At 65.1% G+C, this 56973-nt stretch carries 52 protein-coding genes (1 of these 52 running past the window's edge); 25 read left to right on the top strand and 27 right to left on the bottom strand.

From position 1 onward, the window contains the following. Positions 1-1471: the 3' portion of a glucans biosynthesis glucosyltransferase MdoH gene (gene mdoH, locus PVW27_RS09015; protein ID WP_274557008.1), read on the top strand. The gene continues 290 nt to the left of window position 1, outside the view; 1471 of the gene's 1761 nt are visible here — the last part of the coding sequence; its start codon lies off the left edge, out of view; it ends in the stop codon at positions 1469-1471. A gap of 80 nt (positions 1472-1551) precedes the next feature. Continuing rightward, positions 1552-1944: a carboxymuconolactone decarboxylase family protein gene (locus PVW27_RS09010; RefSeq protein WP_274557007.1), complete on the top strand. Its 393-nt coding sequence runs from the start codon at positions 1552-1554 to the stop codon at positions 1942-1944. 6 nt (positions 1945-1950) lie between these two features. Here PVW27_RS09010 and PVW27_RS09005 read toward each other — a convergent pair whose 3' ends face one another. The 3 genes from PVW27_RS09005 to PVW27_RS08995 form a co-directional block, all read right to left on the bottom strand. Further along, complete coding sequence (locus PVW27_RS09005; RefSeq protein WP_274557005.1) at positions 1951-2619, bottom strand: SOS response-associated peptidase; 669 nt, start codon at positions 2617-2619, stop codon at positions 1951-1953. Positions 2620-2698: 79 nt separating this feature from the next. Continuing rightward, entirely contained in the window at positions 2699-3907 is a 1209-nt protein-coding gene (locus tag PVW27_RS09000) for an MFS transporter (RefSeq protein WP_274557003.1), read from the bottom strand. A 61-nt stretch (positions 3908-3968) separates the two neighbouring features. Next, positions 3969-5552 carry a bifunctional metallophosphatase/5'-nucleotidase gene (locus PVW27_RS08995; RefSeq protein ID WP_274557002.1) on the bottom strand — a complete coding sequence of 528 codons (1584 nt, stop codon included), beginning with the start codon at positions 5550-5552 and terminating at the stop codon, positions 3969-3971. 130 nt (positions 5553-5682) lie between these two features. On the opposite strand from PVW27_RS08995, the gene PVW27_RS08990 reads away from it, so the two are divergent. Both PVW27_RS08990 and PVW27_RS08985 read left to right on the top strand, forming a co-directional pair. Then, complete coding sequence (locus tag PVW27_RS08990; protein ID WP_274557034.1) at positions 5683-6021, top strand: DUF952 domain-containing protein; 339 nt, start codon at positions 5683-5685, stop codon at positions 6019-6021. Next, positions 6018-7076, top strand: coding sequence for a quinone-dependent dihydroorotate dehydrogenase (locus PVW27_RS08985; RefSeq protein ID WP_274557000.1), 1059 nt, complete (start codon positions 6018-6020; stop codon positions 7074-7076). The genes PVW27_RS08990 and PVW27_RS08985 overlap by 4 nt, the downstream gene beginning before the upstream one ends. A gap of 64 nt (positions 7077-7140) precedes the next feature. Here PVW27_RS08985 and PVW27_RS08980 read toward each other — a convergent pair whose 3' ends face one another. Continuing rightward, positions 7141-10212 carry an efflux RND transporter permease subunit gene (locus PVW27_RS08980; RefSeq protein WP_274556998.1) on the bottom strand — a complete coding sequence of 1024 codons (3072 nt, stop codon included), beginning with the start codon at positions 10210-10212 and terminating at the stop codon, positions 7141-7143. Beyond that, on the bottom strand, positions 10209-11336 hold the full coding sequence (locus PVW27_RS08975; protein WP_274556997.1) for an efflux RND transporter periplasmic adaptor subunit: 1128 nt from the start codon (positions 11334-11336) through the stop codon (positions 10209-10211). The genes PVW27_RS08980 and PVW27_RS08975 overlap by 4 nt, the downstream gene beginning before the upstream one ends. Between PVW27_RS08975 and PVW27_RS08970 the strand changes: the two genes are divergently transcribed. Beyond that, positions 11335-12090, top strand: coding sequence for a TetR/AcrR family transcriptional regulator (locus PVW27_RS08970; RefSeq protein ID WP_274556995.1), 756 nt, complete (start codon positions 11335-11337; stop codon positions 12088-12090). The genes PVW27_RS08975 and PVW27_RS08970 overlap by 2 nt on opposite strands. A 31-nt stretch (positions 12091-12121) precedes the next feature. Here the strand turns inward: PVW27_RS08970 and PVW27_RS08965 are convergent, their stop codons facing one another. Genes PVW27_RS08965 through PVW27_RS08955 form a run of 3 tightly spaced genes read right to left on the bottom strand, consistent with a single transcriptional unit; the run spans position 12122 to position 14404 of the window. Continuing rightward, positions 12122-13462, bottom strand: coding sequence for an MATE family efflux transporter (locus tag PVW27_RS08965; RefSeq protein WP_274556994.1), 1341 nt, complete (start codon positions 13460-13462; stop codon positions 12122-12124). Next, positions 13455-13988 (bottom strand): PaaI family thioesterase, encoded by a 534-nt coding sequence (locus PVW27_RS08960; protein WP_274556992.1) that lies wholly within the window; start codon positions 13986-13988, stop codon positions 13455-13457. Before PVW27_RS08960 ends, PVW27_RS08965 begins: the two co-directional genes overlap by 8 nt. After that, entirely contained in the window at positions 13988-14404 is a 417-nt protein-coding gene (locus PVW27_RS08955; protein ID WP_274556990.1) for a PaaI family thioesterase, read from the bottom strand. Before PVW27_RS08955 ends, PVW27_RS08960 begins: the two co-directional genes overlap by 1 nt. Positions 14405-14519: 115 nt before the next feature. Here PVW27_RS08955 and PVW27_RS08950 point away from each other — a divergent pair, with 115 nt between their 5' ends. The 9 genes from PVW27_RS08950 to PVW27_RS08910 all read left to right on the top strand — a co-directional run bounded on the left by PVW27_RS08950 (position 14520) and on the right by PVW27_RS08910 (position 23609). Continuing rightward, positions 14520-14894, top strand: a complete 375-nt coding sequence (locus PVW27_RS08950) for a MerR family transcriptional regulator (protein WP_274556989.1) — start codon at positions 14520-14522, stop codon at positions 14892-14894. Positions 14895-15225: 331 nt separating this feature from the next. Next, positions 15226-15627 carry a MerR family transcriptional regulator gene (locus PVW27_RS08945; RefSeq protein ID WP_274556987.1) on the top strand — a complete coding sequence of 134 codons (402 nt, stop codon included), beginning with the start codon at positions 15226-15228 and terminating at the stop codon, positions 15625-15627. Between the two features lie 47 nt (positions 15628-15674). Continuing rightward, the gene (locus tag PVW27_RS08940; RefSeq protein WP_274556985.1) at positions 15675-17453 is read left to right on the top strand and encodes an acyl-CoA dehydrogenase C-terminal domain-containing protein; all 1779 of its coding nucleotides are present in this window, start codon (positions 15675-15677) and stop codon (positions 17451-17453) included. 55 nt (positions 17454-17508) lie between these two features. Next, positions 17509-17721, top strand: coding sequence for a hypothetical protein (locus PVW27_RS08935; RefSeq protein ID WP_274556984.1), 213 nt, complete (start codon positions 17509-17511; stop codon positions 17719-17721). A gap of 43 nt (positions 17722-17764) precedes the next feature. After that, positions 17765-18922: an acyl-CoA dehydrogenase family protein gene (locus PVW27_RS08930; protein WP_274556982.1), complete on the top strand. Its 1158-nt coding sequence runs from the start codon at positions 17765-17767 to the stop codon at positions 18920-18922. 280 nt (positions 18923-19202) lie between these two features. Continuing rightward, positions 19203-19838 carry a glutathione S-transferase family protein gene (locus PVW27_RS08925; protein ID WP_274556980.1) on the top strand — a complete coding sequence of 212 codons (636 nt, stop codon included), beginning with the start codon at positions 19203-19205 and terminating at the stop codon, positions 19836-19838. A gap of 41 nt (positions 19839-19879) precedes the next feature. Beyond that, on the top strand, positions 19880-21091 hold the full coding sequence (locus PVW27_RS08920) for an acetyl-CoA C-acetyltransferase (RefSeq protein WP_274556978.1): 1212 nt from the start codon (positions 19880-19882) through the stop codon (positions 21089-21091). A 5-nt stretch (positions 21092-21096) separates the two neighbouring features. Next, complete coding sequence (locus tag PVW27_RS08915) at positions 21097-21414, top strand: acetyl-CoA acetyltransferase (protein WP_274556976.1); 318 nt, start codon at positions 21097-21099, stop codon at positions 21412-21414. After that, positions 21411-23609 carry a 3-hydroxyacyl-CoA dehydrogenase NAD-binding domain-containing protein gene (locus PVW27_RS08910; protein WP_274556974.1) on the top strand — a complete coding sequence of 733 codons (2199 nt, stop codon included), beginning with the start codon at positions 21411-21413 and terminating at the stop codon, positions 23607-23609. Before PVW27_RS08915 ends, PVW27_RS08910 begins: the two co-directional genes overlap by 4 nt. 171 nt (positions 23610-23780) lie before the next feature. On the opposite strand, the gene PVW27_RS08905 is transcribed toward PVW27_RS08910, so the two are convergent. Both PVW27_RS08905 and PVW27_RS08900 read right to left on the bottom strand, forming a co-directional pair. Then, positions 23781-24425 (bottom strand): sulfotransferase family 2 domain-containing protein, encoded by a 645-nt coding sequence (locus tag PVW27_RS08905; protein WP_274556972.1) that lies wholly within the window; start codon positions 24423-24425, stop codon positions 23781-23783. Between the two features lie 40 nt (positions 24426-24465). After that, the gene (locus PVW27_RS08900) at positions 24466-25392 is read right to left on the bottom strand and encodes a DMT family transporter (RefSeq protein WP_274556971.1); all 927 of its coding nucleotides are present in this window, start codon (positions 25390-25392) and stop codon (positions 24466-24468) included. An 82-nt stretch (positions 25393-25474) separates the two neighbouring features. On the opposite strand from PVW27_RS08900, the gene PVW27_RS08895 reads away from it, so the two are divergent. After that, entirely contained in the window at positions 25475-27100 is a 1626-nt protein-coding gene (locus PVW27_RS08895) for an AMP-binding protein (protein WP_274556969.1), read from the top strand. Positions 27101-27343: 243 nt separating this feature from the next. Here PVW27_RS08895 and PVW27_RS08890 read toward each other — a convergent pair whose 3' ends face one another. Continuing rightward, positions 27344-27922, bottom strand: a complete 579-nt coding sequence (locus PVW27_RS08890) for a thermonuclease family protein (RefSeq protein ID WP_274556967.1) — start codon at positions 27920-27922, stop codon at positions 27344-27346. A 335-nt stretch (positions 27923-28257) separates the two neighbouring features. On the opposite strand from PVW27_RS08890, the gene PVW27_RS08885 reads away from it, so the two are divergent. Continuing rightward, positions 28258-29286 (top strand): hypothetical protein, encoded by a 1029-nt coding sequence (locus PVW27_RS08885; RefSeq protein ID WP_274556966.1) that lies wholly within the window; start codon positions 28258-28260, stop codon positions 29284-29286. A 7-nt stretch (positions 29287-29293) separates the two neighbouring features. On the opposite strand, the gene PVW27_RS08880 is transcribed toward PVW27_RS08885, so the two are convergent. The 7 genes from PVW27_RS08880 to PVW27_RS08850 all read right to left on the bottom strand — a co-directional run bounded on the left by PVW27_RS08880 (position 29294) and on the right by PVW27_RS08850 (position 36335). After that, a complete protein-coding gene (locus PVW27_RS08880; protein WP_274556965.1) occupies positions 29294-30631 on the bottom strand; it encodes an SPOR domain-containing protein in 1338 nt (445 codons plus the stop codon). Positions 30632-30699: 68 nt separating this feature from the next. Next, positions 30700-31332 carry a uracil phosphoribosyltransferase gene (upp, locus tag PVW27_RS08875; protein WP_274556964.1) on the bottom strand — a complete coding sequence of 211 codons (633 nt, stop codon included), beginning with the start codon at positions 31330-31332 and terminating at the stop codon, positions 30700-30702. Beyond that, positions 31329-32327 carry an adenosine deaminase gene (locus tag PVW27_RS08870; protein ID WP_274556963.1) on the bottom strand — a complete coding sequence of 333 codons (999 nt, stop codon included), beginning with the start codon at positions 32325-32327 and terminating at the stop codon, positions 31329-31331. Before PVW27_RS08870 ends, upp begins: the two co-directional genes overlap by 4 nt. Beyond that, entirely contained in the window at positions 32324-33535 is a 1212-nt protein-coding gene (locus tag PVW27_RS08865) for a phosphopentomutase (protein WP_274556962.1), read from the bottom strand. The genes PVW27_RS08870 and PVW27_RS08865 overlap by 4 nt, the downstream gene beginning before the upstream one ends. Continuing rightward, the gene (locus PVW27_RS08860; protein ID WP_274556960.1) at positions 33532-34839 is read right to left on the bottom strand and encodes a thymidine phosphorylase; all 1308 of its coding nucleotides are present in this window, start codon (positions 34837-34839) and stop codon (positions 33532-33534) included. Before PVW27_RS08860 ends, PVW27_RS08865 begins: the two co-directional genes overlap by 4 nt. Positions 34840-34842: 3 nt before the next feature. Then, positions 34843-35247, bottom strand: coding sequence for a cytidine deaminase (locus PVW27_RS08855; RefSeq protein WP_274556958.1), 405 nt, complete (start codon positions 35245-35247; stop codon positions 34843-34845). After that, positions 35244-36335, bottom strand: a complete 1092-nt coding sequence (locus PVW27_RS08850) for a cupin domain-containing protein (RefSeq protein ID WP_274556956.1) — start codon at positions 36333-36335, stop codon at positions 35244-35246. The genes PVW27_RS08855 and PVW27_RS08850 overlap by 4 nt, the downstream gene beginning before the upstream one ends. Positions 36336-36479: 144 nt before the next feature. Between PVW27_RS08850 and PVW27_RS08845 the strand changes: the two genes are divergently transcribed. From PVW27_RS08845 to PVW27_RS08825, 5 genes are all read left to right on the top strand, one after another. Next, entirely contained in the window at positions 36480-38759 is a 2280-nt protein-coding gene (locus tag PVW27_RS08845) for an NADP-dependent malic enzyme (RefSeq protein WP_274556954.1), read from the top strand. A gap of 219 nt (positions 38760-38978) precedes the next feature. Next, positions 38979-39818 (top strand): FAS1-like dehydratase domain-containing protein, encoded by an 840-nt coding sequence (locus PVW27_RS08840; protein ID WP_274556953.1) that lies wholly within the window; start codon positions 38979-38981, stop codon positions 39816-39818. Continuing rightward, on the top strand, positions 39818-41038 hold the full coding sequence (locus PVW27_RS08835; RefSeq protein ID WP_274556951.1) for a CoA transferase: 1221 nt from the start codon (positions 39818-39820) through the stop codon (positions 41036-41038). Before PVW27_RS08840 ends, PVW27_RS08835 begins: the two co-directional genes overlap by 1 nt. 123 nt (positions 41039-41161) lie before the next feature. Next, positions 41162-43051, top strand: a complete 1890-nt coding sequence (gene prpE, locus PVW27_RS08830; RefSeq protein ID WP_274556949.1) for a propionate-CoA ligase PrpE — start codon at positions 41162-41164, stop codon at positions 43049-43051. Positions 43052-43245: 194 nt separating this feature from the next. Beyond that, positions 43246-43725: a CIA30 family protein gene (locus PVW27_RS08825; RefSeq protein WP_274556947.1), complete on the top strand. Its 480-nt coding sequence runs from the start codon at positions 43246-43248 to the stop codon at positions 43723-43725. An 18-nt stretch (positions 43726-43743) separates the two neighbouring features. Here PVW27_RS08825 and PVW27_RS08820 read toward each other — a convergent pair whose 3' ends face one another. Next, entirely contained in the window at positions 43744-44505 is a 762-nt protein-coding gene (locus PVW27_RS08820; protein ID WP_274556945.1) for an NAD kinase, read from the bottom strand. Between the two features lie 187 nt (positions 44506-44692). Between PVW27_RS08820 and glyA the strand changes: the two genes are divergently transcribed. After that, complete coding sequence (gene glyA, locus PVW27_RS08815; RefSeq protein WP_274556943.1) at positions 44693-45976, top strand: serine hydroxymethyltransferase; 1284 nt, start codon at positions 44693-44695, stop codon at positions 45974-45976. 62 nt (positions 45977-46038) lie between these two features. Here the strand turns inward: glyA and PVW27_RS08810 are convergent, their stop codons facing one another. The 6 genes from PVW27_RS08810 to PVW27_RS08785 form a co-directional block, all read right to left on the bottom strand. Continuing rightward, positions 46039-46410: a hypothetical protein gene (locus tag PVW27_RS08810; RefSeq protein ID WP_274556942.1), complete on the bottom strand. Its 372-nt coding sequence runs from the start codon at positions 46408-46410 to the stop codon at positions 46039-46041. A 58-nt stretch (positions 46411-46468) separates the two neighbouring features. After that, positions 46469-47476, bottom strand: coding sequence for an LLM class flavin-dependent oxidoreductase (locus PVW27_RS08805; RefSeq protein ID WP_274556940.1), 1008 nt, complete (start codon positions 47474-47476; stop codon positions 46469-46471). A 60-nt stretch (positions 47477-47536) separates the two neighbouring features. After that, a complete protein-coding gene (locus tag PVW27_RS08800) occupies positions 47537-49465 on the bottom strand; it encodes an SLC13 family permease (protein ID WP_274556938.1) in 1929 nt (642 codons plus the stop codon). A gap of 165 nt (positions 49466-49630) precedes the next feature. Then, the gene (locus PVW27_RS08795; RefSeq protein WP_274556936.1) at positions 49631-51292 is read right to left on the bottom strand and encodes a BCCT family transporter; all 1662 of its coding nucleotides are present in this window, start codon (positions 51290-51292) and stop codon (positions 49631-49633) included. A gap of 154 nt (positions 51293-51446) precedes the next feature. Beyond that, positions 51447-52745: an MFS transporter gene (locus PVW27_RS08790; protein ID WP_274556934.1), complete on the bottom strand. Its 1299-nt coding sequence runs from the start codon at positions 52743-52745 to the stop codon at positions 51447-51449. Continuing rightward, positions 52732-53166: a gamma-glutamylcyclotransferase family protein gene (locus PVW27_RS08785; RefSeq protein ID WP_274556932.1), complete on the bottom strand. Its 435-nt coding sequence runs from the start codon at positions 53164-53166 to the stop codon at positions 52732-52734. Before PVW27_RS08785 ends, PVW27_RS08790 begins: the two co-directional genes overlap by 14 nt. A gap of 90 nt (positions 53167-53256) precedes the next feature. Here PVW27_RS08785 and PVW27_RS08780 point away from each other — a divergent pair, with 90 nt between their 5' ends. The 3 genes from PVW27_RS08780 to PVW27_RS08770 are packed head-to-tail and all read left to right on the top strand — an operon-like array spanning position 53257 to position 55705. Further along, on the top strand, positions 53257-54246 hold the full coding sequence (locus tag PVW27_RS08780; protein ID WP_274556930.1) for an amidoligase family protein: 990 nt from the start codon (positions 53257-53259) through the stop codon (positions 54244-54246). Further along, complete coding sequence (locus PVW27_RS08775) at positions 54243-54905, top strand: gamma-glutamyl-gamma-aminobutyrate hydrolase family protein (RefSeq protein ID WP_274556929.1); 663 nt, start codon at positions 54243-54245, stop codon at positions 54903-54905. The genes PVW27_RS08780 and PVW27_RS08775 overlap by 4 nt, the downstream gene beginning before the upstream one ends. Positions 54906-54946: 41 nt before the next feature. Then, complete coding sequence (locus tag PVW27_RS08770; protein WP_274556927.1) at positions 54947-55705, top strand: alpha/beta fold hydrolase; 759 nt, start codon at positions 54947-54949, stop codon at positions 55703-55705. A gap of 126 nt (positions 55706-55831) precedes the next feature. Here PVW27_RS08770 and PVW27_RS08765 read toward each other — a convergent pair whose 3' ends face one another. Beyond that, on the bottom strand, positions 55832-56017 hold the full coding sequence (locus tag PVW27_RS08765; protein ID WP_274556925.1) for a CTP synthetase: 186 nt from the start codon (positions 56015-56017) through the stop codon (positions 55832-55834). A gap of 72 nt (positions 56018-56089) precedes the next feature. Then, the gene (locus PVW27_RS08760) at positions 56090-56590 is read right to left on the bottom strand and encodes a cytochrome b (RefSeq protein WP_274556924.1); all 501 of its coding nucleotides are present in this window, start codon (positions 56588-56590) and stop codon (positions 56090-56092) included. Positions 56591-56973: the final 383 nt, after the last annotated feature.

Here is a 56973-nt window from a genome sequence, read left to right as displayed (position 1 = left end):
CCCGGCCGCCACCTTTCCCCGCATCGCGGCGATGGACGCATCCCTGCGCCGCACCGGCTGTGCCGAGCGGTTTCACATCGCCATCCTCTCCGATACCCGCGACGACACGGTGGCCGAGGCCGAGCAGCGTGGCTTCCTGCGCCTTTTGAACCTGACCGGGGTCGAAGGCCGCATCTTCTATCGCCGCCGCGACAACAACCGTGGCCGCAAGGCCGGCAATATCGAGGATTTCATCACCCGTTCGGGCGCCGCCTATGATCTGGCCGTGATCCTTGACGCCGACAGCCTGATGGAAGGCGCGACCATGGTCGAGATGGTCCGCCGGATGGAAGCCGACCCCAAGCTGGGCCTGCTGCAAACCCTGCCGCAGATCGTGAATGCGCAATCCCGCTTTGGCCGCATCCAGCAATTCGCCGCCGCTTTCTACTCACCCATCTTCTGCCGTGGCCTTGCCATCATGCAGGGTCGCACCGGCCCCTTCTGGGGCCATAACGCCATCGTCCGCGTCCGCGCCTTCGCCGAAAGCTGCGGACTGCCCGAACTCTCGGGCCGCCCGCCATTCGGCGGCCATATCCTCAGCCATGATTATGTCGAAGCCGCCCTTCTGGCCCGCGCAGGCTGGACCGTGCGCGTCGATGACGATCTCACCGGCAGCTTCGAGGAAGGCCCCGAAAACATGGTGCTCCACGCCAAGCGCGACCGCCGCTGGTGTCAGGGCAACCTGCAACATTCCCGTCTGCTCACCGCGCCCGGCCTCAAACCCTGGAGCCGCTTTGTCTTCGTCCAGGGCATCCTCGCCTATCTCTCGCCGGTGATCTGGCTGGCCTTCCTGCTCTGCTCCATCGCGGCCCCCGTCTTTGCCCCGCCCATCGACTATTTCCCCATCGAAGGCTGGCGCTGGCCGGTCATCCCGGTGTCGCATGCTTCCAAGGCGCTGGCGCTGGCGATCTGCATCGTGGGCCTGCTGTTCCTGCCCAAGATCCTGATCCTGATCGACGCGGCCCTGCGCGGCCGCGCCCGCGGTTTCGGCGGGGCCGGGGCCGCCGCCCGCGCCGTCGGGGCGGAACTCCTGTTCTCGGCCCTCTCGGCCCCGGTCTTTCTGATGTTCAACACCCGCTCGGTCCTGCAGGTCGTGGCCGGGGTCGATGGTGGCTGGCCCGCACAGACACGCGGCGACGGTACGATGACGGTGGCCGAGTCATGGGCCGCCAGCCGCTGGATCGTGATCAGCGGCGTCCTCGGCGCGGCCCTCGCGGCATGGCTCTCGCCCGCGCTGCTGCCCTGGCTGGCCCCGGTGCTGCTGCCCATGATGGCCGCTCCCCTCATCATCGCCTGGTCCTCCGCGCCCGCGCGCAGTCCGCTCTTCCAGACCCCGAACGAGGCCGCGATGCCCGAGGTCCTGATGCTGGACCGCCAATTCCGCGCCATCTGGCAACCCGACAGCAAGGTCGTCCGCATCAGCGCCGCCTGACGAATGCCGCTTGCATGTCGCGCGTCTTGCGCCACAGTCTGCCCCGCACCACAGTTTCAGCCGCATGAAAGGACAGACCGATGGACAAGGCCACCCATGACAAGGGAATGGAGATCCGCCGCGCCACCCTGGGCGACGCCTATGTCGACCGCGCCATCGCCAATATGGACGATTTCACCCGCGAGCTTCAGGAACTGGTCACCACCTATTGCTGGGGCGAGGTCTGGGGCCGCGACGGGCTGGAGCGCAAGACACGCTCGACCATCAATCTGGCCATGCTGGCCGCCTTGAACCGCCCCCACGAATTGGGCGCGCATGTCCGCGGGGCCATCAACAACGGCATGACCCCGGACGAGATCAAGGAAGTCCTGCTTCAGGTCGGCATCTATTGCGGCGTGCCCGCGATGATCGACAGCTTCCGCGTCGCCCGCACCGTGCTGGACGACATGCGGTCCGAGGGCGCGCTGGACTGATCCCGCTCAGGCGTCGATCGGCACGCGCAACCCCTCTCCTTCGGCCCGGTTGGAATTCACCGCCGGGTCCACACGCCACGCCTCCAGCAAACCGGGGCCGGGTGGCCGCATCAAGGCCGCCGCCCCATGCCCCGCCTCGCCCAGCCAGAGCGGCCAGTCCTCGGGCCCAAGGATCAGCGGCACCCGGTCATGCAGCGCCGCCGTATCCGGCCCCGCCGCCGTGGTCACGACCGCACAGGTGGCCATCCGCGCCTCCTCGGGCCCCCAGTCCTGCCAGATCCCGGCCATCACCATCAGCGCCTCATCCCGCCGCCGGATATACCATGGCAGCCGCGCACCCCCGGCGCCCTTGGTCCATTCGTAAAACCCGTCCGCCGGGATCAGACAGCGCCGGGCCCGCGCCGCCGCGCGAAAGGCGGGCTTCTCGGCCAAGGTCTCGGCTCTCGCATTGATCAGCAGCGGGCCATCTGTCGGGCTTTTGTACCACTGCGGCACAAAACCCCAGCGCATCCCGCGCAAGCGCCGCCCCCCCTCGCCCGCCGTCGTCACCACATGCACCTGCACCGTGGGACAGATATTGAACCGCGGTACCGGCGGCAGGTCATTGGCAGGCTGCGCCTGAAACAGGCGCGCCATCGCATCATGGGGCAGGGTCAGGGCGAAACGTCCACACATCCCGCCAGACTGCCGCAACCGCAGCCACAAATCCAGCGCCCGCCCCCTCACCGTTCGTCAAATAGGCGAAATCCGGACCTCACCCCAGCCGGACCGACAGCCGCAAATGCGCCAGCGCCAGCCCCATCAGCGCCGCCGCCACCAGACCCAGCGGTGCCAGCCCGACCCCGGCCAGCACCAGCCCGCCAAGGGCCGATCCCAATGCCGCGCCCACATAGATGCCCGCCGCATTCAGCGCCAGCATCACAGGGGCCGCCGCGGGGGCCATCCCGATCAGCCGCGCCTGCTGCGCCGCCATGAAGGACCAGCCGAACACCGACCACAGCACCAGCAACCCCATCGCAAACGTGCCGGACAGAGCCGTGCTCTCGCCCTCCGCCAGCGGCAGGGCCGAAAATCCCGGCAGCACCCCGATCTGCGCCAGACACAGGAAGGTCAGCGTGCGCGCGGGCCCCACCCGGTCGCTCAGCGCGCCGCCCATCACATTGCCGAACACGGCCCCGATCCCGCAGACCAGCAGCGCCAGCGTGATCCCGTCGCGCCCCCAGCCCAGGTTCTGTGACAGAAGCGGCGCGACGAACGTGTTCACCACATAGCCCGCCGTCAGGAAACTGGCCGTGAACCCCACCGCCAGCATCAGCCGTCCGTTCCGCATCACGCGCCCCAGATCGCGCAGGGTGACCGGCTGGAACGACAACCCGCGTGGCACGATGGTCCAGATCAGCCATAAACAGGGGACCAGCACCAGCAGCACCACGGCAAAGGCCACCCGCCAGCCATAGGTATAGGCGATGAAGCTGCCCAGCGGCAGGCCCAGCACCTGACTCATCGTCATGCCGAAGAATACCGCCGCCAAGGCCTTGGCCCGCCGCTCCGGTGCGCTCAACCCCGCCGCCACCGCTGCGGCCACGGGCGTAAATATCCCCGCGCCTGCGGCTGCGAAAACGCGGCTCGCATGCAAAGCCGCTTCCGTCGGCCAGAGCACGGGGATCAGGCATCCCAGCCCGAACAGCGCCAGCCCTGCCGCCAGAACCCGCCTGCGCCCGATCCCCCCGGTCACCGAGACCAGCACCGGCGACAGCACCGCATAGGCCAGGGCATAGGTCGTCAACACCGCCCCCGCCCGCGCCGGCGACACCTCCAGATCCGCCGCCAAAGGCTCCAGCAACCCGATGATCATGAAGGCCCCCATGCCGATGACGAAATTCGACACCGACAGGACCGCGATCAGCAGGCCTGGCGCGGCCTGCACAGAGGCCGAGACAGGAGAGGGGCTGGCAGACAACATGCCGCCTCATGCCACAGCCGCCCAGCGCCCGCATCCGCAAAACGACGCGCCGCGGCCTGCCTCATTTCATCGTGATCCGCCCGTCCACATAGGGCTGATAGGGGGCGTTCGCCGCCATGTAATCCGCCAGAACATCCGCAAGATCGGGGCCGAAATCATAGGCATTCATCCCCTCCGTCTCGAACATGGCGTAACCGTCGCCGCCGCCGCGCATGTAATTGTTGGTGACCACGCCATAGGTCCTGCCGGGGTCCAGCGCCACCCAGACGCCACCCTCCATCACCTCGGCACGGACCAGGCGCGCACCGGCCTCGGCCGCAGGATCAAAGACATAGCGCAGCCCCGCCACCTGCGGGAAACGCCCCGCGCCCTCGTCGATTTGGCTCAACCCGTTCTCCAGCGCTGCCATTACCGTGGCCCCCGTCGCTTGAAACGTGGACAGCGTGTTCTGAAAGGGCAGCACGCCCAGCACATCGCCCATCGTCACCTGCCCCGCCGCGATACTGGCGCGCAGGCCCCCGCCGTTCTGGATCGCGATGCTGATCCCCTGATCCTTCACACGGGCCAGCATGGCATCGGCCACCAGATTGCCCATGGTGCATTCCCTGATGCGACAGGTCTCCCGCCCGCCGTCGATATCCGCCGCCGCCTCGGCCACCACGCGGGCTTTGACCTCCGCGATGGGACCGGCCAGTTCCGCCACCCGCGCCGCGATCACCGGATCAGGCGTCACGCTGGCATCCAGCAGGATCGTATCCCCGCTGGCCGCCGTCACATGCCCCGCCGCATCGAAGTCCAGCACCAGATGCCCCAGATACTTGCCATAGGCAAAGGCCTGCACCACCGGCACGCTGCCCACCATCTGCGGATAGGGCAGCGCCCCCTCGGCGGTATTGCTCATCAGCGTATGGGAATGACCGCCCACGATGGCATCCAGCCCCGGCACCGCCGCCGCCAGATCCAGATCGCGCGGCAGGCCCACATGGGTCAGGGCGATGATCTTGTCCACGCCCGCCTCCTCCAGCATCGCCACATCTTCCCTCAAGGCCACTGCCTCATCCGCAAAGACGACATCGTCGCCGGGGCTCGAGGTTTCGACCGTATCCACCGCCAGCGCCGACACGATCCCGATCCGCGCGCCCCCGACCTCCAGCACCACATGGTCACCCACGCGGCCCGCCAGCAGGTTCGACCGGCTCACGTCGATATTGCCCGAAATCACCGGAAAGCCGACCTTGTCCAGAAACCCCGCCAGACCCGCCGGCCCGTCATCGAATTCATGATTGCCCAGGGCCATGACATCAAAACCGATGGCCTCCATGAACTCTGCTTCAGCGGCCCCCTTGTAGGTGGTGTACATCAGACTGCCCTGAAACTGGTCGCCCGCATCCAGCAGGATCACGTTCTGCCCCTCCGCCTCCAGCGCCGCGCGCAAGGCCGCAACCTTGGCCGCCAGACGCGCCACCCCGCCGAAACAGTCGCCCGCCGCATCATCCGCGGGCGCGCAGGTCGAATCGAATCTGGTGATCGGCTCGATCCGGCTATGCAGATCGTTCACATGCAGGATGTGCAGCCGATACTCAGCCTGGGCCGCAGCCGCAGACACAAACAGCGCCGCAAGCGCAAATACGGGGCGAAAGATCACGGGCCGGGGTCTCCCTCTGGGTGTCTTTCATCGGATCGTGACCCAGGGACCCTGCCCTGTCAAAGCCGAACTGCCTCAAATTGGCGGGATCACGCTTGACCGGATCAGGCTGGCGCGTCATGTGACCCTCATGCTGATCTACAAGATATTCCGCGCCCCCGAATGGGCAGAGTTGCAGGCCAAGGGCGAAACCCCTGGCGCCCCCATCGACATCGCCGATGGCTATGTGCATTTCTCGACCGCCGCCCAGGCGACCGAGACGGCGGCAAAACATTTCGCGGACGAGGACGATCTGACGCTACTCGCCCTTGATGCCGAAACGCTGGGCGACGCCCTGCGCTGGGAACCCTCTCGTGGCGGCGCGCTCTTCCCGCATCTCTACCGACCCCTGCGCCTGACGGATGTGCTCTGGCACCGCCCCTTGCCGCGGATGGGCGGCACCCACCGCTTCCCCCCGGAGATGACATGAGCCTTCTGGAATCCCTCGGCCTCGCCGCCCTGCGCCGGATCGACCCCGAAACCGCCCATGGATTGGCGATCAAGGCTCTGACCTCGGGCCTCGTGCCCCTGCCCGGCCCCGTCACCTCGCCGCGCCTGAAAACCCGCATCGCAGGCATCGACCTGCCCAATCCCGTGGGCCTGGCCGCCGGTTTCGACAAGAATGCCGACGCGCTGGCGCAACTGCCCCGCGCGGGCTTCGGCTTCATCGAACTGGGCGCCACCACCCCCCGCGCGCAACCGGGCAACCCGCGCCCGCGCCTCTTCCGCCTGACCGAGGACCGCGCCGCGATCAACCGCTTCGGCTTCAACAATTTCGGGATGGAGGCGATGGAGAAACGCCTCGCCACCCGCCCCCGCAACGCGGTGATCGGCCTCAATCTGGGCGCCAACAAGGATAGCGCCGACCGGGCCGAGGATTTCGCCCGCGTGCTTGCCCATTGCGGGCGGCATCTCGATTTCGCCACCGTCAATGTCTCCTCGCCCAACACCGAAAAGCTGCGCGACCTGCAAGGGGCCGCGGCCCTCGCCGCACTCCTCGCCGGCGTGATGGAGGCGCGCAACTGGCTGCCCCGCCCCATCCCCGTCTTCCTGAAGATCGCGCCCGACCTTACTTTGTCGGAACTGTCGGAAATCGCCGATGTCGCACGGCAGGCAGGCATCGACGCCATCATCGCCACCAATACCACGCTCGACCGCGCGGGATTGCACAGCCCCCATGCCGCAGAAAAAGGCGGCCTCTCCGGCGCGCCGCTCTTCGAGAAATCCACCCGCGTGCTCGCGCAGCTCTCCAAACTCACCGACGGGCAGATCCCCCTGATCGGCGTGGGCGGCATCAGCAGCGCCGATCAGGCCTATGCCAAGATCCGCGCCGGGGCCTCCGCCGTGCAGCTCTATACCGCGCTGGTCTACCACGGCCTCTCGCTCGTGCCGCAGATCGCCCATGGCCTTGACGCGCTGCTGGCCCGCGACGGCTTCGCCTCGGTGGCCGAGGCTGTCGGCACAGGCCGCGCCGACTGGCTCTGACCCCAAAGCAAAAGGCCCGCGTCACATCCGACACGGGCCCCCTGCTTCATCTTGCCTCAAATACTCACACCCGGCTCGCCGCAATCACCGGCTCCTCGGGATCGGGCGCCATCTCGCGACGCGAGATCATGGCATAGAAGGCCGGCACCACGAACAGCGTGAACAGCGTGCCCACGGTGATGCCTGCAAAGATCACCAGCCCCATCGCGAACCGCGCCGCAGCCCCCGCGCCATCCGCCGTCATCAAGGGCACCACGCCCAGCGCGGTCGCGGCGGTCGTCATCAGAATGGGCCGCAAGCGCTGCTTGGCCGAGGCGACGATCCCCGCCTCGCGGCTCAATCCCTTCTCATGACGCAGCTGATTGGCGAACTCCACCAGCAGGATGCCGTGCTTGGTGATCAGACCGATCAGCGTGATCAGCCCCACCTGCGTATAGATGTTCAGCGTCCCCAGCCCAAGGTTCAGCGGCACGATCACGCCAAAGATCGACAAGGGCACCGACATCAGGATGATCAGCGGATCGCGGAAGCTTTCGAACTGCGCGGCCAGCACCAGATAGATCACCACGATGGCCAGCGCGAAGGCCACGACAATCGTGTTGCCTTCCGTCTTTTCCAGCCGCGACTGGCCCGCGTAATCCACAAAGAACCCGGCCGGCATCAGCGGCGCTGCCACCTCCTCGATCACCGCCAGACCGTCGCCGGTGGACACACCCGGAATGGGCAGTGCCGTGATCGTGGCCGAGTTAAGCTGATTGAACTGCTCGATCGTCGCCGGGGCCGCGCGGGTCTCGACATCGATCACCGCCGACAACGGCACCATCTCGCCCGTGGTGGCGCGCACGAACAGCTCGCCCAGCCGTTCGGGGTTGTCGCGATATTCCTGCGGCACCTGCAAAATCACATCGTAACTGTTGCTGTCCCGGTCGAATTGCGAAATCGGCCCCGCCCCCACCAGCAGGCCCAGCGTCGCCCCGATCTGCGCCGCAGGCAGGTTCAGCGCCGCCGCCCGGTCGCGGTCGATCCGCACCACCAGTTGCGTCGTGTCGAAATTCAGCGAATTCTGCACCACGATGAACCGGCCCGAGGCCTGCGCCTCGGTCTTGATCTGCTCGGCCACCTCATAGACCTGCGCGGGATCACCCGTGGATTGCACCACAAAGGAAATCGGCAGACCGCCCCCTGCCCCCGGCAGCGACGGCGGCGCAAAGACAAAGGCCTGCACCCCCGCAATCGGCGCCAGCCGCGCCTGCAGATCCGCCTGAATCTCGGCCTGAGACCGCTCCCGATCCGCCCAGTCGTCAAAGGCCCACAGCATGATCGCCGAATTCGTGGCCCCCCCGAACCCGGTGATCGAGAAATTGGCCGACAGTTCCGGCAGATCCTCGGTCCGGGTCCGCATCTGATCCACATAGGTCTGGGTATAATCCGACGTGGCATAGCTGGGTGCATTCACGAACGAAAACAGCGCCCCCGAATCCTCCTCCGGTGCCAGCTCGGACGAGGTTTTCATGAACAGATACCCCGTCACCCCCATCAGCACGACGACCATCAGCACCGTCACCGGCAGATAGTCCAGCGATGAGGCGACACGCCGCTCATACCAGCCTTCGAACCGGGTGAACCCCCGGTTCAACCGTTTCTGAAACCGGTTCTCGCCACCCTTCTTCAGCAGCCTTGCCGCCATCATGGGCGAAATGGTCAGCGCCACGATGCCCGAGATGAACACCGCCCCCGCCAGCGTGACGGCGAATTCCTGAAACAGCGCGCCGGTCAGACCGCCGGTAAAGAACAAGGGCAGAAACACCGCGATCAGCGTCAGCATCATCGCGATGATCGCCGTGGACAGCTCCCGCATCGAGGTGAAGGCCGCCTGCATCGGGCTTAACCCCTCGTCGATATGGCGCTGCACGTTCTCGACCACGATGATCGCGTCATCCACCACCAGACCGATGGCCAGCACCATGGCCAGCAGCGTCAGCAGGTTGATCGAATAGCCCATCAGGAACAGGATGAACATGACGCCGACCAGCGACAGCGGAATGGCCACCAGGGGCATCATCACCGACCGCATCGACCCCAGAAACAGCAGGATGATCACCGCCACGATCACCGTGGCCTCGATGATCGTGCGCAACACCTCGTTGATCGAGGCCGCGATCTGCTCGGTCGCGTCATACATCATGGTCAGGGTCATGCCCTCGGGCAGGCTGTCCTGAATGGCGGGCAGTTCGGCCAGCACATTGGCCGAAGTGTCCAGCGGGTTGGCGGATGGCGTGGGAAAGACACCGATAAAAGTGCCGGGCCGCCCGTTGAAATTCACGATCGTATCGGTGCTTTCCGCCGCCAGTTCGATCCGCGCCACGTCATGCAGCCGCACCACCTCGTCCCCGCTGCCCGAAATCGGCAACATGCCAAAGGCTTCGGGCGTCTGAAGTGTCGACTCCATCGTGATCGCATAGCTGACCATCTCGTTCTCGGTCCGCCCCGGTGCTGCCAGAAAATTGGCCCCGTTGATCGCCGCACTGACATCGGATGCCGTCAGACCCTGCCCCGCCAGCCGCACCGGATCGACCCAGACCCGCATGGCATAGCTCTGCCCGCCCAGAACCTGCGATTCCGCCACCCCTTCGATGGTGGACATGCGCGGCACGATCACCCGCTCGATATATTCGGTGATCTGCTCGGGCGTCATCGAGGGGTTCTGCACGCCCAGATACATGGTCGCAAAAGTCTGCCCCGTGCCCTTGACGATGCTGGGGTCCTCCGCATCCTGCGGCAGTTGCGAACGCACCTGCTGCACCTTGGACATGACTTCCGTCAGCGCCGTATCGGGGTTCTCGCCCAGCCGCATCTGCACCGTCACGACCGAGGCCGAGGGCCGCGACTGCGTGGTCACGTAATCCACGCCTTCAGCCGTCGCCACCGCCGCAGCGATGGGCGAGGTCACGAAACCCTGGATCAGTTCGGCCGAGGCACCGGGATAGACCGTGGTAACCGTCACCACGGTTTCATCCACTTCCGGATATTGCCGCGTCTGCAGGTTGACCATGCCCTGCAAACCCAGCAGCACGATCAAAAGCCCCAACACCGTCGAGGCGACAGGCCGCTTGATGAACAGCTCGGACAGACTCATTCGGACACCTCTTCCGCAGCGGCATCTGGGCCGTCAGCCGGGGCCGCGCCCTCTTCGGCCAGCGTCACCGGCGCGCCATTGGACAGACGGTTCTGCCCGGTTGTCACGATCCGGTCACCCGCAGCGATGCCCTCGCGGATCTCGATCATCCCGTCCGACCGCCGCCCCGGCGTCACAAAGACCTGCCGCACCTCCAGCATCTCGTCCTCGCCCTCACGCGGGCGCACGACATAGACGAAATCCCCGTAAAGGCTGCTGATCACCGCCGTCTGCGGCAGCGCGATCACACCATTCTCCACCGGCAGGTCCAGCCGCAGACGCACGAACTGCCCCGGCGTCAGCGCGCCGCCCGCCCCCTCGATTGTGCCGCGCACCGCCACCAGACGGCTCGACGGATCGACCCGCGGGTCGATCCCGCTGATCTGCCCTTCAAAGCTCTGCCCCGCCTCGTCACTGCGCAGATGCAGGGTCTGGCCGATGAACAGATCGGGCAGGTTCTGCTCGGGCAGGCTGAAATCCACCCGCATCGTGTCCAGATCCTGCAAGGTGGCGATGATCGTGCCGGGCTGCACATATTGCCCCAGATCGACCCGCAACAGACCGATGGTGCCCGCGAAAGGCGCCGTCACCTGCCGCTGCTCGACCACCGCCTCGGCCCGCGCGACCTGCGCTTCGGCCGCGCGGAACGCCGCCTGCGTCGCCTCCAGCGTGGCACTCGTGGCCACACCCCGGCTCTGCAATTCCTGCTGCCGCGTCAGATTGGCCTGCTCCAGTTCCAGTTGCGTGCGCGCCGCCTCCAGATCCGCCCGCTGCACCACATCATCCAGCCGGATCAGCAACTGCCCCGCCTCGACCTGCGTATTGGGTTCAAAACTCACCTCGCGCAGGATGCCCGGCGCCTCGACCGTCAGATCCACACCCTGATTGGCATTGACCGTGCCGATCCCGTTCAACGCAGGCTGCCATGTGACGGGCTGCGCCTCGACCGTTTCCACGGCCAGAGGCTGCACCGGCAGATTGGCGAAGATCTGCGTGATCATGCGGTCGCGGAACAGGTTGAACCCGATCAGCCCGCCTCCCACCAAGGCCAGAAGAACGGCGGCGATGACGATACGTTTGACCATGAGACAATCCCTGATTCGAAATCCGGCCCCAGATGCGACACGCGGGGGGCAATGCAAAAAAACCGAACTGAAACCGTGCGGCACACAAGGCTGCGACGATCTGCACCACACTGGCCCGGACACGTCGCTTGCTTTTCAAGGGCCGCAACTATACCGTCTGGTCGGTAAAGTCAACGAAGCCCAAACCCGGAGATCCGCCATCACCCAGCCCGTCGATCCTCCCGCCCCGCGCAGCGACACCCGCCGCCGTATTCTCGACGCGGCCCAGGACCTCGCGCATTGCGCCGGACCGGGAAACCTGTCGCTCGATGCGGTCGCGGCAAAGGCTGGCGTGTCCAAAGGCGGACTTCTCTACCATTTTCCCTCGAAGAACCGCCTGATGGAAGCACTGGTCGAGGATTATCTCCACCGCTTCGACGCCGCCCTCAGCGCCGAGGAAAGCACAAAGCGCCCAGATGCCGCCATCTGCGCCTATATCGCCCAATTCCTGACCGAACGGAAACATGACGCGCCGCCCGCCTCCGGCCTGTTGGCGGCCCTGGCCGAAGACCCTGACATGCTGGCCCCTGTCCGCCGTTTCGAGCGCGATTTCCTCACCCGCATCCGCGCCAATGCCTCCGACCCGCAGATGGCAACACTGGCCTTTCTGGCGATACAGGGCATCCGCGCCATGGAATTGCTGAACACCAAGGTGCTGGACAGTCGCGAAGAGGATGCCTTGATGACATGGCTCAAGGACCGGCTTGCCCCCTGACGCCCGCTGCTGTCATAGGTCTCCCAATTCCTCAGACCCGGCCCGCCCCGGCCTCCAGCGCCGGATAGCGCAGGCCCAGCGTCACTCCGCGCGCGATGAACGAGATCAGAAGCGCCAGCCATAGCCCGTGATTGCCCCACAGCGGCAACAGCACCAAGACCGCCGCCACATAGACCACGAAACTCACCGCCATCATGTTGCGCATGTCGCGCGTCCGCGTCGCCCCGATGAAGATCCCGTCCAGCATCCACGGCGCCAGCCCCAGCAGCGGCGCCGCCACCATCCATGGCAGGTAACTGCGCGCCGCAGCCCGCACATCCTCGGCGGTGGTCATCAGATCGACGATCATCCCGCCCGCCAGCGCAAAGGCCAGCGCCAGCAGCACCACGCTGCCCGCCCCCCAGCCCGAGGCCAGAACCGCACTCCGCCGCAGCCCCGCCCGGTTGCGCGCCCCCATGGCCTGCCCCACCAGCGCCTCGGCGGCAAAGGCGAACCCGTCCAGCGCATAGGCGGTGATATGCAGGAACTGCAAAAGAACCTGATTGGCCGCCAGCACCACATCCCCCTGTCCCGCCGCCAGAAACAGGAACGACAGGAAAATCGCCTGCAACAGCAGCGACCGGATCAGGATATCGGTATTGACCGCCATCATCCGCGCCAGCGCCTCGCGGTCGAAAACCCGCGCCCAGTCGCGCCAGGCGGGCACCCGGAACGCCGCACGGCAGAACCACAGCCCCAGCGCCAGCCCGCTCCACTCCGCCAGAAAGGTGGCCCAAGCCACACCCTCCACGCCCCAGCCCAGACCCAGCACGAACCACAGGTCCAGCAGGATGTTGACCCCGTTCATCCAGACCTGGATCACCAGAACCGCCCGCGTCCGCTCCAGCGCGATCAGCCAGCCGGTCACGCCATAAAGCGCGATCATCGCAGGCGCGCTGAACACGCGGATCTGCATATAGGCGCGGGCCATCTCCTCGACCTCGGCACTGGCCGGGGCCAGACGGAACGCCCCCCAGAACAGCGGCCATTGCAATGCGATCACGGCCAGCCCGGCCACCGCCCCGATCATCAGCACCCGCGTCAGCAGCGCCGCCACCTCGCCCCGATGCCCGGCGCCATGCGCCTGCGCGGCCAGCCCCGTGGTGCCCATCCGCAGAAAGCCGAAGATCCAGTAAAGCGCCGTCAGGATCACCGCGCCCAGACCCACCGCGCCAATCGGGGCCGCCTGCCCCATCTGCCCGACGACAGCCGTATCCACCGCGCCCAGAATGGGCACGGTCGCATTGGCCAGCACGATAGGCAGCGCCACCTTCAACACGCGGGCATGGGTGATCACAGGGGGCGCCACTTGCCCCGCCACGCTGTCAGCCATCCATCCGGGGCATCAGGAAATGGCCCGTCGCCTGCGCAAAGGCCCGCGCCCGGTTGTCCTGCCACGCCTCCACATGGACCGAGGCATAGCGCCGCCCCGAGCGGTTGACCTTCGCCCGCGCATAGGCATCGCGCGGCAGGCCCGTTCGCAGGTAATCCACCGTGAAATCAATCGTCTTGGGCAGGCGCGGCAGGTTTCCCGCCACCAGCGTCTGCGCGTCAATCCGCCCGCTCTCGATCTCTTCCCACAGGCTCGCCCAACTCAGGCCGATGATCGCCGTCACCTCCAGAAACGCCGCCGTGACACCCCCGTGCAGCGCAGGCAACAAAGGATTGCCGATCAGCTTGTCGTCAAAGGGCAGAACGGCCGTCAACTCATCGCCGCGCCGGTCGAACTCGATCCCCAGAAACTGGATGTAGGGCACCCCATGCACCAGCGCGCCCAAGGCCGCATCGCGGCGTTGCTTGATCACCTGCACGGGTTCGGGTCGCCCCCCGCGCGGCTTGACGAAAGATCCCTCGCTCATCAGCCTGCCTCCACCGTGAAGGTGCCCGTGGCGGTGGCCACCGGACGATCCGCATCGTCATCCATCGCCGTCGCCCGCACAAAGGCGACAGACCGCGTGACATGGTAACATTCCGCCCGCGTGCGGATCGCCTGCCCCGGCGTCGCCGCGCGCATATAGTCGATCCGCAACCCGATCGTCGCCGTGCCGCCCTTGGAGGCCGGATGACACACGACCGAGGCCCCGCAGCAGGTATCCAGCAGCGCCGACACCGCCCCGCCATGGATCACGCCGGTTTCGGGATCACCGATGAACCGCGCGTCATAGGGCATCGACATCTCGGCCACCCCCTCGCCCAGATGGTCGATGCGCATCGCCAACGCCCTTGCATGCGGAATCGCCTCGGTGAATTGCCGCGCCAGTTTTTCCTTGTCCATGCCGTCCGTTCCTTCCGTCTGCGCCGCACTATGTGCCGCATCCCGCGCCACGTGCAAGAGGACCCGTTGCCCTTGCCGCGCCTCTCGCTTAGCCTGACGTCAAGGGAGCCCGACGATGTCCGAACCACGCCTGACCTTCAAGGAGATGTGCGCAAAGTATGACGTGACCCCACGCACCTTGCGCTATTACGAGTATATCGAGTTGCTGCAACCCGAACGCGAAGGCCGCGCCCGTTTCTACGGCCCCCGCGAATGTGCCCGCATGACCCTGATCCTGCGTGGCCGCAAATTCGGCTATGCGCTGGAGGATATCCGTCAATGGTTGCTGATCTATGAAAAGGAAGGCACCCGCGCGCAGATGGAGGCATGGGTCAAGATGGCCGACCGCCAGCTTGTCGAACTGGCCGAACAGCGCGCCCAGCTGAACGAGGCGATGGACGAGTTGCGCCGCCTGCGCGACGACACGGCGGATGCGCTGACGAAGATGTAACCCACCCCCGGCCTGTTGCCTCCCCCCGCGTGACAGAAGCACCCCGCACGGAATCACGCCCGCCGCCCCATCACCGACCCGCCCAGCGGGGCGGCGACCCCACGGCTTTGTGTCAGTCACAGCGCAATTCCACAGCCACGGGCGCCCCTTCCCCCCTCATACGCCGCTCCTCGGACGCAAGGAAATTGCCCCGGCGCCCCCTTTACCTTGGCTGATCTTACGTCAACTTCAAAGTGACGTGACGTAGCGGTTACGTCAACTGCGAAACCTGTTGTAACCATGGCCTCAAATGCACAGCTTGCCGCCAGAAATCTTTTCCTGAGGGTATGTGATGACCGACAAGACCATGACGATCCGCGAGATGTGCGACGCCTTTGACGTGACCCCCCGCACCTTGCGGTTCTACGAAGCGAAAGAACTGATCTTCCCGATCCGCGAGGGGCAGAAGCGGCTGTTCACCCATTCCGACCGCGCCCGCCTCAAGCTGATCCTGCGCGGCAAGCGCTTCGGGTTCAGCCTCGAAGAAATCCGCCAGTTGCTCGATCTCTACCGGATCGGCGACCAGCAGCAGACACAGCTCGCCCGCACCTATGAGCTGGCGCAGAAGCGTCTGGATGACCTGATCCGCCAGCGCGACGAATTGAACGCCGCGATCGAGGATCTGCGCGAACAGATGAAGTGGGGCGAGAAGATGATCGCCTCGATCAACCACGCCACGCGCGCGGCAGAGTGATCCGCCCCGCCTGACCTGACCCCAAGACCGACCCAAGGGAGAAACCAATGCCCAGCTACACCGCCCCCGTGAAAGACCTGCAATTCGTCCTGCACGACCTGCTCAAGGTCTCCGCATCCGACATCCCCGGCTATGCCGAGCTGGAAGCCGATTTCACCGCCGCCGTGCTGGAGGAAGCGGGCAAGCTGACCTCCGAAGTGCTGGCCCCGCTCAATGCCGTCGGTGATGTCGAAGGCTGCAAGCTGGAAAACGGCGTCGTGCGCACCCCCACCGGCTTCAAGGCCGCTTTCGATCAGGTGCGCGAGGGTGGCTGGACCGGCCTCGACATGCCTGAACAATATGGCGGGCAGGGCATGCCCTATGTCATGGGCACGGCGGTGGGCGAGATGTTCTCGGCCGCCAATCAGGCCTTCACCATGTATCAGGGCCTGACCCATGGCGCGGCCTCCGCGATCCTCGCCCATGGCACGGATGCGCAGAAGGACATGTATCTGCCCAAGATGGTCTCCTGCGACTGGACCGGCACCATGAACCTGACCGAACCCCATTGCGGCACCGATCTGGGCATGATGCGGACAAAAGCCGTCCCGCAGGATGACGGCACCTACAAGATCAGCGGCCAGAAGATCTTCATCTCGGCCGGCGATCACGACATGGCCGACAACATCATCCATCTGGTGCTGGCGAAAATCCCCGGCGGCCCCGAAGGCATCAAGGGCGTGTCCCTCTTCATCGTTCCCAAAATACTCGTGAACGAGGACGGCAGCTTGGGCGCACGCAACGGCGTGTCCGTCGGCAAGATCGAAGAGAAGATGGGCATCCACGGCAACTCCACCTGCGTCATGAACTATGACGAGGCGACCGGGTATCTGCTGGGTGAAGAGCATAAAGGCATGCGCGCCATGTTCACCATGATGAACGAAGCCCGCATCGGCGTCGGCATGCAGGGCATGGCGCAGGCCGACGTGGCCTTCCAGAACGCGCTCGCCTATGCCAAGGACCGGCTTCAGGGCCGCGATGTGACCGGCGTCAAGAACCCCGACGGCCCCGCCGATCCGCTGATCGTGCACCCCGATATCCGCCGCTCGCTGATGGACCAGAAAAGCTTTGTCGAAGGCGCCCGCGCCTTCATGCTCTGGGGCGCGTCGCTGATCGACCGGTCGCACCGCAACAACGACGCCGCTGCCGACGGCCTGATCTCGCTGATGACACCCGTCATCAAGGGCTTCCTGACGGACGAAGGCTATGACATGACCGTCAAGGCCCAGCAGGTCTACGGCGGCCACGGCTATATCGAAGAATGGGGCATGTCCCAGTTCACCCGCGACGCCCGCATCGCCATGATCTATGAAGGCGCCAACGGCGTGCAGGCGCTCGATCTGGTGGGCCGCAAGCTTGCCACCGATGGCGGCAAGCACGCCATGGCCTTCTTCGAGATGGTCAAGACCTTCATCAAGGAGAATGAGGGGAATGAGGCGCTGAAGGCCGATTTCCTCGATCCGCTCAAGGCCGCGTCCAAGGACCTGCAAACCGCGATGATGTATTTCATGCAGAATGGCATGAAGAACCCCAACAACGCGCTCTCGGGCTCTTACGACTTCATGCACCTCTTCGGCCATGTCTGCCTTGGCCTGATGTGGGCGCAAATGGCGAAAGCCGCGCATGAGGCATTGCAGGCGGGCACGGAAGACGTCACCTTCTATCAGACGAAACTGGCCACCGGCCGCTACTACATGGCCCGCCGCCTGCCCGCGACCGCGCTGCATCTGGCGCGGATCAACACAGGCGCGGACACCGTGATGGCGCTGGAGGCTGCCAACTTCTGATGACCGGGCACGGGCGGGGCCATCCCCGCCCACCCATGCCGCCAAGGAGCCAACGATGCCCAAACGCTTCCGCCTGACCCGCCGCTTCCCCGTCGCCATGACGGAAGACGGCTATCGCAGGCTGAAGAAATTCGCGTCAGAGGCGGGGCTGGATGAGGGCGAGGCGCTGTCCTTCCTGTTTGAGAACTTCGACAGCGTCATCAACCAAGACACATTCGCGCACCGCCTGCGCCTGTTCAATTCCGAGCTGGACGCGCGCAAACGCTGACCAGCTGGGACCAAGACCACGACGAACCGGGGAGGAGACCCGCATGACATCCGCATGGATGACCGACGAGCACCAGATGCTGGCCGATATGACGGCCAAATTCATCAATGACGAATGGTCCCCCCATTTCGAACGCTGGCGCAATCAGGGCCAGATGGACCCCGCGATCTGGCAACAGGCGGGCGAGTTGGGCCTCTTGTGCCCGTCGATCCCCGAAGAATGGGGCGGCCATGGCGGCGATTTCGGCCATGAGGCCGCGATCCTGATCGAGGCCAGCCGCGCCAACCTCGCCAGCTGGGGCGTGGGCATCCATTCCGGTATCGTCGCCCATTACATCCTCGCCTATGGCACGGATGACCAGAAACGCCGCTGGCTGCCCAGACTGACCAGCGGCGAATTGGTGGGTGCCCTCGCCATGACCGAACCCTCCACCGGGTCCGACGTGCAGGCGATCAAGACCAAGGCGATCCGCGACGGCAACACCTACAAGCTGTCGGGCCAGAAAACCTTCATCACCAATGGCCAGCACGCCACGCTGATCATCGTCGCTGCCAAGACCGACCCCAGCCAGCGCGCCAAGGGCGTCTCGCTGATGGTGCTGGAAACCGAAGGGGCGGCCGGCTTCAAACGCGGCCGCAACCTCGACAAGATCGGCATGAAAGCCTCCGACACCTCGGAACTGTTCTTCGACAATGTCGCCATCCCGCCCGAAAACCTGCTGGGCGGCGAAGAAGGCCGCGGCTTCGCCCAACTGATGAGCCAGCTTCCGCAGGAACGGCTGATCATCGCCTGCGGCGCCATCGGTGCCATGGAGGGTGCCGTCGCCCGCACCATCCAGTATTGTCAGGAACGCGAGGCCTTCGGCGGCCCGCTTACCCAGTTCCAGAACACCCGCTTCAAACTGGCCGAATGCCTGACCCGCACCAAGGTGGCGCGCGCCTTCCTTGACGAATGCATGGCCGAACATCTGCGCGGCGAACTGTCCGTCGAAAAGGCGGCCATGGCGAAATACTGGATCACCGACACACAGAACCAGGTGCTTGATGACTGCCTGCAACTGCATGGCGGCTACGGCTTCATGCAGGAATATGCGGTGGCCGAAATGTGGACTGACGCCCGCGTGCAGCGCATCTATGGCGGCACCAACGAGATCATGAAGGAACTGATCGCGCGCAGCTTCATCGACCGGAAATCGGCGTGATCCCCTCCAAGGTCACGCAGTTTGAAAGGCCCGAAAGATGAGTATTTGCAGCAAGATGAAACCGCAGGTCCACCCCGTCCCGCCTCACCGCTTGGCTATCGGATATATCGGGACAGGGCTTCACCTTGCACGCCCATCGGCTCTCCAGCCTGTAACGCAAGAATGATCATGACCCAGAAACCCTAAAGCCAGGTTAAGCCGCGATGCCTCCGACTTCATCTTGCCAAAAATACTCAAAATCACAGCGCCAGCCATAGGCGCGCCTCAGGAAGGAACGACAATGACCATCAAACTTTATTGCTTCGGCGAAAGCGGCAATGCCTACAAGGCGGCGCTGACGCTGGAACTGTCCGGGCTGGAATGGGAGCCGGTCTTCGTTGATTTCTTCAACGGCGGCACCCGCACGCCGGAATTCCGCGCCATCAATTCGATGGGCGAAGTGCCCGTCATGGTGGATGGCGAGCTGACCCTGTCGCAATCGGGCGCGATACAGGATTACATCAGCACCAAGGGTGGCAAGCTGGGCGGGCGCAGCGCCAACGAGCGGCGCGAGATCATGCGCTGGGTGCTCTGGGACAATCACAAACTCTCAAGCCAGGCGGGCATGACCCGATTCCTGATGAACTTCCTGCCCGAAGACAAGCGCCCCGCCGAAGTGATCGCCTTCATGCAGGGCCGGCTCAAATCAGCCTACAAGGTGCTGAACGACGAGTTGGCGGACAAGGACTGGCTGGTCGGTGACCGGCTGACCATCGCCGATATCGCCTGCTGCGGCTATCTCTTCTACCCAGAACCCTTCGGGTTTGACCGCAAGGAATGGCCCCATATCGACGCATGGCTGACCCGGATCGAACAGACCCCCGGCTGGAAACACCCCTATGACCTGATGCCCGGCAGCCCCGCTGACCGCGCCTGACCCAAGATCGGCCCCAGAGGGGCCACGACAAGGAGACGACCATGACAGATGCCTATATCTATGACGCCATCCGCACCCCGCGCGGCAAGGGCCGCGCCGACGGATCGCTGCACGAAGTCACTTCGGCCCGCATCAGCGCGCAGGTGCTGAACGCGCTGAAAGAGCGTAATGGTTTCGAAGGCCACGCGGTCGAGGATGTGATCTGGGGCAATGTCACGCAGGTGATGGAACAGGGCGCCTGCCTCGCCCGCACCGCCGTCCTCGCCTCTGATCTTGACGAACGCATCCCCGGCCTTGCCATCAACCGCTTCTGCGCCTCCGGCATGGAAGCCGTGAACCTTGCCGCCAATCAGGTGCGCGGCGGCGCGGGCATGGCCTATATCGCGGGCGGGGTCGAGATGATGTCCCGCGTCCCCATGGGCAGCGACGGGGCCGCCATCGCCGTGGACCCCTCCATCGCCATGGACAGCTATTTCGTCCCCCAAGGCATCAGCGCCGATATCATCGCAACGGAATATGGCTTTTCCCGTGACGAGGCCGATGCCCTCGCCGTCGAATCCCAGCGCCGCGCCAAGGCCGCATGGGACGACAATCGCTTCGCGCGCTCCATCGTGCCGGTCGTCGATCAGAACGGCCTCACCATCCTTGGCCATGACGAATTCATGCGCCCCCAGACCGACATGCAAAGCCTCGGCGCGCTCAAGCCCAGCTTCAAGGACATGGGCGAGGTGATGCCCGGTTTCGACAAGGTGGCGCTGATGAAATACCCGCATCTGGAGCGGATCAACCACATCCACCATGCCGGCAATTCCAGCGGCATCGTGGACGGGGCCGCAGGCGTGCTGATCGGCAACAAGGAATTCGGCGAGAAATGGGGCATCAAGCCCCGCGCGCGGATCAAGGCGACCTGCAAGATCGGCACCGATCCGACGATCATGCTGACCGGCCCCGTGCCCGCCACGCAGAAGATCCTCGCCGACAGCGGCATGAGCATCAGCGACATCGACCTGTTCGAAGTCAACGAGGCCTTCGCCTCGGTCGTGCTGCGCTTCATGCAGGCCTTCGATGTCGACAGCAGCAAGGTCAACGTCAACGGCGGCTCCATCGCCATGGGCCACCCCTTGGGTGCGACAGGCGCCATGATCATCGGCACGCTGCTGGACGAGCTGGAGCGCACCGGCAAGGGCACCGGCCTTGCCACGCTCTGCATCGCCTCCGGCATGGGTGCCGCCACGATCATCGAGCGGGTCTGATGCAGATGACACCCCACCCCCTGCGCGCCGTGGCCGAACTGGCCGCGGACCGCAGCGATCTGCGTCTGGTGACCGAGAATGACGGCACATATGTCCGCATCGTCTGCGACAGCCCCGCGCTGATCTTCAAGCACAAGGCCGACCCGCGCGACAGCCTCGACCGCACCGATTTCAGCGGTCACAAGCGCATCGTGCTGGAGGAGGATGATTTCGCCAACGGCCCCGCCGCCACGCTGCAAACCATCCTCAGCTACCTGAAACATTACGAGGGTCGTGACCTGCACGCCCCCACCGCGAAACCCCGTTCGGGAGACAAGACATGACCGATTTCACCATGCAGAAAGATGCCGAAGGCATCGCCACCATCACCTGGGATTGTCCCGGCAAATCCATGAACGTGCTGAACACCGAGGCGCTGATCCATCTGGACAGCCTCATTGACGACGCGCTGGCCGATGCCGCCGTCAAAGGCATCGTGATCACTTCTGGCAAGAAAGACTTCGCCGGCGGCATGGACCTGAACGTGCTGGCCAAGATGCGCGACGACGCAGGCGACGAGCCCGCGCGCGGCCTGTTCGAGGGTATCATGCAGATGCACGCCGCCCTGCGCAAAATCGAACGCGCGGGCATGGACCCCAAGACGCTGAAGGGCGGCAAACCCATCGCCGCCGCCCTGCCCGGCACCGCCGTGGGCATCGGCCTTGAACTGCCGCTGGCCACCCATCGCATCTTTGCCGCCAACAACCCCAAAGCCAAGATCGGCCTGCCCGAAATCATGGTCGGCATCTTCCCCGGCGCAGGCGGCACCACGCGTCTTGTGCGCAAGCTGGGGGCCATGGGGGCCTCGCCCTACCTGCTGGAAGGCAAGCTGCTGGACCCCGCCAAGGCGAAATCCGCGGGCATCATCGACGAGGTGGTCGATGATCCCGTCGCCGCCGCCCGCGCCTGGGTGCTGCAAGCCAAGGACGCCGATATCGTCAAGCCATGGGATGCCAAAGGCTACAAGATGCCCGGTGGCACGCCCTATAATCCGGCCGGTTTCCCCACCTTCGTGGGCGCGTCCGCCATGGTGAACGGCAAGACCCAAGGCGCCTTCCCCGCTGCCAAGGCGCTGCTCTCGGCCGTCTATGAGGGCGCGCTGGTCCCCTTCGACACCGCGCTCAAGATCGAGGCGCGCTGGTTCGTCAACGTGCTGATGAACCCCTCCTCCGCCGCGATGATCCGCTCGCTCTTCCTGAACAAGGAAGCGCTGGAAAAAGGGGCCGTGCGCCCGCAGGACGTGCCGGATCAGCGCGTCAGGAAACTGGGCGTGCTGGGCGCGGGCATGATGGGCGCGGGCATCGCGCTGGTCAGCGCCCAAGCCGGGATCGAGGTTGTGCTGATCGACGCCACCCAGGAAAGCGCCGACAAGGGCAAAGCCTATACCGAGTCCTATCTCGACAGCGGCATCAAGCGCGGCAAGGTCACCGCCGACAAGAAAGCCGCGATGCTGGACCTGATCACCGCCACCACCGATTATGACGCGCTGAAAGGCTGCGATCTGATCATCGAGGCCGTGTTCGAGGACATGAAGGTGAAAGCCGAAGTTACGAAAAAGGCCGAAGCCGTGATCCCCGCAGATTGCATCTATGCGTCGAACACTTCGACCCTGCCGATCTCGGAACTGGCCAAAGCCTCCGCGCGCCCCGGCCAATTCATCGGTATCCACTTCTTCTCGCCGGTCGAGAAAATGCTGCTGGTGGAAATCATCAAGGGCGAGGCCACAGGTGACGTGGCCGTGGCCAAGGCGCTGGATTATGTCCGCCAGATCCGCAAAACGCCCATCGTGGTCAATGACGCGCGCTTCTTCTATGCCAACCGCTGCATCATTCCCTACATCAACGAAGGGATGCGGATGGTGAAGGAAGGCGTTGCGCCCGCATTGATCGACAATGCCGCGCGGATGCTGGGCTTCCCCGTCGGTCCGCTGCAACTGGTGGACGAGACCTCGATTGATCTGGGCGCGAAAATCGCCCGCGCCACCAAGGCGGCGATGGGCAATGCCTATCCCGATGGCGAAGTCGATGAGATCATCTTCTGGATGGAAGGTCAGGGCCGCATGGGCCGCAAGGCCAAGGCAGGCTTCTTCACCTATGACGAGGCGGGCAAGCGTCAGGGCTACTGGCCGGGTCTTGCCGATCAATACCCGCGTCTGGACGAACAGCCCAGCCTGACCGAAGTGCAGCACCGCCTGATGTTCGCCCAAGTGCTGGAAGCCGTCCGCGCGCTGGAAGAAGGCGTTCTGGAGGACATCCGCGAAGGTGACGTCGGCGCCATCCTCGGCTGGGGCTTCGCCCCGTGGTCCGGTGGCCCCTTCAGCTGGCTCGACATCATCGGCACACCCTATGCGGCCGAACGTTGCGATCAGTTGCAAGCCGCTTACGGCGACCGCTTCGCCTGCCCGCCCCTGCTGCGCGAGATGGCCGACAAGACCCAAAGCTTCTATGGCCGCTTCGGCAAGGACAAAAAGGCCGCCTGATCCGCGCGAGCCCTTCTGAAAATACAAACGGCGCGGTCAGTAATGATCCGCGCCGTTTGCACTTGGGGGTCGTGCTGCCCGGCCATATTATTTCCAAATCGGAAACAGTAAACAGAAAATGTCATGTATCCCTAGGAATAGGCAACAATCAGCCAAACCACCCGCAGCGCTTCAGAACACATACCCGAACCGGGCAATATCCTCGGCGCACAGATCGGCCAACACTTCCGCATCCGCATCGCTGAAATACCCACGGTAATCCGCGTCGCGGTCCGATGTGTTGACCCGGTCCAATGTCAGCCGGAACCCCAGATGCGCCCAAAGTGGGGCAGCATCCTCCTCAAAATTTTCCAGCCGTATAAAGGCTTTGCAGCGCTCGACCCCGGTCGCGTCCCGCATGTAGCGGCCATAGGGCCATGCCGTGATACTGGCCCGCGTCTGCGGATGGCTCAGGAATTCCGAAAACGTCAGAGCCTTGGACAAACCCACGGCCGGATGATCGAACCGCTGCCCGCGCAGCCAATGGAAATAGCTGACCATCCGGTCCCAGGGATTGCGCACCAGCGTGAAACAGAAGCTCTCGGCAATCTGATCATGGCTGACCAGCCCGTCGATATCGGCCAGCGTCGCATGTTTCCACAACCGCCCCCGCGCCTGCAAGCCCTTCACCCGGTGTCTGCGCCGCTGCGCCTTGGGGGTATCGCCCAACAGGATATCGTCAGGCCGCGCCCGCCCCTCCAGCGCCAGCGCCAGCGCCGTCCCCCCGGTCTTGGGGATATGGACAAAGATATAGCGGCGACTGGCGGAAATGATCATCCCGCCACGCTACCCCATCGGCGCGAAGGCGCAAGCCGCGTCAACTCGGGATGATCTCGCGCCGCTGCGCCTCACCGGACCGCAGCGCGATGATGATCCCCGCCGCTGCGATCAAGGCGATCCCCACCGCCTGCCACAGCCCCACGGGCTGCCCGAACAGATACCACGCGAAGAACGGCCCGAAGATCATCACCGAGTATTCAAACACCGACACGAACCCCGCCTCACCCAGCTGATACGCCTTGATGATGCACCACACCCCCGCCAGCGAGCCGATCCCCTGCAACCAGATCAGCGGCCAGACCTCGACAATCGGCCAGACCCAGCGCTGGCTCAGAAACCCTGTCTCAGGGATGTCGAACAGCACCAACCCCACCGCCGCCAGCGCGGAAAACCCGCCCTGAAACATCATGACGCCGACCAGCAGACTCATCGTGCTTTCGCCCTCGCACCATTCCCGCGTGGCGATGATCGCGATGGCATAGAAAAACCCGCCCAGAACCGGCAGCAGCGTCCAGACCGAAAACGCCCCCGTATCCGGCTGCAACACCAGAAGGATACCCAGAAACCCAAGGCACACCGCCAGCACCCGCCACGGCCCGATGCTCTGGCCCATCAGCCCCCATGTGATCAGCAGGATGAAGATGGGCGAGGTGAACAGCCCCGCCAAAGCCTGCGCCAAGGGCATGAACCCCAGCCCCGCGAAATAGCACAGCATCGCGATCGCCGCCAAAGCCGACCGCCCGCCGACCCTGATCCAGGACCGCGGCCACACCGTCCCCAAGCCGACCCACGCCATCGCCAAAGCCATCGGCAACATCATCGCCGTGCGCAGCACAAAGAACTGCCACAGCCCGATCTCCTCGGAAATCGCGGCCACGTAATTGTCGATGAAGCCGATGATCAGCATCGCCACCAGCATCACACCGGCAGCGGCCAGCGGTTTGTTCGGTCGTTCCAGTGTCATGCCTCTTCCCTTGGGCCAAGTTCAGGTCATACTCTGTCCCCGAAGCGACATGACACGCCGCAAAAAAGGGAGAGGGAAACCAATGGGCTGGATGGCAGATGAAACGGGTCTCGGCAAGACGGCGGCGAATTATACGCCCCTCACCCCGCTCTCCTTCCTCAAACGCGCGGCACGCGTCTTTCCTGACCACCCGGCGGTGATCTACGGGTCCCACCGCAAGACCTATGCCCAATACCACGCCCGCGTCACCCGCCTCGCCTCGGCGCTGACCAAACTGGGCATCCAGCCGGGTGATGTCGTCGCTACCCTCATCCCCAACCTGCCCGCGCAGGCCGAGGCGCATTTCGCCGTCCCCGCCTGTGGCGCGATCCTGAACACGATCAACACCCGCCTCGAACCCGACACCGTCGCCTATATCCTCGACCATGGCGGCGCGAAGGTCCTGCTTGTCGATCCGCAATTCCTGCCCATGGCAGCCGAAGCGATGGAGCGGATGGAGGGCCCCGCCCCCACGGTGATCGAGGTCGCGGACACCCACGCCGGCGTCCATGCCCATGGCCACTACATGGAATACGAAGACCTGCTCGCCACGGGTGATCCCGATTTCCCATGGATCATGCCGCAGGACGAATGGGAATCCATCGCCCTCAACTACACCTCCGGCACCACGGGGCGGCCGAAAGGCGTCGTCTACCACCATCGGGGCGCCTATCTGAACGCCATGGGACAGGTGATCAGCTGGCGCATGACGCTCCACCCGCGCTACCTCACCATCGTGCCGCTCTTCCATTGCAACGGCTGGTGCCACACATGGATGATGCCCGTCCTCGGCGGCACCCTCATCTGCTGCCGCGACATCACCGCCCCCGCCATCTTCAACGCCATCGCCGATGAGGGGGTCACCCATTTCGGCGGCGCGCCCATCGTGCTCAACACCCTCGTGAACGCGCCCGCCGCCCAACGCCGCGACTTCTCCCAAACGGTTGAGGTCTTTACCGCAGGCGCCCCCGTCGCCCCCGCGACGCTGGCCAAGATCGAACCGATGGGCTTCAACGTCACGCAGGTCTATGGGCTGACCGAGACCTACGGGCCGGGCACCGAATGCACATGGAACGCCGCATGGGACGAGCTGCAAGGCGACGACCGCGCCGCCGTCAAGGCCCGCCAGGGCGTCGCCATGCCGTTTCTGGAGGATGTGACCGTCATGACAGACGACATGCACCAGATCCCGATGGACGGTGTGACACAGGGCGAAATCATGTTCCGCGGCAATGGCGTGATGAAAGGCTACCTCAAAAACCCGAAAGCCACCGAGGAGGCGTTTCGCGGCGGCTGGTTCCACTCCGGCGACATCGCCGTGCAACACCCCAACGGCTATATGCAGATCAGCGACCGCGCCAAGGACATCATCATCTCGGGCGGCGAGAACATCTCCTCGGTCGAGGTCGAAGGCGTGCTGATGGCCCATCCCGACGTGCTCTTGTGCGCCGTGGTCGCCAAACCGGATGAGAAATGGGGCGAAGTGCCTTGTGCCTTTGTGGAACTGAAAGAGGGTGTCACCGGAGACGAAGCCGCCCTCATCGCCTTCGCCCGCGAAAAACTCGCAGGCTTCAAGACGCCGAAAAAGGTCGTGTTTCAGGAATTGCCCAAAACCTCGACAGGCAAGATCCAGAAATTCGAACTGCGTGCGATAGCCAAGAGGTTGTGAGGGGATAGCCCCTCACACCTCACCCCAAGCCGCGCACTCGCCGACACGCGGGGTGGCGATCCAACATCCGTTCGGGTCACTTTATGGTTGCCCAGTCATCGAACCTCAGTTCGTGCCGCACCCTCGCAAAATCGCCGCCCCGGGGGGCGTGTCGGCGATCGCGCGGCGGTGCTGCGCACCTTGATTCCGCGCGGGGGGTAGGATGCTATAATAGAGAATTTCGCTTAAAGAACGGAAGATATGCTATTTGTCAAAGACGTGCATATGACCCCGTTGTCTCGCTGCGGCTTTCCAATGTTTCTTTCGAATACCCACAGGTTCCAAATGTGCGTATTTTCCTAACGAGAACTTAGGCCAATCCAACGCTAGACCCAAGCGGACCATTTCCGCGCTCAAGTCCCGGCCATCAGGAAGATAGCAGGTTGCCACCAGCCGATCATAAGACATCATCGGCTCTATCTTTGCAGTTATGATCTGCCCTTTACAGAGCTTGACCAACTCCCATTTAGCCTTCTGACCCCAAGGATGATCAAGTTCCGGTGCATCAATGCCGGCCAAACGCAAACTCAAATCACCAATTCGTATTGTGTCGCCATCAACGACATAACAAATTCCTTCAACACTTGAGACCGAGGGAACAGCACTCTCGACCACAATCACTTCCGAGTGAACGTCAATTGTCGAGATAGTTTCAACGCCCTTGACGCTCCCGGAACGATGAGGTCGTTCGCGCCGAAAGGGTGGATCGTCGATGACATTAAGGCGCTTCTTCCGTTGCTTTGATTGGCCACGAAACAAAGCTCTTAAAATGATCCTCAGCATTGAAAACCCTTTCACAAACAAACTTTGTGGAAAGCTTTAAGATGTTGTCTCGGAAATCAAACAATTTTTGAGATCGATGAAGTTTTTTGCTTGGACGGTTCGAGCCAGTCATAGGTTCGTATTCGCTCTCAAGAGTATGTCTCTTGAACATCCCCCCAACCGTTAAAATTCCCCTAACACGCCCCCGTAACCCCTTGATTCCAAAGATCCAGAAAAATGTCCCACGGTGGGACAGCCCCACCCGGCCCGGCTTGCGGCCCCGGCAAGCCTGCCCCCTACCACCCCGCCGCACCTCATGCTAAACTTGGGAAAACAGAGGCAGGGCAGCCCCATCCATGACCGCATTGCAGGAGTATCAACGGCTCGAGGCCTCCGCCCTCTGGCGCCCCTCCCCCGAGGAGCAGCGGCGCGAGGTCATCGTCTCGATCGGCGAGGCGACGCTGGTGATCGCGGACCTGACCGACCGCCCCCTAACCCATTGGTCGCTGGCCGCCATCGCGCGGGCCAACCCCGGCGAAAGCCCCGCCCTCTATCACCCCGAAGGTGATCCGTCCGAGACCCTCGAACTCCCCGAGGATGAGGCGGCCATGATCGCCGCCATCGAAAAGCTGCGCACCGCCGTCGAACGCCGCCGCCCCCGCCCCGGCCGGGTGCGCGGGTTCGGGTTGCTCGCCTCGGTCGCGGTGGTCGCGGCCATCGCCCTGTTCTGGCTGCCCGGCGCGATGCGGAACCATACCCTCACCCTCGTGCCGGATTCCAAGCGCGAAGATCTGGGCCGCTCCCTGATGACCCATCTGGAGCGTGTGACGGGCCTGCCTTGCGTCGCCCCCGAGGGGTTGCAGGTCTTGCAAAAGCTATCCGCCCGCCTGCCCGACGCCTCGGGCCAGCGCAACGCCCTGATCGTGATCCGCAGCGGCGTGCGCGACACCGTCCGCCTGCCCGGCCGCATCCTGCTGATCGGGCGCAGGCTGGTCGAGGATTACGACGAGCCTGACGTGATGGCCGGCTATATCATCGCCGAGCAGGCCCGCGCCGAGGCCAGCGATCCGCTGGGGCGCCTGCTGGACTGGGGCGGGATCATGGCCAGCTTCCGGATGCTGACCACCGGCACCCTGCCCGACGACACCCTGCGCGCCTATGCCGAGACGCTGCTAACCGCCCCGCCCCTGCCGGTGTCGGATCAGGCATTGAAGGACGGCTTCGCCCGCCTGTCCGTCCGCGCCACGCCCTATGCCTATGCCAAGGATGCGACAGGCGAGAAGACGATTGCGCTGATCGAGGCCGATCCCTTTGCCAGCGCCCCGCCGCAGCCGCTGCTGTCCGACGGGGACTGGCTGCGGCTGCAATCCATCTGCGGCGTGTAGCCCCGTATCAGTTGCGCGGGAAGGCGTCGCGGAAACCTGCGGCACGCGCCACACCCAACCCTTGCGACAGCGCGCCCGGATTGCCGAAGGGGCCCGCCAGAATGACCTGCACCGGCTTGCCCTTGCTGCTGGAGCGCTGCACGCTGACCGGAAGGCCGGCGGCCTGCAACCGGCGGATGGCCGTGTCGGCGTTGTTCGGGTCGGCGAAGGCCCCGACCTGCACGAACCGCCCGGCGATGCGCTTCGGCTGCGGCGCTGCGGTCGCCTGAGGCGTCGCCCGGGTCGAGACATGGGCGACATCCGCCTGCCGCGCCTTCGGGGTGGCCGTGCCGGTGGTGGACAGGGTTGCCCCCGCCTTGACCGGCACTCCGGCGCGCACCTGCGTGGTCAGGTCCGTATAAGGATATTGCAGGTTGGGGTTATAGGCGGTCATGTCCCGCCCCGTCTTGCGGTCGATCAGGCGGCGCGGCACGGTCTGGGTCCATATCAGATCCATCGCCATTTGACCCGCCACGGTTCCATGAGCCCGACGCGGGTTCAGGCGGTCATCCGTCCAGACCGGACGATAGCCCGGCGGCACGACCGTCGCGGTGGCCGCCTGGGCCTGCGCCTCGGCGACATGGCGGGGCACTATGCGGGTCTGGGGGGCAAGCGAAGGCAGGTCGCGGCGGTTGACCACCATCGCGGGCTGCTGTCCCACCCGGCCCGTGCGGACGCCAGCGCCTGCCCCGCGTGGGACCGGATCCTGCGCCTGTGGCCCGCAGCGCACGCCGGCCGGGCAACCATTGGCTGCGGCCGCTTTCACCGGGGCGGGTCGTGTCGCCGCCTCAGCCGTGGGACGGATGGCGGGCATGGTCGTGATCGAGGCGATGGTCTGCATCGGCGCGCCGGGGCGTTCGATGACCGCAGGGGGCATCGGTGCCACGCGGGCATTGACGCGGGCCGTGGCTTGCGGGCGCGGCGCGGGGGCGGCGGGCACAGCGGCGGGCCGTGTCGTGGCCGGAGCAGCCGCCGACGCGGGAGGAGCCGTGATCAGGGTCGCGCCGGGCGGAATGGCCCCCTGCGCGGTCACTGTATTCTGGGCCGAGGTCCCGTCGGCAAAGGTTGGACGCGCGCCGCAAAGGTTCTGCCGCGATGTGGTGACGCGGGGAACCCAGGTCGTGGTCCCCGCGATCCCGGCACGCACGAAGATGCAGCCGCGACTGTCGACATATTGCGACCCGGTGAAGGATGCCGGTGGAAACTCGGCCGGTTCGCGATAGCGCGTCTGCGCATCGCCCGGGCCTACCCACAAAAAGGTCGTCGCGGCGAGCAGCGCCGCCATCGTCATAACTCGTACAGACATCAATCGCCCCCAAACATAGCGTGGGGCCACTGTGCCTGAAACGGAAACGCCCGTAAAGGGCGGATGGCTTATTTAGTGCCAAACATGCGGTCACCCGCATCCCCTAGTCCCGGCAGGATATATCCCTTGTCATTCAGACGCTTGTCCAGCGCTGCTGTGACAATGGGCACGTCGGGATGCGCCTCGGCCATCCGGGCGACACCTTCAGGGGCAGCCAGAAGGCACATGAAGCGGATATTTGTGGCCCCTGCCGCCTTCAAAAGATCGACCGCAGCGGCCGAGGAATTGCCCGTGGCCAGCATCGGATCGACGACGATCACCAGACGATCCTCCAGCCCTTCGGGCAGCTTGCAATAATATTGAACGGGCTTGAGCGTGGCCTCGTCGCGGTAAAGGCCGATGAAACCGACCCGGGCCGATGGGATCAGTTCCAGCACCCCGTCCAGCAGGCCATTGCCCGCCCGCAGGATCGAGACGAGCGCCAGCTTCTTGCCCTTCAGAACCGGCGCGTCCATCTCCTGCATGGGCGTTTCGATCGCGCGGGTGGTCAGTTCCAGCTCGCGCGTGACCTCATAGGCCAGCAGGGCCGAAATCTCGCGCAGAAGCGCGCGGAATTCCCCGGTCGAGGTGTTCTTGTCGCGCATCAGCGTCAGTTTGTGCTGCACCAGCGGGTGGGTGACGATGGTCAGATGGTCGGTCATGTCGGCGTGGCTCCTGTCTTCAGCCTGTCCCGCAGGCGGTCTTTCAAAGCGGCATCGCAGAAGGCCGCATCCAGTGCCGTGCCATTGAGCGCGGCGAAATCGCTTTCGTCCCAGCCGAAGGCTTTTTCCAGCCCCTGAAACTCGCGCGTCATCGTCGTGCGGAAGAAAGGCGGATCGTCGGTGGACACCGTCACCTTTACCCCTGCTTCGCGCAGTTTCGCAATGGGATGGGCGCGCAGACCGGGATAAAGACCCAGCGCGATGTTCGATCCGGGGCAGACCTCAAGCACCGTGCCGCTTTCAGCCAGCCTTTCCATCAGGGCCGGGTCCTCAGCGGCGCGCACGCCATGGCCGATCCGGGTGACACGCAGATCATCCAGCGCCTGGCGGACAGAGTCCGGCCCCGCGAATTCGCCTGCATGTGTGGTCAGGCGCAGCCCCGCTTCACGCGCGCAGTCAAAGGACCATGCGAAATCGCCCTGCTTGCCCATGGTTTCATTGCCGCCCATGCCGAAGCCCGTGATCCAGTCCCCGGCTGTTTCAGCAGCGCAGCGGGCAATCTGACGCGCGGTATAGGGGCCGAAATGGCGGATGCAGGTGACGATGCCGCGCATGGTGATCCCGTGCGCGGTTTCGGCCGCCTCTGCCGCCTCGCGGATCGCGTGCAGGTATTCGCGCCACGCGGCCAGATCGCCGCCACCGCAGAAGTCGGGGCTGAGGAACGCCTCGGTATAGATCACGCCTTGCGCGGCGCTTTCCTCCAGCACGGCAGTGGTGAGGCGGGCGTAATCCTCGGGCCGTTTGAGGACACTGGTCGCCGCTTCATAGACCTGCAGGAAATGGGGAAAATCATCGAAGGTGTAATGGCCCTGTTCGTCAAAGACCCCCGCGATATCCACGGATTTCTCGCGTGCCAGACGGCGGATCAGGTCGGGCGGTGCGGCGCCTTCCAGATGCAGATGCAGCTCGATCTTGGGAAGCGATTGCCAGATCATCGGAATGATCGCCCCGGTCCGGTCCGGGTCAGGCCCAGATGGGTGGCGATGGAGGCGGCGATATCGGTGAAGGCCAGATGTCCCAGCGCGCCGCGGCCCTGCCCTGCGACCAGCACGGGCACGCGCTCGCGGGTGTGATCGGTGCCCGCCCATGTGGGATCGTTGCCGTGATCGGCGGTCAGCACCATCATGTCACCGGGGCGCAATCCGGCGATGATCGGGCCAAGGGCGGCATCGAACCGCTCCAGCGCGCTGGCATAGCCCGCCACATCGCGGCGATGTCCGTAAAGGCTGTCGAATTCGACCAGATTGGCAAAAGTCAGGCTGCCATCTGCGGCGGTGTCCACCAGCCGCGCCAGATGCTTCATCAAGCTGGCGTCATCGCCTTTGACCACATCCGTGATCCCGCGCATCGAGAAGATGTCGCCGATCTTGCCAATCGCATGGACGCGCCGCCCCTCCGCCTGCGCCCAATCGCAGAGCGTGGGGGATGGCGGGGCGATGGCATAGTCATGGCGGTTGGCCGTGCGGGTGAAACCCTCTTCCGCGGTGCCGGTGAAGGGGCGTGCGATGACGCGGCCCACGCGCATCCCGTGCAGGATGGGCGCGGCGCGCTGGCAAAGGGTCAGCAGCCGGTCAAGGCCGAACGCCGTCTCATGTGCGGCGATCTGGAAGACCGAGTCGGCGGACGTGTAGCAGATGGGCCAGCCCGTGCGGATATGTTCCGCGCCCAGCCTTGCGATGATCTCGGTCCCCGAGGCGTGGCAATCGCCCAAGATACCCTCGGTGCCGGCCAGTGACGCGATTTGTGCCGACAGAACGGGCGGGAAAGCGGGTTGCGTATCGGGGAAATGGTGCCACTCCCACGGTACGGGGACGCCCGCCAGTTCCCAGTGGCCTGACGGCGTGTCCTTGCCGTTCGACACTTCCGTCGCCGCCCCCCACAAGCCCTGTGGCCTGGCGTCCAACCCCGGCGCGGTCATACCGCTGGCAAGCGCAAGCGCCGCCCCCAGCCCCAGACGGTCAAGGTTGGGCAGATGGAGCGGGCCTTGGCGGCCATGATCCGCCTGACCCGCCGCGCAGGCCTGCGCGATATGGCCCAGCGTATTGGCACCTGTATCGGGGCGTGTGCCGTTGAAGAAGCGATCCGCATCGGGCGCGCCGCCGATACCGACAGAATCCATCACCACAAGGAAAGCGCGGGTCATGATGCCACCCGCCCGTGGATCAGCGGCGGCAGTTCGGGCGCGGTGTCGGCGATGCTGACAGCCGCCAGCACGGCCCGCATGGCGCGCTCCGCCGCATCGGGGCGCGCGGCATGGATGCGGGCGACGGGCTGACCTGCCTCGACCCAAGCGCCCAGTTCGACCATGTCCGACAGGCCCACGGCGGGATCGACGCGGTCGCCTTCCACCTGCCGCCCGCCGCCCAGTTCCACCACGCAAAGGCCAAGGGCGTGCCCGTCCATCGCGGCAATGTATCCGGCACGGGGGGCCTTCACCTCATGGATCACCGGCGCTTCGGGCAGCATCCGCGCCCCGTTCTCGACAAAACGGACTGGCCCACCTTGGGCCGAGACCATGCGCCCGAAACACTCAGCCGCGCGGCCATCACCGATGCAGGCCCGCACCATGGCCGCACCAGCCGCTTCATCCGCCGCCAGCCCCGCACCCGCCAGAACCGCACCGCCCAGCGCCACCGTCACCTCCAGCAAACGCCCGCCCGCCTGCCCGGTCAGCACGCGCAAGGACGCGGCCACCTCCAGCGCATTGCCCAGATCGGGGGCCAGCGGCTGATTCATATCGGTGATCAGCGCGGTCGTGGGGCATCCGGCGCTATTCGCCGTCTCCACCAAAGCCCGCGCCAAAGCCTGCGCCGCCTCCGGCGTGGTCATGAAGGCCCCGCTGCCCGTCTTTACGTCCAGCACCAGCCCCTGCAAGCCCGCCGCCAGCTTCTTGGACAGGATCGAGGCGGTGATCAGATCAAGGCTTTCCACCGTCCCGGTCACATCGCGGATCGCATAGAGCCGCCGATCCGCAGGCGCAATCGCAGCAGTCGCGCTGACAATGGCGCAGCCCGCCTGCCCCACCACGGCGCGCAGACGCGCCTCATCCAGATCGGTGCGCAGACCTGGGATCGCCTCAATCTTGTCCAGCGTGCCGCCCGTATGCCCCAGACCACGCCCCGAAATCATCGGCACATAAGCACCGCAGGCCACCAGCGCGGGCGCAAGGATCAGGCTCACGCAATCGCCCACCCCGCCGGTCGAATGCTTGTCCAGAACGGGCCGGTCCAGATCCCACGCCAGCACCGCCCCCGAATCCCGCATCGCCAGCGTCAGGGCCACGCGGCCCGCATCGCCCAAGCCGTTCAGCAGCGCCGCCATGGCAAAGGCCCCGGCCTGCGCGTCGGACACGCGCCCATCGGCCAGCCCTTGCGCGAACCAGTCAAGTTCGTCCCGGCTCAGCCCCTCCCGATCACGCAGCTTCGTTATGATCCGGCGCGCGTCCACCCGTCACGCGCCCCCCGTGGCCCGCGTCATATGGGCGGTGGTGAAGGCACCCGGAAGCAGTTCCGACAGCGTCATCTTCAATTCCTGCCCGTCCAGCGTCGCCATGGTGACGGGCACCGATCCGCGCCCAAACTCGGCCAGCTTCTGACGACAGCCGCCACAGGGCGTGACGGGGTGTTCCGCATCCGCGATCACGGCCACCTCGGTCAGTTCCGTCTCGCCCGCCGCCACCATCGCGGCAATCGCCCCCGCTTCGGCGCAGGTGCCCTGCGGATAGGCCACGTTTTCCACGTTGCACCCGACATAGACGGTGCCCGAGCCCCCCCGGATCGCCGCCCCCACCTTGAAATGCGAATAGGGCACATAGGCGTTTTCCCGCACCGCGCGGGCCTGGTCCATCATGGTCATGGCATCTCTCCTGCATGGGTTTTGAACCGGCCGGGAAGCGCCACTTCCAGCAGCTCCAGATCCGGTGTCGCGTCAGAGTAGCGGGTTTTCATGCCGGGCGGGATGACGAAAGCATCGCCCGCCTGCAAGGCAAAGGGATCACGCCCTTCCCCCTCAAGCAGCATCCCGCCCTGCATCACAAAGGTGAACAGGATGTCGCTGTCATGCCACGTCCACATTGTCGCCCCACCATCAGGACGCGCCACCTGCACGCCCGCCACCGCTTGCGTATTGGCGGCAATCGTCGTGTCCCGCGCAATGAAACCGGGGATGCGGAACGGGCGCCAGTCTGCCCCCTGCGCCACATGATGCACAAACCGCTGGCCCTGCCACGCGCGATCCGGGCGCAGATGCGGGGTGGGCAGGATCATGTCATGGTCAATCGCCGTCACATGCTCGGCGGGCACGCCGATCTCGATCACCTCGATCCCGTCGCTGGCCTCCAGCACGCGGTGACGGATCTCGGGCGGCTGGATGAAGCAATCCCCCGCCGTCAGGCGAATGGGCGGCCCCTGATCCTCATAGACCACATCGACCCAGCCCTTGATGCAGAAGATCAGCTGAAACCCGACCTTGTGATAATGGACCATATCAGGCACCGGCCCGCCATCAGGGATGCGGATATGGCTTGCGATGATCGACCCGCCCAGACGGTCGGGGATCAGGTCGCGGTAATGCATCCCCGCGCGGCCAATCACCCATGGCGCCTGATCCGCCAGACGGCGCACGACAAAGCTGTGCAACGTGGCAGGCAGGACCAAGGGCGGGTTCAATTCGTCGATTTCGACCGTCGTGCCACCCGGCGCGGTCAGGCTGCGTGCGCCACCCCCAATCTGGTCAGGCGTGTCGGACAACAGGCGCAGCCGCCCCGGCGCGCCCGTCCCGCGCTCCAGCCGGACCCGCAACCCGTGGCCCGAGAAAACCGCGACCGCCGGGTCGTCGGCGGGATAGATCATGTCCATCCGGAAACCCAACGCCTTGGTGAAAAAGCCGATATCCCCGGTCAGATCGGTGGTGGACAGGCAGGCCTCGGCCATCGTCTGGGTCATGGTCATATCCTCTTGCGTGAAAAAACCTTGACCCTGCCACCCGCGATTTGCAAGCCGGTGCTGGCAAAGGCGCCGAAAATCGGTATCTTCCCATGCGTCAGGAATTAGTTTAACGCTAAACTATCGGGAAAACGGGAGCGAGACATGACAGACAGCCTCAAGGAAAACCTGCGTCAGGCGGCGCTGGCCTATCACGAATTCCCCAAACCCGGTAAGCTTGAGATTCGCGCGACCAAGCCCTTGGCCAACGGGCGCGATCTGGCCCGCGCCTATTCCCCCGGCGTGGCCGAAGCCTGTCTTGAGATCCGCGACGATCCCGCCAATGCCAGCCGCTATACCGCGCGCGGCAACCTTGTGGCGGTCGTGACCAACGGCACCGCCGTGCTGGGTCTGGGCAATATCGGCCCGCTCGCCTCGAAACCAGTGATGGAGGGCAAAGCGGTCCTCTTCAAGAAATTCGCCGGGATCGACTGTTTCGATATCGAGCTGAACGAACCCGATCCGGTGAAACTGGCCGAAATCGTCTGTGCGCTGGAACCCACCTTCGGTGCGATCAACCTTGAGGATATCAAGGCCCCCGATTGCTTCATCGTCGAAAAGCTGTGCCGCGAGCGGATGAACATTCCCGTGTTCCACGATGATCAGCACGGCACCGCCATCGTGGTGGGGGCGGCGGCGACCAATGCGCTGTTCGTGGCAGGCAAGCGGTTCGAGGATATCCGCATCGTCAGCACCGGTGGCGGGGCGGCAGGCATCGCCTGCCTCAACATGCTGCTGAAACTGGGCGTGAAGCGCGAGAATATCTGGCTTTGCGATATCCACGGTCTGGTCCATGAGGGGCGCGAGGTCGATATGAACCCGCAAAAAGCGGCCTTCGCGCAAAAGACCGACAAGCGCACGCTGGACGACGTGATCGACGGCGCGGACATGTTCCTTGGCCTCTCCGGCCCCGGTGTCCTGAAACCCCAGATGGTCGCCCGCATGGCCAAGCGCCCGATCATCTTCGCGCTGGCCAACCCCTCGCCCGAGATCGACCCTGCGGAAGCGCGCGCCGTGGTGCCCGATGCGATCATCGCCACGGGGCGGTCGGATTATCCCAATCAGGTCAATAACGTGCTGTGCTTTCCGTTCATCTTCCGGGGTGCGCTGGATGTGGGCGCGACCGAGATCAATGACGCCATGCAGATCGCCTGCATCGAAGGTATCGCGGCCCTCGCCCGCGCCACCACCAGCGCCGAAGCCGCCGCTGCCTATCAGGGCGAACAGATGACCTTCGGGGCGGATTACCTGATCCCCAAGCCCTTCGATCCGCGCCTTTCGGGTGTCGTCTCCACCGCCGTGGCCCGGGCCGCGATGGAAACCGGCGTCGCCACCCGGCCCATCGAGGACATGGCCGCCTACAAGGCCAAGCTGGACGGATCGGTGTTCAAATCCGCCCTGCTCATGCGCCCGGTGTTCAGCGCCGCCGCCACCGCCGCCCGCAGCATCGTCTTTGCCGAAGGCGAGGACGAACGCGTGCTTCGCGCCGCGCAGGCGATCTTGGAGGAGACGACCGAGAAACCCATCCTCATCGGTCGCCCCGAGGTGATCGAGGCGCGCTGCCAGCGCGCGGGGCTGGCCATCAAGATCGGCCGCGATGTGCAGATCGTGAACCCCGAAAACGATCCCCGCTACCGCGATTACTGGGGCAGCTATCACCAGATCATGGCGCGGCGCGGCGTCACCCCCGATCTGGCGCGCGCGATCATGCGCACCAACACCACCGCCATCGGTGCCGTGATGGTGCATCGTGGCGAGGCGGACAGCCTGATCTGTGGCACCTTCGGTGAATTCCGCTGGCATCTGAAATATGTCAGCCAGGTTCTGGGCAGCGCCACCCATCGCCCCCATGGCGCGCTGTCGCTGATGATCCTCGAAGATGGCCCACTCTTCATCGCCGACACCCATGTGCGCGCCACGCCTTCGCCCGAGGAACTGGCCGAAAGCGCCATCGGGGCCGCGCGCCATGTGCGCCGCTTCGGTCTGGTTCCGAACGTGGCCTTCTGCACGCAATCGCAATTCGGCAACATGGACACCGACGCCGGACAGCGGATGCGCGCGGCTCTGGCGATCCTTGACGCGGCCCCGCGCGATTTCTGCTATGAGGGCGAGATGAACGTGGACAGCGCGCTCGACCCCGACCTGCGCGCCCGCATCTTCCCCGACAGCCGCATGAAGGGGGCTGCCAATGTGCTGATCTTCGCCCATGCGGATGCGGCCTCGGGCGTGCGCAACATCCTCAAGATGAAGGCGGGTGGGCTGGAAGTGGGGCCGATCCTGATGGGCATGGGCAACCGCGCCCATATCGTCAGCCCCTCGATCACACCGCGCGGCCTGTTGAACATGGCGGCCATCGCGGGCACGCCCGTCGCCCATTACGGCTAACCCGCCCTCCTCCGCGCGCCGCCTGATCCCGGCGCGCGACTGTCCCTTCATCTTGCCCTAAATACTCAAATCCACCCAGCGACGCCCGCGCGCGGCATGCAGTCGCATACCCTTCCGGTGCACCTCGGCATACAAAAATGATGTGTTGACAAGCACATAGGCAATAATATCTCCCTGTCTGAATGTTTCCGGCACGATCATTCTGGGAGGGGGATCGCCATGGACGGCACGACATCGGCGGTGGACCGCACAGCCCAAGCCACAGGCAGCATCACCGTCCAGCAGGCCGACATGATCGGCGCGACCCTGCGCCAGCATTGGCAGGCCGGAACGCTGGCGGATGGCGATGCTCTGCCCCCGCTCTGGCATTGGGCCGCCTTTCCCCCCACCGCCCCGATGGAACAGATCGGCCCCGATGGTCATCCCCGCCTTGGCGGCTTTCTGCCCGATCTGGGGCTGGGACGGCGCATGTGGGCAGGCGGCAGCCTGCGGTTTCTGGCCCCCCTGCATATCGGTGAGGCGCTGACGCGGCAGTCCGAGATCATCAGCCTCGAGCACAAGCAGGCGGGCACCGCGCCCATGGCCGTGCTGACCCTCCGCCACCGGATCGACACCGCCCAAGGCACCGCGATCGAAGAGGATCAGACCATCGTCTATCTTCCCCTCCCCGACCGCTACAGCCCGCCGAAACCCATCCCCGCGCCCGATACGGCGGATGTCGACGAGACCGTCCAGATGGATCCGGTGCGCCTCTTTCGCTACTCGGCCGTGACTTTCAACGGGCACCGCATCCATTATGACCGCGACTACGCCACGCAGGTGGAACATTACCCCGCTTTGGTCGTGCATGGCCCATTGCAGGCCACGCTGCTGATTGACGCGGCCACCCGCCATGCTGGCCGCCCCCCTGAAACCTTCCGCTATCGCGGTGTGCATCCGATGTTCGACACGCATCCCCTGCGCCTGATCGGAACCATGAACAAGGATGACACCATGACCCTCTGCACCGCCGCCCCCGCCGGCCATATCGGCACCCAAGCCACGGCAGGCTGGTCCTGATGGCCGGTATCCTGCAAGGCATGCGCGTGGTCGAAGGCTCGGCCTTCGTCGCGATCCCGCTGGCGGGCATGACGCTGGCGCAGATGGGCGCCGATGTGATCCGCTTCGACCGTCTGGAAGGTGGGCTGGACGCGCATCGCTGGCCCGTCACGCCCACGGGCCAAAGCCTGTTCTGGGCGGGGATGAACAAGGGCAAACGCTCGGTCGCCGTCGATATGAAATCCCCGCGCGGGCGCGAACTGGTGACGCAGATCATCACCGCACCGGGCAAGGATGCGGGGATGTTCCTGACCAATCTGCGCGTGCGCGGCTGGATGGATCACCCCACGCTCAGCCAGTATCGCCCCGATCTGATCATGGTCACGCTCTCGGGCGACCGGCAGGGACGCCCGGCCGTGGATTACACCGTGAACCCCGCGCTGGGGTTTCCCGATGCCACCGGCCCCGCAGGCAGCGCCGATCCCGTGGCCCATGTCCTGCCCGCATGGGATTGCATCGCGGGCAATATGGCCGTGTCGGCGCTGCTGGCCGCTGAACGCCACCGCCTCAGAACAGGGCAAGGGCAGGATGTGGACCTGACCCTCAAGGATGTGGCCGCCGCCATGCTGGGCCATCTGGGCATCATCGGCGAAGTGGTGGTGAACGGTGTGGACCGGCCCAAAAGCGGCAATGCGCTCTATGGGGCATATGGGCAGGATTTCATCTGTGCCGATGGGCGGCGGATCATGGTGATCGGCCTGACCGACAGGCAATGGCGCGGTCTGGTCAAGGTGACAGGCAGCGCCGAGGCGATGACGGGCATCAGCCGCCAGACCGGTCTGAACCTGTCGAAGGAAGCGGCACGGTGGGAGGCCCGCGCCCTGATCACCGAAGCGCTACGCCCATGGTTCGCCAGCCGTGCCCTGCCGGACATCGCGCCATTGTTCGAGGCCGAGGGGCTGACATGGTCCGAATTCCGCAGCTTCGCCCGCGCCGTGCAGGAAGATCCCGACCTGCAACCGGGTGAAAACCCGATGTTCGCCCATGTGGATCAACCCGGCATCGGGCGCTATCCGGTGCCCGCCTCGCCGCTGACCTTCTCAGCTGCCGCGACGCCCGCCCCCGCGCCCGCGCCGGTTCTTGGCGCCCATACCGAGGAAGTGCTGGCCGATGTCGCGGGTCTGCCATCGGGCGAAATCGCGCAGCTTTTCGATCAGGGAATCGTCGCCGGTCCCCGCTGACACTCATGTTAGCGCGAAACGTGACCATAGCGCGCAGGCGGCGGGCCCGGGCCCAAGGACAAGCCTCTTGCGCGATGCCTGTGACCTTGGGTAAGCCATCCGCAGGGCCGGAGGAGGAATACAATGGCATACAAGGACGTCTACGCTGGCTGGAAGGCCGATCCCGAAGGGTTCTGGATGGAACAGGCCCGCGCCATCGATTGGGTCAAGCCTCCCTCCAGGGCGCTCTTTGCCGATAACGCGCCGCTTTACGAGTGGTTCAAGGATGCCCAGGTCAATACCTGCTGGAATGCGGTGGACCGGCATGTCGAGGCGGGCCACGGCGACCGCATCGCCATCATCCATGACAGCCCGGTCACGAATACCGTCCACAAGATCACCTACGGCGAATTGCAGACCCGCGTCGCCAGCCTTGCGGGTGCCCTGCGCGCCAAGGGCATCACCAAGGGCGACCGCGTCATCATCTACATGCCGATGGTCCCCGAAGCGATCGAAGCGATGCTGGCCTGTGCCCGTCTGGGCGCGATCCATTCGGTGGTGTTCGGCGGTTTCGCGGCCCATGAACTGGCCGTGCGGATCGACGATTGCACCCCCAAGGCCATCATCGCCGGGTCCTGCGGGATCGAACCGGGCCGCGTTGTGCACTACAAACCCTTGGTCGATGCCGCCATCGAACAGGCCAGCCACAAGCCCGATTTCTGCGTGATCTTCCAGCGCGAGCAGGAAGTGGCGCAACTGATCCCCGGCCGCGACCATGACTGGCACGCCTTCCAATATGGTGTGGAACCGGCCGAATGCGTGCCGGTCGCGGGCGATCATCCGGCCTATGTCCTCTATACCTCGGGCACGACGGGCCAACCCAAGGGCGTGATCCGCCCCACCGCAGGCCATCTCGTCGCGCTCAACTGGACGATGAAGAACATCTACAACGTCGATCCGGGCGATGTGTTCTGGGCCGCCTCGGATGTGGGCTGGGTCGTGGGGCACAGCTATATCTGCTACGCGCCACTGATCCACGGCAACACCACCGTGGTGTTCGAGGGCAAGCCCGTGGGCACCCCCGATGCGGGCACGTTCTGGCGCGTGATCTCGCAACACAACGTGCGCTCCTTCTTCACCGCCCCCACCGCCTTCCGCGCCATCAAACGCGAGGATCCGAAGGGCGAATTCCGCGCGAAGTACGACCTGACCTGCCTGCGCGCGCTATATCTCGCGGGCGAACGGGCCGATCCCGACACGATCATCTGGGCGCAGGACCTGCTCAAGGTGCCCGTGATCGACCATTGGTGGCAAACCGAAACCGGCTGGCCGATTGCGGCCAACCCGATGGGCCTCGATCCCCTGCCCGTCAAGATCGGCTCGCCTTCCGTGGCAATGCCCGGCTGGGATGTGCAGATTCTCGATGAGGCGGGCCACCCCATGCCTGCGGGCGAGTTGGGCGCGATTGCCGTCAAACTGCCGCTGCCGCCCGGCACCCTGCCGACCCTCTGGAATGCCGAGGATCGCTATCGCAAATCGTATCTGTCGCATTTCCCCGGCTATTACGAGACGGGCGATGCGGGCATGATCGACGAGGACGGCTATCTCTACATCATGGCGCGGACCGATGACGTGATCAACGTCGCCGGACACCGCCTCTCCACCGGCGCGATGGAAGAGATCCTCGCCGGTCACCCCGATGTGGCCGAATGCGCCGTGATCGGCGTCACGGATGACCTCAAGGGCCAGTTGCCCATGGGCTTTCTCTGCCTGACCAAGGGCGTGAACCGGCCCCATGCCGATATCGTCAAGGAATGCGTCGCCCGCGTGCGCGACCAGATCGGGCCTGTGGCCGCCTTCAAACTGGCCGTGGTGGTGGACCGCCTGCCCAAGACCCGCTCGGGCAAGATCCTGCGCGCCACGATGGTCAAGCTGGCCGATGGGCAAGAGTTCAAGGTGCCCGCCACGATCGACGATCCGGCCATTCTGGACGAGATCCGCACCGCCCTGCAAACGCTGGGCTATGCCAAATGATCCCCCGCCCCCCGGTGCACTGCCGCCGGGGGGCGCCCTGCTTCTTCTTGCCTGAAATATCCAATCCCACCTCCCCCCCCCCCCGCGCCGCCGTTGCCGCGACGGGGGGAACACCCCATATCAAGCCGATGAAACAGTCATTCGCAGCCGTCCTCGGCCTTGCCCTTCTTCTGCCCATCCACGCAAGGGCCCAGATGACCGATCCGATCCGCATGACACCCGATGCCAGCTGGACCTTTGTCAGCGATCAGGTCATGGGCGGCGTCTCGACAGGCGGCGCCCGGATCGAGACGGCGCAGGGCAGCTCCTATCTGCGCCTGACCGGGCAGGTCAGCACCGCCAATCGCGGCGGCTTCATTCAGGCGCGGATCGCGCTGGACAGCCCGCCACCGGACAGCGCCACAGGCGTGCTGATCCGCACGCGCGGCAATGGTGAAGGGTATTTCATCCATCTGCGCACGGGCGGCACGCTGTTGCCTTGGCAATATTACCAGGCCCCTTTCGCAACCACGCCTGACTGGACAGAGGTGCGTATCCCCTTTTCCGCCTTCAAACCCTCGGGCGCACTGCTGCGCGACCAGATCCGCCCCGACAGCGTCCGCAGCATCGGGATCGTCGCCTATGGGCGCGACCATGCCGCCGATGTCTCGGTGGCCGAAGTGGGATTTTACTGACGCAGCCTCAGAGCCGCGTCAGACGAACTGCTCCTGAATCAACCGTTCTTCCAGCCCGTGACCGGGATCGAACAGGATACGATGCTCGATCTCGGGGGCGCTGCGGATCTCGACCCGCACCACATCCCGGACAGATCGGGAATCCGCATCCGCCATGACCGGGCGCTTGTCCGCCTCCTCGACCTCGATCAGCACCAACGCGGTCTTGGGCAGAAGCGCGCCGCGCCAGCGCCGGGGCCGGAAAGGCGCGATTGCCGTCAAGGCCAGCACATCCGACCGGATCGGCAGGATCGGGCCATGCGCGCTGTAATTATAGGCCGTCGATCCTGCAGGGGTGCTGACCAGCGCTCCGTCACAGACCAGTTCCGCCATCCGTAACCGCCCATCCACGCTGATGCGCAGCCGCGCCGCCTGCGGCCCCTGCCGCAGCAAGGACACCTCGTTGATCGCCAGCGCCTCATGCACCGATCCATCGGCACAGGTCGCGCGCATCGCCAGCGGGTTCAGTACTGCCTCTTCGGCCACATCCAGACGCGCCAGCAGATCATCCTCGCGGTATTCGTTCATCAGGAAACCGACCGTGCCCCGGTTCATCCCATAGACAGGCGCGTGCAGGCCCTGCGTGCGGTGCAGCGTGGTCAGCATGAACCCGTCGCCCCCCAGCGCCACGATCACATCGGCCTGATCCTCGGGCACCGCGCCATAACGATCGACCAGCCGGGTCAAAGCCTCCTGCGCGCTGGGGACGGTGCTGGCGCAAAAAGCGATCTTGAGGGTCATGCGGGGGGCCGTCCTGTTTCCAATGCGCGTCGTCGCGCGCCGATGGAAGCACAAACTTCCCCCCTGCGCCAGCCCCGCCACCCAGCCTGCCGCATGTCCCTGCCCCTGCGTCGCTTTCAGCCCTTCCCCCCTTGGGCGCTTTGCACTAGGACACGAAGGCAACGCTGATCCCCAAACGGAGCCTGACATGACCGATACCGGTTTCTTCACCGAAGCGCTGTCCTCGCGCGATCCCGAGCTGTTCAAGTCCATCACCGACGAGCTGGGCCGCCAGCGCCACGAGATCGAGCTGATCGCATCCGAGAACATCGTCAGCCGCGCCGTGATGGAAGCTCAGGGCAGCGTGATGACCAACAAATATGCCGAAGGCTATCCGGGCAAGCGGTATTACGGTGGGTGCCAGTTCGTGGATGTGGCCGAGAATCTGGCCATCGAACGCGCCTGCCAGCTTTTCAACTGCGGTTTCGCCAATGTGCAGCCCAATTCCGGTAGCCAAGCCAACCAGGGCGTGTTCACCGCCTTGCTGCAACCCGGAGACACGATCCTTGGCATGAGCTTGGATGCGGGCGGTCACCTGACCCACGGCGCCAAGCCCAACCAGTCGGGCAAATGGTTCAACGCGATCCAGTATGGCGTGCGCCAGCAGGATCTGGAAATCGACTATGTGCAGATTGCCCAACTGGCGACCGAGCATAAGCCCAAGATGATCATCGCCGGCGGCTCGGCCATCCCGCGCATCATCGACTTTGCCAAGATGCGCGAAATTGCCGACAGCGTCGGTGCATGGCTTCTGGTGGATATGGCCCATTTCGCGGGTCTGGTCGCGGCGGGTCACTACCCCTCGCCCTTCCCGCATGCGCATGTGGCGACGACGACCACGCATAAAACCCTGCGCGGCCCGCGCGGCGGCATGATCCTGACCAATGACGAGGATCTGGCCAAGAAATTCAACTCGGCCATTTTCCCCGGCATTCAGGGCGGCCCCCTGATGCATGTGATTGCCGGCAAGGCCGTCGCCTTTGGCGAGGCGCTGCGCCCCGAATTCAAGGGCTATCAGGCGCAGGTCATCAAGAACGCGCAGGCGATGGCGGATGAGCTGATGAAAGGTGGCCTCGATATCGTCACCGGCGGCACCGACACCCACCTGATGCTGGTCGATCTGCGCCCCAAGGGCGTCAAGGGCAATGCCACCGAAAAGGCACTGGGTCGCGCCCATATCACCTGCAACAAGAACGGCATTCCGTTTGATACCGAAAAGCCCACGATCACCAGCGGCATCCGTCTGGGCTCGCCCGCAGGCACCACGCGCGGTTTCGGCGAGGAAGAGTTCCGCCAGATCGCGCGCTGGATCGTGCAGGTCGTGGACGGTCTGGCCGCCAATGGCGAAGATGGCAATGACGCGGTCGAAGCCGCCGTCAAGGCCGAGGTCGAGGCGCTGTGCAAACGCTTCCCGATCTATCCGGGACTCTGATCCGCAGCATCATGGTTTGACACAAAGCGCCGCATCCCTGACCGGATGCGGCGTTTCGCGTGTCAGATCATCCCCTGCCAGCGCAAGAAAGCAAGCGTCAGGGCGGTGAACAGAAGAATGTTGAAGGCCAGACCGCCCAACACCCCCAGCAAGGCCCCCCGCCGCAGATAGGCCGCGTCGATCCCTTTCAGATGCGCGCGCACCTCGGCATGGGCGCGGGCGACGGCGGCCTGATCAACGCGACGCGCCAGCTTGGGATGGGTGGCCAGCGCCTCTGCCTCGGCGACGATCTGCCCCTGCGACCTGATCCGCGCAGGCAGGCGTCGCCCGGCCCGGCGCAGCCGATCCTCAAGGCTACCGTGTTTTAGAGACAGCCGTGCGGCCAGAAGGTCGCACAGCTCCTGAGACTTGGCTGAAATATCGTCGACTTGCACAATCCGGTCTCCGGCAATGGGGTATCCTGACCCGTCCGCCGGCTGCAGGCAAGACGGCTCAGGCGGCTTGCGAGGTTGCCTGAATATCGCTCAGCGCCGCCGCCGCGATCTCGAAGGACCGCACGCGCGCCGCGTGATCGTGGATCATGCCCGTGACCATCAATTCGTCCGGGCGATAGCGCGCCACGATCTGCGACAGGCCCCGGTGCACGGCATCCGCCCCCCCGACCGCCGACACCGCCATCGCTTCTTCCACCATCCGCAGCATGGGCGGGGGCACCTGCGCCGCGACATCGTCCACCGGGCGCGGCAGCTTGCCCGGCTGGCCGGACCGCAGGCGCGCGAAGGACAGGATCTGCGAACTGCGCAGATAAGCCGCCTCGGCATCGGTTTCCGCAGCGCAGACACCTGCGGCGACCATCACATAGGGTTTGGCCAGATATTTGGACGGGCGGAACGTGGCGCGATAGGTGCGCAACGCCTCGTCCAGCATCTGGGGCGCGAAATGCGAGGCGAAAGCATAGGGAAGCCCCATATAGGCCGCGAATTGCGCGCCAAACAGGCTGGACCCCAAAATCCAGACCGGCACATGCGACCCCTGCCCCGGCACGGCGCGCACGCGGGCATCGGGGGCGGCGTCATCCAGATAGCCCAGCAGTTCCGCAACATCCTGCGGGAAGGTATCGGCCCCGTCCATATAGCGGCGCAGGGCGCGGGCCGTGTTCATGTCCGTGCCCGGCGCACGGCCCAGACCAAGATCAATCCGGCCGGGAAACAGCGCCTCCAGCGTGCCGAACTGCTCGGCCACCACAAGGGGCGCGTGATTGGGCAGCATGATCCCGCCTGACCCCACCCGCATCGTCGCGGTCGCCGCCGCGACCCGCCCGATCACGACCGCCGTGGCGGCGCTGGCGATACCGGGCATGTTGTGATGCTCGGCCAGCCAGAAGCGGTGATAGCCGAAGCGTTCCGCGTTGACCGCCAGATCGACCGTATTGGCCAACGCCTCAGCTGTGCTGGCCCCCTCGGGCACGGGAGACAGATCCAGAAGCGAATAATGATGCATGGCGATATTCCTTTTCACGTTCAGTCTAGACCGGCGGGCCGGGCGGGCCAAGCCGGATCGTCACAGGGGCCAGACCAGCAGCAGCATGGGCAGGCTGACCGCCACGACCAGAATCTCCAGCGGCAGACCCAACCGCCAGTAATCGCCGAACCGGAACCCGCCCGGCCCCAGAATCAAGGTGTTGTTCTGATGCCCGATGGGCGTCAGGAAGGCGCAAGAGGCCCCGATCGCCACCGCCATCAGGAAACTGTCCGGGCTGACGCCCAGCGTGGCGGCAATCCCCAGGGCGATGGGACACATCACGGCGGCCGTGGCCGCATTGTTCATCACGTCAGACAGGAACATGGTGACGATCAGGATGACCGCAATGGCAGCCATCGCATTTCCCTGTGCCACCGTCTCGACCAGAAACCGCGCCATCACATCGGCGGCGCCCGTCGCCTCCATCGCCCCCGCCACCGGGATCAGCGCGGCCAGCAGCACGACCACGGGCCAGTCGATGGCGGTATAGACGTCGCGTGGCGGCACGGTGCGCACCACCATGGACACCAGCACCCCCAACGCAAAGGCCGCCGCCGCCGGCAAAAGGCCGAACGTCACCAAGGCGATGGCCCCTGCCATGATCGCCATGGACAGCACCGCCATCCGGGTGTCGGGAATGCGCAGGTCGCGCTCGCCCAGCGGGACGCAGCCGGTATCATTGGCAAAGTCCGACAGCACCTCGGCCGGGCCCTGCATCATCAGCAGATCGCCGGATTTCAGCTTCAGCGTCCGCAACCGGGCCTGCGGGCGGTGGCCTTCGCGCGCCACAGCCAACAGGTTCAGACCATAGCGCGAGCGCAGGCGCAGATCGCGCGCGGACCGCCCGACAAGGGTAGAGGCAGGCAGAACCACCAGTTCGCGCAGAACGATATCCTCGTCGCGGCGGCTGTCCTCGTCCTCGTCGGTCTTGTCAGTGTCCTTGTCCTTGCGGTCCTCCTTGTCCGCGTCCTTGGTCGTGACGCTGGCGACCACCGTGTCATCCTTCGCCGCGCGGGCGATCTTTGTCGCCTCTGCGGCCTTCTCCTTCTTCTCGGCCTTGGTCTCCTTCTCGGACGAGGCGCCCTGCTGTTCCAGCTTGATGCCAAAGGCCGACAGCGCCTCGGCCAGACCGTCCACGTCGGCTTCCAGCATCAGGATGTCATCGGCCTTGATCCGGCGTCCGCCATGCGGGGCGTTCATCTTCACCTCGTTGCGGACCAGCGCCACGATCTGCGCCTCGGCCCCTTCCAGCTCGGTCTCGATCTGGCGCAGGGTCATGCCCACGGCCTTGCTTTTCTCGGGCACGCGGACCTCGGTCAGATAGGCGCCGGTCTCGAACCCCTCGCCGGTCGAAGCCTTGCGCGCCGGGACAAGACGCCAACCGACCAGCACCACGAAGATCAGACCCGCCACCGCCACCGCCAGACCCACGGGCGTGAAATCGAACATCCTGAACTGACCCAGCCCGGCATCGGCGCGAAAACCCGAGACGATCAGGTTCGGCGGCGTGCCAACCAGGGTCGTCATGCCGCCCAGAATTGTCCCGAAGGCCAGCGGCATCAGCACCTGACCCGGTGTCATATCCAGCCGCCCCGACGCCTGCAGGGCAATCGGCATCAGCAATGCCATCGCACCGACGTTGTTCATGAAACCCGACAGCAGCGCGCCAAGCCCCATCAAAGCGCCAAGAGTTGCAAGCCGACCCGCATTTCGCGGCAGTATCTTGCGCGTAACCCCGTCTATTGCGCCGGATTGTTGCAATCCATGACTCAGAACCAGAATGCAGGCGACCGTGATCACCGCCGGATGGCCAAAGCCAACAAAGGCCTCTGAGGCGGGCACCAGCCCCGTGACAACGCAAGCCATGAGCGAGGCCAGCGCCACCACATCATGCCGCAGCCGCCCCCAGAGGAAGAGGGCCATGGTCAGGGCCAGAATGCCGAAGATCATCATTTGCGGCGCCGTCATCGTATAGCCCTTCCTGCACGCTCCGCTTGTGGCCAAGATCGCGACAAGCGCGATAATCCCACAAGATCAAGCAGATGATCAGCGCATGGTTGATTCTGCAACCGCACATAAGAAGGGCGGCGCACTGTCGCGCACCGCCCCCCTGTCTTTGGATATGTGACCTGTTCAGCGGGGTTCGTTCATCAGGCCCCGGATGATCGCATAGCAGGCCCCCAGCAGAACCAGCGTGAACGGCAGGCCCGTGGACACGGCCATCGCCTGCAACGCGGCCAGACCACCGCCCAGCAGCAGGGCAATCGCCACCATGCCTTCAAAGCTGGCCCAAAACACGCGCTGGATCACCGGCGCATTGGTCTTGCCGCCCGCCGCGATCGTGTCGATCACCAGCGACCCCGAGTCGGATGAGGTGATGAAGAACACGATCACCAGCACGATCCCCACCAGCGAGGTGATGCCCGTCAGCGGCAGATGCGTCAGCATCTCGAACAGCTTCAGCTCAAGTGCGGCGTCCTGCACGGATGTCAGGCCCTGATCGACGACCTGACTGATGGCAGTGCCACCCAGCGCGGTCATCCACAGCACCGACAGCAGGGTCGGCACGATCAGCACGGCAATCAGGAATTCCCGCACCGTGCGGCCCCGGCTGACGCGGGCGATGAACATGCCCACGAAAGGCGACCAGCTGATCCACCAGGCCCAGTAGAAGCCCGTCCAGCCGCTGGCAAAGTTCGCATCCTCGCGTCCGAAGGGCATCGACAGGGCCGGCAGGTGCTGGGCATAGGCACCCAGATTGGCAAAGAACCCGGACAGGATCGACATCGTCGGCCCCACGATGATGATGAAGGCCAGCAGCAGCGCGGCAAGGCCCATGTTGATCTCGGACAGCAGCTTCACACCGCCATCCAGCCCCCGGATGATCGAGACGATGGCAATCGCCGTGATCACGATGATTAGCACGATCAGCACCGTATTCGTGCTGCCCAGACCGAACAGGAAATCCAGACCCGCGCTGGCCTGTTGCGCGCCGATGCCCAGCGATGTGGCAAGACCAAAGACCGTGGCCAGAACGGCCAGAATGTCGATGACATGGCCCGGCCAGCCCCAGACCTTTTCACCGAAGATCGGATAGAAGGCCGACCGCAGAGTCAGGGGCAACCCCTTGTTATAGCTGAACAGCGCCAGCGCCAATGCGACTACGGCATAGATGGCCCAGGGGTGCAGCCCCCAGTGGAAGATCGTTGCGGCCATGCCAAGGCGGCGCGCCGCCTCGGTGTCGCCCTCGGCCCCGCCCAACGGCGCCCAGTCCGTGCGCAGCCCGTCCTCCCCCATGGTGACGCCGCCAAGTGCCGCAGAGTAATGGGACATCGGCTCGGAGACGCCGAAGAACATCAGCCCGATCCCCATGCCGGCGGCAAACAGCATCGAGAACCACCCGATATAGCTGTAATCCGCCGTGGCCTCGGGCCCGCCCAGGCGCACACGGCCCAGCGGCGACACGATCAGGAACAGGCAAAGCAGGACAAAGATGTTGCCTGACGCGATGAAGAACCAGTCCAGGTTCCCGGTCAGCCAGTCACGCAAACCCACAAACAGCGGCTCGACCTGAGTCTGGAACGCCAATGTCAAAAAGGTGAACAGCAGGATCGCCACAGCCGAGACCGGAAAGACCGGGTTGTGGATGTCGAACTCGAACACCCATTTGCGGGTCGCGATATTGTCCTGACCGATGGTGTAATCGGTCTCGATGATCTCGGTCTCGCCTTCCGGCTCGGGAATGGCGTCAATCCCCTCGTCCTCGGCGGGGGGTGTCTTGTCCTCTTCGAGCATGAGCACTGTCCTTCTTTTTGTATTTCTCTGGCGGTGGATCCGCCACTGGCCCCACCATGTGGCGGGGACCGGGGGGCACTTTGGCGCGCAGCCCGGTCAGTGAACGCGTCACAGTATGGAAAACGACCCGGAAACGCAACCGGACGAGGGGGATTCAGTCCTGCTGCACCTCGTCCAGACGCGCGGCGATGGCTGCGCCGATTGCGGAAATCACTGCAAAAACAACAAGAAGGATCGCAGGCCCGACATAATCCGCCGCCAGACCGAACAATCCCCCCGCCATCAGCGCCGCGCCGATCAGGGTGTTCGACAGCGCGGTATAGCGGGCGCGGAAATCATCCTCGGCCATATCCGTCAAATGCAGTTTGCGCCCCTGCCGCACGCCCTCATAGGCGATCTGCGCCGCAAAAATGGCAAGCCCCGCCCCCCACGCGCCGCCCAGCCCGCCCAACAGCAGCCCCGCCAACCCGGTCAGCAGCAACACCAGCGCGGCCAGCCCTCCCGCGATCACCAAGGTCTGGCGGCTGGACCGGTCCGACAACCGCCCCCAGACATAAGAGGACAGCACCGCCGCAGCGGTCGAGGCCATGACCATCGGCCCCAACTGATCCAGTGCCCCCTCGCCCCCTGCCGAAGAAAGCATGACGATGAAGGGTGGGGCCAGCGCCGTCACGGTCAGGGCCGCGCGCGCCGCCACAAAGACCTGCAACTGGCGATCCTCGCGCAGCGGGCGGATCAGGGCCGCAATCCCCTCGGCCTGCGGGCTGTGGTCGCCATGCGCGGGCTCGCGCAGGCGCAGGAACAGCCCCCCGGCCAGCAGAAAGGCCACCCCAGCCAATGCCACGGCCCCGGCCAGCACCGGAACCGCCACATCGAACAGACCCAGCGCCATCGACAGGCCAAAACCGAAAGCCGCAACCGAGGCGACAGCAGCGGCAAAGCCCGTCACCGCACCGCGCCGCCCCTTGGCGATGGTCCGCGCCAGCACGTCCTTGTAACTGACCGAGGCGGCAGAGCGTGCGACAGCCAGCACGGCCACCAGTGCCAGAACGCTCCAGCCTGCCGCCGCGCCCTCCAGCATCAGCACAGCCGCCGCGATGCCCAGCGCGGCCACCCCCTGCACCACCGCACCGGCCGCCCAGATCCGCTTGCGCTGCGCCGCCCGCTCGACCTGCCGCGCCAGCGCCAGTTGCGGCAGCAATGCGCCCGCCTCGCGCACCGGGACCAAGGCCCCAATGACCATACCGGGCGCGCCCAGCACGGTCAGCAGCCATGACAGCACCAGCTTGGGATCAATCAGGCTGTCCCCCGCCTTGGTCAGGATGAGGGAGACCATGTGGATCAGCCCATTGCCCGCCTCATGGCGGTCAAGGTCACGGGGATCGCTGTCGGTCAGACGGGCAAAGCCCGTGTCCAAGGGCGGCGGGGCGGAAGGGTCATCATGGCGCGGCATCAGGCAATAACCGATAGACCCAGGCTTCGGTTCCATCCGACAGCCGCATCATGTCGCGGCGATAGCGTGCGCCAAGCCGCTCATAGCGGTCCAGCCGCAACAGACCCTCGGCCCCGACGGTGAACACTTGCCCCTCCAGCCGCGCGCCGGGATCAGGCTGGATATCCCGCTCCGCGCGAGTGAACCCCTCCAGTTGCGCGGGTGTCGCGGCAACGGGTCGGCCAATCACCACCACCCGGACCAACGGATGGGTCAGGGTCGCATATCCGAACACGCGCTGCGACCCGGCGTCGGGTCCGGGCTGTGCGGCGGTGATCGCAGGGGTCACCGCTGGCAGATAGACGGGCGCATGGGCAATGCAGAACCACAGCGCCCAGACCCCGATCAGCACCGGCAACGCAAGGCGACGCAGACGCCTCATGCCACGGCTCTTGCGGGTGGATCGGTTGCACATGTGACGGATCTTCCCATAAGCTCCAGTCTTCGCAGTCAGACCGGAGAACGCAACCCCTTGACAGAATTCACTGATCTTCTGGACCGTATCCCCCGTAGCCATGCCTGGACCCTGCCGCGCGCCGACACTGCCGAAGGCCAGCCGCGCCTGACCGGAATCGAGATCGAATGCGCGGGGCTGACCGAAGCCGAGGCGGCGGCGGTCGTCACCGCAGAATGGGGTGGCCAGCTGGACAGGGACACGGACCATGACATCACTGTCCGCGACACTGATCTGGGCGATGTGCGGGTTGAACTGGACATCGCGCTGCGCGATCACGCGGGCCATGTGATCGCAGACAAGTTGCTGGACTGGTCGCGCGCCGTGGTCCCGGTCGAGATCGTGACGGCCCCCTTGGCGCAGCACGACCTGCACCGTGCCGACAGGTTGATCGTGGCGCTGGTCAAGGCGGGGGCCGAAGGGTCACGGGACGGCATCCTCTATGGCTTCGGTCTGCATCTGAACCCCGAAGTGGCGGACGGAACCGCCGCGGACATCCTGCCGGTCGTGCGGGCCTATGCGCTGCTGGAGGATTGGTTGCGCGCCATCGACCCGGTCGATCCCGCGCGCCGCCTGCTGCCTTTCGTCGATCCATGGCCGCGCGGACTTGTGGATGCGCTGGCCTCTGGTGCAGGCTGGAGCCTGGACGATCTGGCCCGCGCCTATGGCGCGTTCTGCCCGACCCGCAACCACGGCCTCGATCTGCTGCCGCTTCTGGAACATCTGCGCCCCGAAACGCTGCGCGCCGCCGTCCCACGGGACAGGCTCAAGGGCGGACGGCCCACCTATCACTTTCGCCTGCCCGAAGCGCGGCTGGGCGCGCCCGACTGGTCACTGACCTATGAATGGAACCGCTGGGTGCTGGTCGAGCGTGTGGCCGCCGACCCGGCCCTGCTGGATCGGCTGGCCGCCCTTTGGGCCGATCATCGCAACAACCTGACACGGCTGCGCGGGGACTGGGCCGCAACAGTGAACGCGGTGCTGGCCAAGGCAGCGATCTGGACATGAGGCCGCGTATCGGCGTCACCACCTCGCGCCGCACCGGATGGCGCGTCTTTCCCGTCATCGCGCTCAACGTCTGGCTGGCCGGCGGGCGGGCGCTGCGCTGGGACAGCGGGCGCGATGCCGATATCGACGCCGCCGATGGTTTGATCGTCGGCGGGGGCGACGACATCTCGCCCCTGCTCTATCACGGCGAGATGGTGGCCGAAGCCCGTCTCGACCCGGATCGCGACGCGCTGGAACGCAGGCTTGTAATGGCGGCGCAGGCGGCGGGCAAACCCGTGCTGGGCATCTGTCGCGGTGCACAGATGCTGAACGTGGCCCTGGGCGGCAACCTGCACCAGCGCGCCTATGACCACTACGCCGACAGCCGCCGCTACCGCACGATCCTGCCGCGCAAGGCCGTGTCCGTCCTGCCGGACACCGGCCTCGCCCGGATCGCGGGCACCGCGCCGATGCGGGTCAATGCGCTGCACAGTCAGGCGGTGGACCGTCTGGGCGCGGGGTTGCGGATCGCCGCGCGGGATGCGGGCGGGATGGTGCAGGCGGTCGAACGGATCACGCCACCTTTTGCGCTGGGAGTGCAATGGCACCCGGAATACCTGATCTATGCCCGCCGCCAGCGCGCCCTGTTCCGCGCCCTTGTCGCTGCCGCGCGGGTCTGATCCCGTGGACACCGCACAGGAAAGCGTCTATCCCCGCGCCCATGCTGAACATCATCCGCCATGACGGCCCCGACGGCCCCACACCTCTTTTGATCGCCCACGGCCTTTACGGCTCCGGGCGCAACTGGGGGGTCATCGCCAAGCGACTGTCCAGCGACCGGACCGTGATCGCCGTGGACATGCGCAATCATGGCCTGAGCCCGTGGATGGACAGCCACAGCTACACCGATATGGCCGAGGATCTGGCGCAGGTGATCCGCGCCCAAGGCGGCCCGATGGCGGTGCTGGGCCATTCCATGGGCGGCAAGGCGGCGATGATGCTGGCGCTTCTGCATCCCGATCTGGTCGAGCGGCTGATCGTGGGCGATGTGGCCCCTGTCGCCTATGAACATGACCAGAGCCGCTATATCGCCGCCATGCGCGCCGTCGATCTGTCGCGTGTCGAGAAGCGCTCGGATGCCGAGGCGCAACTGGCGGCCCTCGTCGATGATCCCACGCTGCCTGCGTTCTTCACCCAATCGCTGGACCTGAAAGAGCGGCGCTGGCGCCTGAACCTTGACACGCTGGCCGACCAGATGCCCCATATCCTTGGCTTTCCGCAGGTCGAGGCGCAGTTCGACAAGCCCACGCTGTTCCTGACCGGGGCGAATTCACACTATGTGCAGCCCGAACATCGCGCGCGGATCAAGGCGCTGTTTCCCGCCGCGCGTTTCGCCAAGATCCGCGATGCGGGCCATTGGCTGCATGCCGAGAAACCGCGCGAATTCGAAGCGGCGGTGCGCGCCTGGCTGGTCGGGTGACATGAAAAAGGCAGGAAGGGCAAAAGACCCTCCCTGCCCGTTTTCGGAACGGTTGCGGCCCCAACGGGGACCCCTCCCTCGCACCGCCACCGTCCCGCCTGCCCCGAAGGGCAGGATCCGCGAACCTCAAGCCCTGTCGTAAAGCGCCCGCGCCACCGCCCAGGTGACCGGAAAGGCCACAAGAAACCCGATAAGCGCCGCGATCAGGATCGGATAGAGCGTGTCATATCCCGTCACCAGCGCCGCGATCACCCCGATCCCCGCAAGGGTCGAGCCGATGAACAGGTGAAGAACGAATCCCAGTCTCAGCATGATGCGGCCTCCGATGCGGCGTTGATGTGGCCTGAGTCTAAGCCACTGCGCAGAGGCGCACCTTGATCTGTGTCAGACGGGATCACCGCGGCGCATGCGCTGCATCAAGCCGTCCTTCACGACAAACTGGTGATAGAGCGCCCCCACGACATGCAGCGCGATCAACGCCAGCAGGATCGCACGCATCACCTCATGCGCTTCGGCGGCGGCCTCGTTGCCGCGAAACCACGCAACCGCACCGCTGACAGGCATGGCGATCATCAGCGTGTAAAGGCTGTAATGCGTGACATGCGCCGCCATGCGTTGCAGCGGCGGGTCTGTCTCCGGCAAAGGCGGCACCCCGCGTTCCTTGCGAATATAGATCCGCGCCGCCACCAGCACGAAGATCAGGAAACCGCCGAACACATGGGCGGCGACCAGCGGCGAGAATGCGGGCGTCAGACCATCCTCAACCATGTCGAAGGCTTCGGTGATCGGTTCATGCAGGATGTATTGCAGGGCCAGCAGCACGAAGACCAACCAGTGCAGCCGGATCTGAAGGCGGGAATAGGCGGTGGGAATGGGGGTCGGCATGATGCACCTCCGATGTCACATGCGAGGCGCAGAATACGACAGAGCCACGCCGCCGCCAAGCGACATGATGGCTCAGCTGTAGGGTGCGTGCTTGCACGCACCGCGCCCCGCATCAACAAACTTTGCGTGTGAACACCCGCCCTACCGCGCTGTGACGCGTCGCCACGTCATGCGGCGGTCTGTAGGGTGCGTGCTTGCACGCACCACGCCCCGCATCAACAAACTCTGCGTGTGAACACCCGCCCTACCGCGCTGCAAAGGGCAAGGACACTCCTGCCCCGCCCCTCTTACGTGTCCATCTTCAACGAACTGTAGGGTGCGTGCTTGCACGCACCACGCCCCGCATCAACAAACGGTGCGTGTAAACACGCACCCTACCGCGC

Origin of the sequence: Seohaeicola sp. 4SK31, from assembly GCF_028802875.1 — a bacterium.
In the GTDB taxonomy this organism is placed as follows: domain Bacteria; phylum Pseudomonadota; class Alphaproteobacteria; order Rhodobacterales; family Rhodobacteraceae; genus Seohaeicola.
The sequence above is the reverse complement of the archived record's forward strand: the minus strand, read 5'-3'. Positions and strand labels throughout refer to the sequence as shown.

Excerpts from the sequence above, each read along its gene's own strand:
- PVW27_RS08945 (WP_274556987.1), top strand. The coding sequence starts at position 15,226 with ATGACCGACAAGACCATGACGATCCGCGAGATGTGCGACGCCTTTGAC.
- PVW27_RS08825 (WP_274556947.1), top strand. The coding sequence starts at position 43,246 with ATGACCGATCCGATCCGCATGACACCCGATGCCAGCTGGACCTTTGTC.
- PVW27_RS09010 (WP_274557007.1), top strand. The coding sequence starts at position 1,552 with ATGGACAAGGCCACCCATGACAAGGGAATGGAGATCCGCCGCGCCACC.
- glyA (WP_274556943.1), top strand. The coding sequence starts at position 44,693 with ATGACCGATACCGGTTTCTTCACCGAAGCGCTGTCCTCGCGCGATCCC.
- PVW27_RS08975 (WP_274556997.1), bottom strand. The coding sequence starts at position 11,336 with ATGGTCAAACGTATCGTCATCGCCGCCGTTCTTCTGGCCTTGGTGGGA.
- PVW27_RS08835 (WP_274556951.1), top strand. The coding sequence starts at position 39,818 with ATGGCCGGTATCCTGCAAGGCATGCGCGTGGTCGAAGGCTCGGCCTTC.
- PVW27_RS08925 (WP_274556980.1), top strand. The coding sequence starts at position 19,203 with ATGACCATCAAACTTTATTGCTTCGGCGAAAGCGGCAATGCCTACAAG.
- PVW27_RS08950 (WP_274556989.1), top strand. The coding sequence starts at position 14,520 with ATGTCCGAACCACGCCTGACCTTCAAGGAGATGTGCGCAAAGTATGAC.
- PVW27_RS08850 (WP_274556956.1), bottom strand. The coding sequence starts at position 36,335 with ATGACCCAGACGATGGCCGAGGCCTGCCTGTCCACCACCGATCTGACC.
- PVW27_RS08895 (WP_274556969.1), top strand. The coding sequence starts at position 25,475 with ATGGGCTGGATGGCAGATGAAACGGGTCTCGGCAAGACGGCGGCGAAT.
- PVW27_RS08915 (WP_274556976.1), top strand. The coding sequence starts at position 21,097 with ATGACACCCCACCCCCTGCGCGCCGTGGCCGAACTGGCCGCGGACCGC.
- PVW27_RS08960 (WP_274556992.1), bottom strand. The coding sequence starts at position 13,988 with ATGAGCGAGGGATCTTTCGTCAAGCCGCGCGGGGGGCGACCCGAACCC.
- PVW27_RS08985 (WP_274557000.1), top strand. The coding sequence starts at position 6,018 with ATGAGCCTTCTGGAATCCCTCGGCCTCGCCGCCCTGCGCCGGATCGAC.
- PVW27_RS08955 (WP_274556990.1), bottom strand. The coding sequence starts at position 14,404 with ATGGACAAGGAAAAACTGGCGCGGCAATTCACCGAGGCGATTCCGCAT.
- PVW27_RS08885 (WP_274556966.1), top strand. The coding sequence starts at position 28,258 with ATGACCGCATTGCAGGAGTATCAACGGCTCGAGGCCTCCGCCCTCTGG.
- PVW27_RS08785 (WP_274556932.1), bottom strand. The coding sequence starts at position 53,166 with ATGAGGCGTCTGCGTCGCCTTGCGTTGCCGGTGCTGATCGGGGTCTGG.
- PVW27_RS08770 (WP_274556927.1), top strand. The coding sequence starts at position 54,947 with ATGCTGAACATCATCCGCCATGACGGCCCCGACGGCCCCACACCTCTT.
- PVW27_RS08790 (WP_274556934.1), bottom strand. The coding sequence starts at position 52,745 with ATGCCGCGCCATGATGACCCTTCCGCCCCGCCGCCCTTGGACACGGGC.
- prpE (WP_274556949.1), top strand. The coding sequence starts at position 41,162 with ATGGCATACAAGGACGTCTACGCTGGCTGGAAGGCCGATCCCGAAGGG.
- PVW27_RS08840 (WP_274556953.1), top strand. The coding sequence starts at position 38,979 with ATGGACGGCACGACATCGGCGGTGGACCGCACAGCCCAAGCCACAGGC.
- PVW27_RS08940 (WP_274556985.1), top strand. The coding sequence starts at position 15,675 with ATGCCCAGCTACACCGCCCCCGTGAAAGACCTGCAATTCGTCCTGCAC.
- PVW27_RS08935 (WP_274556984.1), top strand. The coding sequence starts at position 17,509 with ATGCCCAAACGCTTCCGCCTGACCCGCCGCTTCCCCGTCGCCATGACG.
- upp (WP_274556964.1), bottom strand. The coding sequence starts at position 31,332 with ATGACCGACCATCTGACCATCGTCACCCACCCGCTGGTGCAGCACAAA.
- PVW27_RS08965 (WP_274556994.1), bottom strand. The coding sequence starts at position 13,462 with ATGGCTGACAGCGTGGCGGGGCAAGTGGCGCCCCCTGTGATCACCCAT.
- PVW27_RS09005 (WP_274557005.1), bottom strand. The coding sequence starts at position 2,619 with ATGTGTGGACGTTTCGCCCTGACCCTGCCCCATGATGCGATGGCGCGC.
- PVW27_RS08805 (WP_274556940.1), bottom strand. The coding sequence starts at position 47,476 with ATGCATCATTATTCGCTTCTGGATCTGTCTCCCGTGCCCGAGGGGGCC.
- PVW27_RS09000 (WP_274557003.1), bottom strand. The coding sequence starts at position 3,907 with ATGTTGTCTGCCAGCCCCTCTCCTGTCTCGGCCTCTGTGCAGGCCGCG.
- PVW27_RS08900 (WP_274556971.1), bottom strand. The coding sequence starts at position 25,392 with ATGACACTGGAACGACCGAACAAACCGCTGGCCGCTGCCGGTGTGATG.
- PVW27_RS08800 (WP_274556938.1), bottom strand. The coding sequence starts at position 49,465 with ATGACGGCGCCGCAAATGATGATCTTCGGCATTCTGGCCCTGACCATG.
- PVW27_RS08990 (WP_274557034.1), top strand. The coding sequence starts at position 5,683 with ATGCTGATCTACAAGATATTCCGCGCCCCCGAATGGGCAGAGTTGCAG.
- PVW27_RS08910 (WP_274556974.1), top strand. The coding sequence starts at position 21,411 with ATGACCGATTTCACCATGCAGAAAGATGCCGAAGGCATCGCCACCATC.
- PVW27_RS08820 (WP_274556945.1), bottom strand. The coding sequence starts at position 44,505 with ATGACCCTCAAGATCGCTTTTTGCGCCAGCACCGTCCCCAGCGCGCAG.
- PVW27_RS08845 (WP_274556954.1), top strand. The coding sequence starts at position 36,480 with ATGACAGACAGCCTCAAGGAAAACCTGCGTCAGGCGGCGCTGGCCTAT.
- PVW27_RS08970 (WP_274556995.1), top strand. The coding sequence starts at position 11,335 with ATGAGACAATCCCTGATTCGAAATCCGGCCCCAGATGCGACACGCGGG.
- PVW27_RS08760 (WP_274556924.1), bottom strand. The coding sequence starts at position 56,590 with ATGCCGACCCCCATTCCCACCGCCTATTCCCGCCTTCAGATCCGGCTG.
- PVW27_RS08865 (WP_274556962.1), bottom strand. The coding sequence starts at position 33,535 with ATGACCCGCGCTTTCCTTGTGGTGATGGATTCTGTCGGTATCGGCGGC.
- PVW27_RS08870 (WP_274556963.1), bottom strand. The coding sequence starts at position 32,327 with ATGATCTGGCAATCGCTTCCCAAGATCGAGCTGCATCTGCATCTGGAA.
- PVW27_RS08905 (WP_274556972.1), bottom strand. The coding sequence starts at position 24,425 with ATGATCATTTCCGCCAGTCGCCGCTATATCTTTGTCCATATCCCCAAG.
- PVW27_RS08880 (WP_274556965.1), bottom strand. The coding sequence starts at position 30,631 with ATGTCTGTACGAGTTATGACGATGGCGGCGCTGCTCGCCGCGACGACC.
- PVW27_RS08855 (WP_274556958.1), bottom strand. The coding sequence starts at position 35,247 with ATGACCATGATGGACCAGGCCCGCGCGGTGCGGGAAAACGCCTATGTG.
- PVW27_RS08920 (WP_274556978.1), top strand. The coding sequence starts at position 19,880 with ATGACAGATGCCTATATCTATGACGCCATCCGCACCCCGCGCGGCAAG.
- PVW27_RS08775 (WP_274556929.1), top strand. The coding sequence starts at position 54,243 with ATGAGGCCGCGTATCGGCGTCACCACCTCGCGCCGCACCGGATGGCGC.
- PVW27_RS08930 (WP_274556982.1), top strand. The coding sequence starts at position 17,765 with ATGACATCCGCATGGATGACCGACGAGCACCAGATGCTGGCCGATATG.
- PVW27_RS08980 (WP_274556998.1), bottom strand. The coding sequence starts at position 10,212 with ATGAGTCTGTCCGAGCTGTTCATCAAGCGGCCTGTCGCCTCGACGGTG.
- PVW27_RS08890 (WP_274556967.1), bottom strand. The coding sequence starts at position 27,922 with ATGCTGAGGATCATTTTAAGAGCTTTGTTTCGTGGCCAATCAAAGCAA.
- PVW27_RS08765 (WP_274556925.1), bottom strand. The coding sequence starts at position 56,017 with ATGCTGAGACTGGGATTCGTTCTTCACCTGTTCATCGGCTCGACCCTT.
- PVW27_RS08795 (WP_274556936.1), bottom strand. The coding sequence starts at position 51,292 with ATGCTCGAAGAGGACAAGACACCCCCCGCCGAGGACGAGGGGATTGAC.